General features: G+C 38.9%; 50 protein-coding genes and 1 pseudogene (1 of these 51 running past the window's edge). 45 read left to right on the forward strand and 6 right to left on the reverse strand.

Annotation, left to right across the window (positions count from 1 at the left end; genetic code table 11):
• The 15 genes and pseudogenes from AC1VS3_RS00490 to AC1VS3_RS00560 all read left to right on the forward strand — a co-directional run.
• Nucleotides 1-684, forward strand: a pseudogene (locus AC1VS3_RS00490) (DGQHR domain-containing protein); the annotation flags it as partial.
• A gap of 24 nt (nt 685-708) precedes the next feature.
• Nucleotides 709-1,599 (forward strand): DNA adenine methylase, encoded by an 891-nt coding sequence (locus AC1VS3_RS00495; protein WP_213540209.1) that lies wholly within the window; start codon nt 709-711, stop codon nt 1,597-1,599.
• Between the two features lie 269 nt (nt 1,600-1,868).
• Nucleotides 1,869-2,276, forward strand: a complete 408-nt coding sequence (locus AC1VS3_RS00500) for an SIR2 family protein (RefSeq protein WP_008689391.1) — start codon at nt 1,869-1,871, stop codon at nt 2,274-2,276.
• 495 nt (nt 2,277-2,771) lie between these two features.
• Nucleotides 2,772-3,443 (forward strand): ankyrin repeat domain-containing protein, encoded by a 672-nt coding sequence (locus AC1VS3_RS00505; protein ID WP_008689388.1) that lies wholly within the window; start codon nt 2,772-2,774, stop codon nt 3,441-3,443.
• A gap of 12 nt (nt 3,444-3,455) precedes the next feature.
• Nucleotides 3,456-5,546 (forward strand): elongation factor G, encoded by a 2,091-nt coding sequence (gene fusA / locus AC1VS3_RS00510; protein WP_008689387.1) that lies wholly within the window; start codon nt 3,456-3,458, stop codon nt 5,544-5,546.
• Between the two features lie 367 nt (nt 5,547-5,913).
• A complete protein-coding gene (locus AC1VS3_RS00515; RefSeq protein WP_481275473.1) occupies nt 5,914-7,746 on the forward strand; it encodes an ABC transporter ATP-binding protein in 1,833 nt (610 codons plus the stop codon).
• Nucleotides 7,697-9,523, forward strand: a complete 1,827-nt coding sequence (locus tag AC1VS3_RS00520) for an ABC transporter ATP-binding protein (RefSeq protein WP_008689385.1) — start codon at nt 7,697-7,699, stop codon at nt 9,521-9,523. Before AC1VS3_RS00515 ends, AC1VS3_RS00520 begins: the two co-directional genes overlap by 50 nt.
• Nucleotides 9,524-9,615: 92 nt before the next feature.
• A complete protein-coding gene (locus tag AC1VS3_RS00525) occupies nt 9,616-10,755 on the forward strand; it encodes an ArsR/SmtB family transcription factor (RefSeq protein WP_270373374.1) in 1,140 nt (379 codons plus the stop codon).
• A 31-nt stretch (nt 10,756-10,786) separates the two neighbouring features.
• Entirely contained in the window at nt 10,787-11,914 is a 1,128-nt protein-coding gene (gene nagA, locus AC1VS3_RS00530; protein ID WP_331866797.1) for an N-acetylglucosamine-6-phosphate deacetylase, read from the forward strand.
• An 89-nt stretch (nt 11,915-12,003) separates the two neighbouring features.
• Complete coding sequence (locus tag AC1VS3_RS00535; RefSeq protein WP_331866796.1) at nt 12,004-12,969, forward strand: P1 family peptidase; 966 nt, start codon at nt 12,004-12,006, stop codon at nt 12,967-12,969.
• A gap of 396 nt (nt 12,970-13,365) precedes the next feature.
• The gene (locus tag AC1VS3_RS00540) at nt 13,366-14,004 is read left to right on the forward strand and encodes an ECF transporter S component (RefSeq protein WP_008689378.1); all 639 of its coding nucleotides are present in this window, start codon (nt 13,366-13,368) and stop codon (nt 14,002-14,004) included.
• A 263-nt stretch (nt 14,005-14,267) separates the two neighbouring features.
• Entirely contained in the window at nt 14,268-14,999 is a 732-nt protein-coding gene (locus tag AC1VS3_RS00545; RefSeq protein WP_008689377.1) for an ATP-binding cassette domain-containing protein, read from the forward strand.
• Complete coding sequence (locus AC1VS3_RS00550) at nt 14,977-15,816, forward strand: hypothetical protein (protein ID WP_017144600.1); 840 nt, start codon at nt 14,977-14,979, stop codon at nt 15,814-15,816. Before AC1VS3_RS00545 ends, AC1VS3_RS00550 begins: the two co-directional genes overlap by 23 nt.
• Entirely contained in the window at nt 15,813-17,087 is a 1,275-nt protein-coding gene (locus tag AC1VS3_RS00555) for a hypothetical protein (protein WP_008689375.1), read from the forward strand. The genes AC1VS3_RS00550 and AC1VS3_RS00555 overlap by 4 nt, the downstream gene beginning before the upstream one ends.
• A gap of 105 nt (nt 17,088-17,192) precedes the next feature.
• Nucleotides 17,193-17,741, forward strand: a complete 549-nt coding sequence (locus AC1VS3_RS00560; protein ID WP_008689374.1) for a DUF1836 domain-containing protein — start codon at nt 17,193-17,195, stop codon at nt 17,739-17,741.
• A 265-nt stretch (nt 17,742-18,006) separates the two neighbouring features.
• Here the strand turns inward: AC1VS3_RS00560 and AC1VS3_RS00565 are convergent, their stop codons facing one another.
• Nucleotides 18,007-20,001, reverse strand: coding sequence for a BglG family transcription antiterminator (locus AC1VS3_RS00565; protein WP_008979119.1), 1,995 nt, complete (start codon nt 19,999-20,001; stop codon nt 18,007-18,009).
• Nucleotides 20,002-20,307: 306 nt separating this feature from the next.
• Here AC1VS3_RS00565 and AC1VS3_RS00570 point away from each other — a divergent pair, with 306 nt between their 5' ends.
• The 24 genes from AC1VS3_RS00570 (at nt 20,308) to AC1VS3_RS00685 (ending at nt 46,944) form a co-directional block, all read left to right on the forward strand.
• A complete protein-coding gene (locus AC1VS3_RS00570) occupies nt 20,308-21,171 on the forward strand; it encodes a sugar phosphate isomerase/epimerase family protein (protein WP_008689372.1) in 864 nt (287 codons plus the stop codon).
• 12 nt (nt 21,172-21,183) lie between these two features.
• Nucleotides 21,184-22,068 (forward strand): class II fructose-bisphosphate aldolase, encoded by an 885-nt coding sequence (locus tag AC1VS3_RS00575; protein WP_008689370.1) that lies wholly within the window; start codon nt 21,184-21,186, stop codon nt 22,066-22,068.
• A gap of 15 nt (nt 22,069-22,083) precedes the next feature.
• A complete protein-coding gene (locus tag AC1VS3_RS00580) occupies nt 22,084-22,554 on the forward strand; it encodes a PTS sugar transporter subunit IIA (RefSeq protein ID WP_008689368.1) in 471 nt (156 codons plus the stop codon).
• A gap of 20 nt (nt 22,555-22,574) precedes the next feature.
• A complete protein-coding gene (locus AC1VS3_RS00585) occupies nt 22,575-22,868 on the forward strand; it encodes a PTS fructose transporter subunit IIB (RefSeq protein ID WP_008689367.1) in 294 nt (97 codons plus the stop codon).
• A gap of 25 nt (nt 22,869-22,893) precedes the next feature.
• On the forward strand, nt 22,894-23,943 hold the full coding sequence (locus AC1VS3_RS00590; RefSeq protein ID WP_008689365.1) for a PTS fructose transporter subunit IIC: 1,050 nt from the start codon (nt 22,894-22,896) through the stop codon (nt 23,941-23,943).
• A 24-nt stretch (nt 23,944-23,967) separates the two neighbouring features.
• Nucleotides 23,968-24,882 carry a cupin domain-containing protein gene (locus tag AC1VS3_RS00595; protein WP_008689364.1) on the forward strand — a complete coding sequence of 305 codons (915 nt, stop codon included), beginning with the start codon at nt 23,968-23,970 and terminating at the stop codon, nt 24,880-24,882.
• Nucleotides 24,883-25,019: 137 nt separating this feature from the next.
• Nucleotides 25,020-25,466 (forward strand): ribose 5-phosphate isomerase B, encoded by a 447-nt coding sequence (rpiB, locus tag AC1VS3_RS00600; protein ID WP_008689363.1) that lies wholly within the window; start codon nt 25,020-25,022, stop codon nt 25,464-25,466.
• Between the two features lie 11 nt (nt 25,467-25,477).
• Entirely contained in the window at nt 25,478-26,488 is a 1,011-nt protein-coding gene (locus AC1VS3_RS00605; protein ID WP_008689362.1) for a dihydroxyacetone kinase subunit DhaK, read from the forward strand.
• Between the two features lie 3 nt (nt 26,489-26,491).
• Complete coding sequence (gene dhaL, locus AC1VS3_RS00610) at nt 26,492-27,139, forward strand: dihydroxyacetone kinase subunit DhaL (protein ID WP_008689361.1); 648 nt, start codon at nt 26,492-26,494, stop codon at nt 27,137-27,139.
• 87 nt (nt 27,140-27,226) lie between these two features.
• Nucleotides 27,227-28,000, forward strand: coding sequence for an HAD hydrolase family protein (locus tag AC1VS3_RS00615; protein ID WP_008689360.1), 774 nt, complete (start codon nt 27,227-27,229; stop codon nt 27,998-28,000).
• A 71-nt stretch (nt 28,001-28,071) separates the two neighbouring features.
• Complete coding sequence (locus AC1VS3_RS00620) at nt 28,072-28,896, forward strand: transketolase (RefSeq protein ID WP_331866792.1); 825 nt, start codon at nt 28,072-28,074, stop codon at nt 28,894-28,896.
• Entirely contained in the window at nt 28,890-29,816 is a 927-nt protein-coding gene (locus tag AC1VS3_RS00625) for a transketolase family protein (protein ID WP_117547195.1), read from the forward strand. Before AC1VS3_RS00620 ends, AC1VS3_RS00625 begins: the two co-directional genes overlap by 7 nt.
• 159 nt (nt 29,817-29,975) lie before the next feature.
• Nucleotides 29,976-30,698, forward strand: coding sequence for a TMEM164 family acyltransferase (locus AC1VS3_RS00630; protein WP_481275475.1), 723 nt, complete (start codon nt 29,976-29,978; stop codon nt 30,696-30,698).
• A 114-nt stretch (nt 30,699-30,812) separates the two neighbouring features.
• Nucleotides 30,813-31,910 (forward strand): immunity protein Imm33 domain-containing protein, encoded by a 1,098-nt coding sequence (locus AC1VS3_RS00635; RefSeq protein WP_119983196.1) that lies wholly within the window; start codon nt 30,813-30,815, stop codon nt 31,908-31,910.
• Between the two features lie 75 nt (nt 31,911-31,985).
• Complete coding sequence (locus tag AC1VS3_RS00640; RefSeq protein ID WP_119983197.1) at nt 31,986-34,352, forward strand: hypothetical protein; 2,367 nt, start codon at nt 31,986-31,988, stop codon at nt 34,350-34,352.
• Nucleotides 34,353-34,381: 29 nt separating this feature from the next.
• Nucleotides 34,382-35,710, forward strand: a complete 1,329-nt coding sequence (locus tag AC1VS3_RS00645; protein ID WP_119957468.1) for an RsmF rRNA methyltransferase first C-terminal domain-containing protein — start codon at nt 34,382-34,384, stop codon at nt 35,708-35,710.
• A gap of 674 nt (nt 35,711-36,384) precedes the next feature.
• Nucleotides 36,385-41,433, forward strand: a complete 5,049-nt coding sequence (locus AC1VS3_RS00650) for a leucine-rich repeat domain-containing protein (protein WP_321195587.1) — start codon at nt 36,385-36,387, stop codon at nt 41,431-41,433.
• A gap of 885 nt (nt 41,434-42,318) precedes the next feature.
• Nucleotides 42,319-43,149 carry a class C sortase gene (locus tag AC1VS3_RS00655; RefSeq protein ID WP_119957469.1) on the forward strand — a complete coding sequence of 277 codons (831 nt, stop codon included), beginning with the start codon at nt 42,319-42,321 and terminating at the stop codon, nt 43,147-43,149.
• Nucleotides 43,133-43,270, forward strand: coding sequence for a hypothetical protein (locus tag AC1VS3_RS00660; RefSeq protein WP_321195588.1), 138 nt, complete (start codon nt 43,133-43,135; stop codon nt 43,268-43,270). The genes AC1VS3_RS00655 and AC1VS3_RS00660 overlap by 17 nt, the downstream gene beginning before the upstream one ends.
• Nucleotides 43,271-43,360: 90 nt before the next feature.
• Complete coding sequence (locus AC1VS3_RS00665) at nt 43,361-43,669, forward strand: hypothetical protein (RefSeq protein WP_481275474.1); 309 nt, start codon at nt 43,361-43,363, stop codon at nt 43,667-43,669.
• A gap of 89 nt (nt 43,670-43,758) precedes the next feature.
• The gene (locus AC1VS3_RS00670; RefSeq protein WP_119957470.1) at nt 43,759-44,232 is read left to right on the forward strand and encodes a hypothetical protein; all 474 of its coding nucleotides are present in this window, start codon (nt 43,759-43,761) and stop codon (nt 44,230-44,232) included.
• 57 nt (nt 44,233-44,289) lie between these two features.
• The gene (locus tag AC1VS3_RS00675) at nt 44,290-46,053 is read left to right on the forward strand and encodes an ABC-F family ATP-binding cassette domain-containing protein (protein ID WP_119957471.1); all 1,764 of its coding nucleotides are present in this window, start codon (nt 44,290-44,292) and stop codon (nt 46,051-46,053) included.
• Nucleotides 46,050-46,604: a helix-turn-helix transcriptional regulator gene (locus AC1VS3_RS00680; protein WP_321195590.1), complete on the forward strand. Its 555-nt coding sequence runs from the start codon at nt 46,050-46,052 to the stop codon at nt 46,602-46,604. Before AC1VS3_RS00675 ends, AC1VS3_RS00680 begins: the two co-directional genes overlap by 4 nt.
• The gene (locus AC1VS3_RS00685) at nt 46,597-46,944 is read left to right on the forward strand and encodes a WCX domain-containing protein (RefSeq protein ID WP_321195591.1); all 348 of its coding nucleotides are present in this window, start codon (nt 46,597-46,599) and stop codon (nt 46,942-46,944) included. The genes AC1VS3_RS00680 and AC1VS3_RS00685 overlap by 8 nt, the downstream gene beginning before the upstream one ends.
• Before the next feature lie 362 nt (nt 46,945-47,306).
• Here the strand turns inward: AC1VS3_RS00685 and AC1VS3_RS00690 are convergent, their stop codons facing one another.
• Both AC1VS3_RS00690 and AC1VS3_RS00695 read right to left on the reverse strand, forming a co-directional pair.
• A complete protein-coding gene (locus AC1VS3_RS00690) occupies nt 47,307-47,726 on the reverse strand; it encodes a C-GCAxxG-C-C family (seleno)protein (RefSeq protein ID WP_119957472.1) in 420 nt (139 codons plus the stop codon).
• Nucleotides 47,727-47,867: 141 nt separating this feature from the next.
• On the reverse strand, nt 47,868-48,536 hold the full coding sequence (locus tag AC1VS3_RS00695; protein ID WP_331866790.1) for a uracil-DNA glycosylase: 669 nt from the start codon (nt 48,534-48,536) through the stop codon (nt 47,868-47,870).
• 161 nt (nt 48,537-48,697) lie between these two features.
• On the opposite strand from AC1VS3_RS00695, the gene AC1VS3_RS00700 reads away from it, so the two are divergent.
• A complete protein-coding gene (locus AC1VS3_RS00700; protein ID WP_331866789.1) occupies nt 48,698-49,594 on the forward strand; it encodes a hypothetical protein in 897 nt (298 codons plus the stop codon).
• Between the two features lie 103 nt (nt 49,595-49,697).
• Here the strand turns inward: AC1VS3_RS00700 and AC1VS3_RS00705 are convergent, their stop codons facing one another.
• From AC1VS3_RS00705 to AC1VS3_RS00715, 3 genes are read right to left on the reverse strand one after another with little or no spacing between them, the layout of a single operon-like run.
• Entirely contained in the window at nt 49,698-50,996 is a 1,299-nt protein-coding gene (locus AC1VS3_RS00705) for a 2-hydroxyacyl-CoA dehydratase (RefSeq protein WP_117547206.1), read from the reverse strand.
• Nucleotides 50,997-51,000: 4 nt separating this feature from the next.
• Nucleotides 51,001-53,931 (reverse strand): acyl-CoA dehydratase activase-related protein, encoded by a 2,931-nt coding sequence (locus tag AC1VS3_RS00710; RefSeq protein WP_008689321.1) that lies wholly within the window; start codon nt 53,929-53,931, stop codon nt 51,001-51,003.
• An 11-nt stretch (nt 53,932-53,942) separates the two neighbouring features.
• Complete coding sequence (locus AC1VS3_RS00715; protein WP_008689320.1) at nt 53,943-54,512, reverse strand: TetR/AcrR family transcriptional regulator; 570 nt, start codon at nt 54,510-54,512, stop codon at nt 53,943-53,945.
• A 226-nt stretch (nt 54,513-54,738) separates the two neighbouring features.
• Here AC1VS3_RS00715 and AC1VS3_RS00720 point away from each other — a divergent pair, with 226 nt between their 5' ends.
• From AC1VS3_RS00720 to AC1VS3_RS00740, 5 genes are all read left to right on the forward strand, one after another.
• A complete protein-coding gene (locus AC1VS3_RS00720) occupies nt 54,739-54,888 on the forward strand; it encodes a hypothetical protein (protein WP_008689319.1) in 150 nt (49 codons plus the stop codon).
• Entirely contained in the window at nt 54,861-55,532 is a 672-nt protein-coding gene (locus AC1VS3_RS00725; RefSeq protein WP_008689317.1) for a DUF4004 family protein, read from the forward strand. Before AC1VS3_RS00720 ends, AC1VS3_RS00725 begins: the two co-directional genes overlap by 28 nt.
• Nucleotides 55,529-55,873, forward strand: a complete 345-nt coding sequence (locus AC1VS3_RS00730; protein ID WP_008689315.1) for a LiaF transmembrane domain-containing protein — start codon at nt 55,529-55,531, stop codon at nt 55,871-55,873. Before AC1VS3_RS00725 ends, AC1VS3_RS00730 begins: the two co-directional genes overlap by 4 nt.
• Complete coding sequence (locus AC1VS3_RS00735) at nt 55,851-56,480, forward strand: polymer-forming cytoskeletal protein (protein ID WP_008689314.1); 630 nt, start codon at nt 55,851-55,853, stop codon at nt 56,478-56,480. Before AC1VS3_RS00730 ends, AC1VS3_RS00735 begins: the two co-directional genes overlap by 23 nt.
• A 368-nt stretch (nt 56,481-56,848) precedes the next feature.
• Nucleotides 56,849-57,671, forward strand: the 5' portion of a protein-coding gene (locus AC1VS3_RS00740) for a YitT family protein (RefSeq protein ID WP_008689312.1). The gene runs 47 nt beyond the window's last position; 823 of the gene's 870 nt are visible here — the first part of the coding sequence; the start codon lies at nt 56,849-56,851; its stop codon lies beyond the right edge, outside the window.

Consider the following 57,671-nt stretch of genomic DNA (forward strand, 5'->3'; position numbering starts at 1 on the left):
TTGTCAGACAATCCTAAAAAAATATATTATGAAATAAAAAACTATTTAAAAATAATAGTAGAGTACTGGCTAAACGCGTCTGAACAAGACAAAATAGAGTTAAGCAGTTCATATGGCGCTGGTGGTCCAATTAAAATGTGTAGAACTTTTGAAAGAGAAATTAATAAACACTATGGTTCATTCAATCCGGATGGTCTTGAAAAATATTGGGGTGATAGAAATAAAGAAAATACCAAAGAGGCTCTACTACTTATAGATTCTATTTTACATGATTTGAAAAGAGATGTTAAAAATAGATTAGATGTCTCATTTGGCGAAGATAATATTGAGGCTTATGCTCCTAAAGAGGTAGTATTAAATTTGACCAATAAGGTTACAAATTATAATTATAATAAACCTAAAAGTCAATATAGAGGGGTTTGGGATTTTATCAACTTTAAGGATTTACAGGCTATTTTAATATATGGCACAAATTGGACTGAAGTTTTTGATAAAAAATTTATATTCCCAATAGATAAAAAGGGAAACAAAAAGGAAACTACTCAATGGCTAATTGATTTACACATTATCTCTAATAAAATTGAACATTCATCAACAATCACTCTTGAGAAATTCGAATTTGTAAAAAGTGTTTATATTTGGCTAAAAAATCTTTTAAAAGAAACTAATAAAGTTTATTCTTAAAGTTTATGAAGGATGGGATATATTGTGTTAGATAAAGTATATGGCAGTCCTCTAAGATGGGCTGGATCTAAAAAAAAATTATTAAACGAGATGCTTGTAATGTTTGATCAAGATAAAAAAATTTATGTAGAACCCTTTCTTGGTTCTGGAATCGTGCTAATTAACACTTTAATTTATAATTTATATGACGAATATTATGTTAATGATGTTAATGAAAACATTGTGAATTTTTTTCTTGATTTAAAAAGTAATTTTGATAAATTATGCAATAAAATTGAACACATGGTTTTTGATTATAATAAATTATTAAGCAATGAATCTAAAGCATTATTCTTTTATGATAAGAGAAAGCAATTTAATGAAAATAGAATATCGCCTATAACAAGAAGTGCTATATTTTGGTTTCTAATGAAGACAGGATATAATGGAGTTTATAGAATAAATTCACATAAAAAATTTAATGTACCATTTGGAAAAAAATATAAATTATATTTTGATAAAGAATTTTTCCTTAAATTATCAATGGAGATCCAAAAAGTTAATTTTTATTGTGAGGATTATCAAAAATTTTTATTAGATATAAAACAAGCTAAAGATATTGATCAATGCTTTATCTATTGTGATCCACCATATATACCTGAAACTAAATCTACAAAAAATCAGATATTATATACTGCCGAAAGATTTGAACATAAAAATTTTCTTTGCTTTCTAGAAAAAAATTTTCTCAAGGAATGCTCCGTTATGGTATCAATGTCAAAGTCTAAAAACTCTACTGAATTATATAAAAATTATTTTAAATATTGTTTGAAGGTCAATGATATAATAAGAAAAGTTAACCCTAATAAAAATTTAAATTCTGTTGAAGAAGGATATTTAAATTATGTATATAAGGATATGCAGCAAGATTCTTAAGTTGAATTTTTCAAATACTATTTAATCTATCAAAAAATAATTATTCTTTATACTTTCATTAGTTAAATAAATAACTTAATATGTATATCTAATTTGATGTAAAAACAGTATAATCTCTTAAAATATCATAACTATTTTGTTATTTATAAGTCGCTTCCAAGTCCGCAAGGCAACCAAATCGCTTATCCTAGATTTTCTGCTTTTCATAAAGAACTAAAAATGTGGAAAATCAACCTACTGTGAAAGTAAATTGAGATATTCTAGAAGATATGTCACCTGATGAAATAGATTTGGATGATATCATTTTCTCTGAGGAGGAATATCACAAGGTATACAATGATCCCTTCAATTGGTCGAATATGAAACAAGTCAATGCGCTGCGTGAGAATATATGTTTATTTATCGGATGTTCATTGTCTGATCCTAATATGCGAAGATTATTGGATATCGTCCATAGTAAATCAGCTACCAGACATTTTGCCATCATGAAAAAAGAAAATATTCAGTTACCACCTTCAATTGAAAAAGGTCAAAGATCGTATCAGTTATATGAGAATTTTCATTTACATAATCGGAATGATTATTTCAATAGTTTGGGAATTAACGTTATTTGGGTGGATGATTTTGATGAAATACCAGAAGTTTTGCGTAACATAAAAAATCATTATGAAAGATAACATGCGATATCAGAAAAGAGAATACACAGAATCCTGTAAAAATTATATTTGGTTTTGTTAGCATTAAACTTTTCATTATCCTCCTGTATCATCTTTCTTTACTTATTGCATCATATCCTTCCATCTTCATTCGCATATGTCGAAACTATAGCAATTCTGTCAATAAAAAGATAGCAAAATGGCAAATTCGGCAGATAACTGGAAAGATTGGCATAAGGGAAAATGAAAGAATTTTCAACATGTAAAAAAAGACAAAAACCTTAATGAAATCGCTTGCAAAAAACATAAAATCGTATACAATATAACTATACTAGAAGTGAAGGAAGGAGCGTGAGTCACATGGTTAGAGAACAAGGTGTAGACAAAGCGCTCAAGGACGTACCTGTAGCAAGCAGGTATGTTTCAACATGGCATAAAATGGATGTAAAGTAATCGTGCTTTATGTCCGTTTTTTTATTCACTTACGATTCCATAGAATAAAAGGAGGAACTTAAAATGGATCAGAAATTCAACAAAGCATTTTGGGATGCATGTGCAAACGGTGACTTCGCAACCGTATGTGCAGAAATTAAAAAAGGTGCAGACATCAACTATCAAAACGGTGATGGCAGAACTGCACTGATGCGTGCATCAAAACGTGATTATAAGGACATTGTCCGTGTGCTGCTAGACAATGGCGCTGATGTAAACCTAGAAGATAATAAAGGAAAAACCGCCATTATGGGCGCATCGAAAAAAGGAAATAAAACCATTTGTAAGAAACTGATCGAAGCAGGAGCTGATGTAAACAAAGCCGATGATCGTGGCAGAACTGCTCTCATGCGCGCAGCTTTTCTAGGTCATGATCGCTGTGTGGAAGTATTATTAGATGCTGGCGCTAATATCAATGCCCAGGATGAAGTAGGAAGAACAGCATTGATGGAAGCATGCGTTGCCTTCAAAAAAGAAGTAATTCGCTTATTAGTTACCAGAGGTGCTGATGTTAATTTATGTGACAATAATGGTTGTACAGCACTGATGCGTGCTGCATATGGTGGCTATGTCAGCCTGGTAGAAGACTTATTAGCAAACGGTGCGGATAAAGATTTAATCGACAAAGAAGGCCATAAAGCTGTTCACTATGTTCGTGAAGACTGCTTAGCTCAGCTTAAGCCGATCCTGAAGTAGGAGGATGACGGTATGAAAGACTATTTATCAAGCGAAGTTCGCAACGTTGTCGTTCTTGGACATACCGGCGTTGGTAAAACTGCTGTATTAGAAAGCATGCTGTACTTTACCAAAGCAAGTGATCGTTTTGGTGTTACCAGCGAAGGAAGTTCCTTAATCGATTATGACCCTGAAGAAATTAAACGAGGATTAAGTGTTTATGCATCCTTAGTACCAATTGAATGGAAAGACTGTAAGATCAACTTTATTGACACACCAGGCTATATTGACTTCATTCGTGGTGCTGAGGCAGGTATTGCGGTAGGCGACAGTGCCTTGATCGTCGTGGATGCCAAAGATGCCGTACAGCCAGGTACACAGCGTGCTTGGGAAGCAGCGCAGAAGCATGGTATTCCAACCATCTTCTTCGTAAATAAACTAGATGAAGAAAACGCATCCTTTGATACTGCCTATGCAGCTTTGCGTGATGCTTTCGGTAAGGCAGTCATCCCATTTGAAGTACCAATCATGGAAAATGGTAAGACGATTGGTTCCATCAACATCTTAAGAGATAAAGCTTGGTATTTTGAAGGACCATTAGCTGATCCTGAAAAAGCGCAGCCGGTACCAGATGATATGAAGGATATCGTTGCCGAATATAAGAATCAGATCGCTGAAGCAATCGCCATGAGCGATGATGAATTGATGGAAAAATATTTCAGTGGTGAAGAATTCAGTGAAGCAGAATTGACGCGTGGTGTACGCTTAGGTGTACGCAATGGCGAAATCCGTCCGGTATATAGCGGCAGTGCTACCCATACCGTAGGTATTGAACGTTTGATGGATCTGATTGTAAAATACTTCCCAACCTATGGTGAACATGGCAGTATCGTTGTAACGGATTCTGAAACACAAGAACCGGTTGAACTGGAAACAAATGAAAAAGAATCCTTATGCGCACAGGTTTTCAAAACGATTGTCGATCCATTTGTTGGCCGTATTTCCTATATTAAGGTATTAAGCGGTGTGATGAGCAGTGATTCTGCTGTATACAATGCGACCAAAGAAAAACCAGAGAAGATCAGTACCATCTTCATTGTCAAAGGAAAGCATCAAACGGCTGTTGGTAAGCTGTTTACTGGTGATATCGGTGCAGTTGTAAAACTGCAATATACACAGACCAATGATACACTGTGTGAAAAAGGTAAACATTATCTGGCTGATCCAATTGTTTTCTCAGAACCAATGTTAGCTATGGCTGTCTTCCCTAAATCAAAGAACGATGAGGATAAGATGAGCAATGCGTTAGCACGTATGGTAGAAGAAGATCCAACCTTGCGTTTGGAAAACAATAAAGAAACGAAACAGACAATCCTGTATGGTATTGGTGATCAGCATATTGATGTTGTTTTAAATAAGCTGCAGGCGAAATATAAAGTAGAAGTACGCTTAGAAACACCAAAGGTACCTTATCGCGAAACGATTCGTAAAAAAGCAACCGGAGAAGGACGTCATAAGAAACAGTCCGGTGGTCATGGACAGTTTGGCCATGTCTTTGTCGATTATGAACCAAATCCGGATTCTGAAGAAATGGTGTTTGAAGAAAAGGTATTTGGTGGAGCAGTGCCTCGCCAATACTTCCCGGCAGTTGAAACTGGCTTACGTGAATGCATGGAGCATGGTATTTTGGCTGGCTTCAAGGTTGTCAATGTCAAAGCGACACTGTTTGATGGTAAGTATCATGATGTCGATTCCAGTGAAATGGCATTTAAACTGGCAGCCCGCTTATCGTATAAAGCTGGTATGGCACAGGCAAATCCAATCCTGTTAGAGCCTATCGTAGATATTACCGTACGTGTACCGGATGAATTTACCGGAACGATCATCGGTGATTTCAACAAACGTCGCGGAGCTATCATGGGTATGGATATGGTTGATGGTTATCAAGAAATCTCTGCACAAGTTCCACTGGCAGAAGTACAGAAATATCCAATCGAGTTGCGTGCTATGACGCAGGGCAGAGGCTCATATGTACAGAAATTCAATCGCTATGATCCGGTTCCCGCAAACTTAGCGGAAGGTATCATCGCTCAGCATAAGAAAGAGGAAGAAGACGAAAAATAAAAAGATTTTAAATTTCAAGTATCTGTATAATGAAGAGTGTATTTGATGCTAAGTCAAAGCACTCTTTTTGTATGTGAATCTACTTTGATAGTGATAGATACTCTTGTTTCTGAATGGTTAGATATGGATGAAGGAGGCTGCCTTTTTTAAGCTGGATAATATTTCTTTCCTTCAAACAGACATAACGAAAAGTGTAGAAATAACGACAGATGTTTTCAGTCCCTTTTACAAGAAATGACCATAGATTTATTTTATATCATCATGCAGATAAAAATTCATAGACGTATCACCTTGACAAATGTTCGATGTAAAACTATAATAATGTCAAGATAGTTCGATATATAACGAACAATAAAGGGGAGATTCTATGAAAGTGATACTACGTGCTACGAAAGAAACGATGCAGCATATTGCGAAATATCGGCGTTCTTTATTCGTCATGATCATCTTTATTTGGATAACCGGTGTATTAGCTCCGTTTCTACAAGTTGTCTTACCGTCACTGTTTTTATATTTGATAGAAACACAGCAATCTTTTGCGACACTTATGGTTTATGCAGGTGGAATTTCGCTGTTAGTGGCAGTTTTAGATAGTGCGCATAACTATTTGATGCAAACCTATGATCCTAAGATGTATGTGATTAAATGTAAGCTGACATTGCGGTTATATGAAAAAGCGATGCATGTACCTTATGCGCAGGTGGAAGATATGGAGTATCGGCAGCTTTTAAATCGGGCACAGACAAATGGCATTGACAACAGTGGCGTTGGATTTGAGCACTTTGTCAGAAATGGAATGGAGTTATTGATTGCAGTTACCGGCTTTTTTCTATATGCCATTGTATTTGGTTCCATGCAATTATGGCTTTGTGCTTTGGTTGTCACATTATCTTTATTAAGTATTTGGTTTATGAGCAAGGCGCAGGCCTATGAGCATGTGCGAAAGCAAGATTATGCGAAGGCAGATCAACAGCTCCAGTATTATCATCATGAAGTAAAATTGCCTGGAAATGGAAAGGATATTCGTATCTTTCATTTACAAGATTGGCTGCTTGCTAAGATTCGTTATTTTCAAAAGTGTCGTGTAGAAGTGTTACAGGAAGTAGAACGTAAATATTTATGGGCGAAATGGGGTAGTACCTTTTTATCAGCTGCCCGTAATCTGATTGTATTTGCTTTCTTCCTCCATGAATTAGTGAATGGGATGTCAGTATCCGTATTTGTATTTTATACAAGTGCCGCTGCTGCATTTTCTGGGTGGATCAGCAAGATCGTGAATTTCTATAATGAAACAAGACGCGGTGCTTTGGGAATCGTTGATTATGATACGTATATGGATTTACCGATTGAAGAAGAAGGCGCAACATTGACCGTGCCTGATGAGGATCTGGAAATTGTATTTGATCATGTGTCTTTCCGCTATCCGCAAGCCGAAAAGGATACGTTAACAGATATCAATTTTACGGTTCATAAAAAAGAAAAGATTGGTATCGTGGGTAGTAATGGAGCCGGTAAAACAACCTTAATAAAATTATTATGTGGTTTATATACACCGACATCCGGGCGTATTCTCATTAATGGAATCGATATTAAAAAGTTTGCGAAAGAAGATTTATTTACCCATATTGCAGCCGTCTTCCAAGATTCCTGTGCGATGGCGTATTCGGTTAAGAAAAATGTAGCATGTAAAACAAAGGATACCATTGATATGGATCTAGTTTGGGATTGTTTAGAGCGTTGTGAATTAAAAACGAAAGTGGAGCAGCTGCCATTACAAGAGGACACATATATTTCTAATCAAATCAGTGAGAATGGTGTGCTATTTAGTGGTGGAGAGCAACAGAAATTATTGATGGCGAGAGCTTTATATCGCAAGGCAAATCTGTTAATTCTTGATGAGCCTAGTGCGGCTTTGGATGCTTTGGCGGAAGCAGCATTATATGAAAATTATGAACGTGCAGCGAAAGCGTGTACTTCGATCTTTATCTCGCATCGTTTGGCATCTACACGTTTTGCGAATCGTATCCTTTTATTTGATCAAGGACAGTTGAAAGAAATGGGAACTCATGAAACACTGCTGCAGCAAAATGGCTTATATGCCAGAATGTTTGAGGCACAGGCAAGTTACTATCAGGAAGGAGGGATGAAACATGAAAGCACAACTACAAGAAGCGTGGACGATCTTGCGCTTGATTCATAAACAACGTCCGTATGTTATATTTTATGGTTTTAGTGCTTCCTTGTTAAAAACCCTTACTGCCTATCTTCCGTTATGGTTTACTTCGATTCTCATCAATCTTTTCCTAGCAAAAACGGATACACAATCTTTATTTCTAAGCGTACTGCTATTCGCATGCTGTATGCTTTTAAGTGAAGGCGGTCAATATGTTTTAGAATATCGTTTAAATATCGCGGTGAAGGAATTAGAGCTTGGGTTAGAAAAGAATATCAGTGAAAAGGCGATGTATCTCTCTTATGACAAATTAGAGGATAAAGATACTTTGGATTTAATTGAAAAAGCAAAGGCCGGATTTATGCAGAATGGTGGTATCCAAGTCATGATGGCTCAATTTTCTGCCTTGCTGGAAATTTGTTGTACGATAGTCATATCTTTTGGCTTATTGCTTTATTTGCTGAGTTGCCATGGTACCAACAAGGAGGGCATTCTAGGGTTCATGGATACTTTTTGGGCAGGTCTTGTTCTCCTGATGTTATTATGTGGCTATGCTTTGTTTGGTAAGTATCTATCAAAGGAGTTTTCCAAAGCAGGGATGAAGTTCTTTGATCAAAATGCCAAGTTAAGCCGAGAAAACAATTATTATAGCAGCGAAGTTGCTTTGAATCAGAAGATGGCGAAGGATGTCCGCTTGTTTCAGATGCAGGATACCGTATTAGAGGAAATGGCACAGCGCCAACAGAATTCTTTGAAATATTTTACGATCTTCAACCATCGCATTGCCATGCTTTTTTCCGAAAGTGTTTTCCTGGGAAATATGATGAATGGTTTCTTCTACATGTTTGTTATTTTAAAGGTATATGTAAAATCAATACCAGTTGGTGATTTTGTGACTTATGCCGGTACAATAACGAAATTGAATGATGCTATCTCGACATTTCCTATTATTTATACCGATTTAATGATGTTGTTCCATTATATGTCTTATTATAATACCTTCTTACAGCTGGCAGATCAAAAAGAGGACAGTGATGAAATTAGTTTACAAGAAGATTCTGTGATTACGTTTGATCATGTGACTTATGCATACCCCGGCAGTAATCAGCCGGCATTGCATGATGTTAGCTTGACTTTAGAACCTCATAAAAAAACGGCAATCGTCGGTTTGAATGGGGCGGGAAAAACGACACTGATTAAGTTGTTGTGTGGTTTATATGAGCCTAGTGAGGGAACGATTCGCATTGATGGTAAGCCGGTAACAGCAAAACAATTAAGTGCTTTGCAGAATAAATTCGGTGTCGTCTTTCAGGATTTTGCATTATTTGCGGGAACATTAAAAGAAAATATCACCTGTACTCCTAATGAGAAGGATGAGGCAATTCGCGATGTATTGAATCGCAGTGGTTTTGCAAAACGTTTGGCAACCTTACCTGACGATATTCATACGATGTTAGGTGTGCAGGAAAATGGCATTCAGTTATCCGGAGGAGAAGCCCAAAAGGTTGCCATTGCAAGAGCGTTGTATGCCGATCGGCCTTGGATCATCCTTGATGAACCTACGGCGGCTTTAGATCCGCTTTCCGAAATTGAAATATATACACATCTGAATGAATTAATTCAAAATAAATCGGCTATTTATATTTCCCATCGCATGAGCAGCTGTCAATTTTGTGATGATATCCTTGTATTTGAACATGGGAATCTTATTCAGCGTGGAAGTCATGCACAACTTTTACAACAAGATGGATTGTATCAACAATTATGGACGGCACAAGCAGCATATTTTCAAGAAGCATCTTAATATTAGGAAAAATGTTTACGGAGAAGTTTGTACTTCTCCTTTCTTTTATGAGATAATAAAAAAAAGAAAATATTTCAGGAGATGATTTTATTATGACTACGGTAACAGTTGCCTCTCTTCATCCGGTATATGAATGTATGAATTTTTTAGAACGCAACTATCGCAAACAGGAAGAGGTCTATGGCGTAGTAGCCTATGATGCGCTATATGAAAGCCTTTCGAAAAAACATTTGTTTGATGAAAAACAGCTGCGCAAGAAAATAAAGGCGGCGATGGCATTACAAAAGAAAGTAATCAAGGCCGTGAAAATAACGCAGGAAGAACAGGATTTTTATTTTTCTCAATTTGAAAGCTATGAATGCTCGATTGCGAAAGATCTCTGTTATGCGTATATTGATTATAAAACAACTGATCTTACCATGTTGCGTGAACAAGCATTATCCCTAATGGATGCCTATGGACATCGGCCGTTTCAGATGATTTGTTGCAGCGATGATATTACTTTGGAAAATCCAGAGGCTTTTGAAGAAGATTTTGATTTTATCGGCTATTTACGAAAACGTCAAGATCTAAGCAGTGATGATAAATGGAGAATGATTGAAGTATCCGCAGATGTACGTTATCATTTCCTGCATTTACTGGAACTTATGGAACCGGGAATTCGCATCCTGCAGGATGAAATCGAGAAATATCAGGATATTCTTACGGCATTTCAAGACTATGTGCAGACTACCGTAAAGAAAGAACAGGCCTTAGGACATCCGATTGCGATACAGACATTTTGTTATGATGCATATTTTACGCAAGATCAAAGGCAAGAAGATATCACGATCATTCCCAGCATTGCCGAATTAAATGCCATTGGCTGGTTAAAACGTTCTTTGATTGAAGCTGATAGCAGCATTTACATAATCGGAGTTTTAATGGATGATTCATATCATCGTGATAAACATTTAAGTGCTAAGGAAGATTTATTACAGGGATTAAAAATATTATCGGATAACAGCAAGTTTGAGATATTGAAAGAGTTAAGGAAGCACACAATGTATGGACAAGAAATAGCAGATAAATTAAAGCTGTCAAAAGCGACGGTATCGCATCATATGAATGCTTTAAGTTCGGCGAATTTTATCACGATACGTGAAGAGAAGAAAAAAATATATTATACGATGAATGAAGATTATATACGCAACATGTTAAGCCGCATAGAAGAAGAACTGCTGGGTAAATAAGCAGCTATAACTTATAAAAAAGGAGAACACGATGAAAACCTGTATTTATAATGGAATACTCATGGATGGCATTCATAAAACACAACCGGGTGCCCTCATCATCGAAGATGGACGCATACAATCAATTACGACAGATACCAAAAGTTTACCAAGTTATGATATTATGCTGGATGCAAAAGGTCAATATATTTGTCCGGGACTTATTGATACTCATACTCATGGCATCAGCGGTTATGATTTTAATAATATGGAAGGGTTGTCTTTAAGTGAAATTGCTAAATGTGAAGCTGAAGAAGGGGTTACCGGCTTTCTAGCGAGCTTAGTTTGTGAAACGCATGGGGATATGAAACAGTTACTTACCTATTATGAAAAACAAGAAGTGGATGGCTTTTTCGGTATTCACTTGGAAGGTCCTTATCTAAATCGCCAGCAAAAAGCCGTGATGAAGGAAGAATGTCTGCGCGATCCCATGCTGGAGGAATTTAAAGAATACTTGCGCATTTCTTCAAAAATTAAATCAATGACAATTGCCCCGGAATTACCTGATGCTATGGAACTTATACGCTATGGTACCGCCCATGGTGTTGTCATGATGTTGGGACATAGCAGTGGTACGGCCCAAGATGTGCTAGCGGCTGAAAAAGCAGGTGCAAAAGGCATTACTCATTTATATAATGCAATGAGTCAGCATGCGCATCGTGCTCCCGGTGTGGTCACCGGAGCGGTGTTATCCAAGCTTATGTGTGAGCTGATTGTAGATGGCGTGCATGTGCATCCGGATGTCGTACAGGCAACCTATAAGATGATTGGGGCTGAGCGTATTGTCTTAATAAGCGACGCAAATCCTTGCAAGCAGCTTCCCAAAGGCGAATATCTTTTCTCCGGCAAACATGTTTTGGTAGATAAAGATAAGGCCATTGTGAAAGAAAGTGGACGCATTGCCGGAAGTACTTTACGTTTGTGTGATGCTCTGCGTAATATGTGCGCATATTGCGGTTGTCAAAAGGAAGTGGCAATTGCCATGGCAAGTGCTCATCCGGCAGCTCTTTATGGCTGGAAAAAGGGACGTTTAGAAGTAGGTTATGATGCGGATATCATGATCATGGATGAGCAATTTCAAATTCATCAAGTGCTTCGCCAAGGAATTCAGATCCAATAATAGTCTGTTTTAGTAAGTGTTTCAACATCAATTAAAAAATATAAGCGAAACTTTTTATCCAACATCTTATTGAAAAGGAGGAAACATATATGAAAGAAATCAGTATGACGGATATCAAAGGAATTCAGATTGGACAGGCAGAGGATGAAAAAGCAGGTACCGGATGTACCGTAATCCTATGCAAAGAAGGTGCCACAGCTGGTGTTGATGTGCGTGGAGGAGGTCCGGCTACCAGAGAAACTGACTTATTAAATCCCATCAATATGGTACAGCAGATTCATGCTGTCATGTTGAGTGGAGGCAGTGCTTTTGGCTTAGATGCCGCCAGTGGTGCTATGCAATATTTAGAGGAACAAGGCTGTGGCTTTGATATGCAGGTGGCACATGTGCCTATAGTATGTGGTGCAGCCTTATTTGATTTGTCTGTAGGAGATGCACATGTTAGACCGGATAAACAGATGGGCTATCAAGCGTGTGTGAATAGTGAATCGCTTCCTTTTCAAGAGGGAAATCATGGAGCCGGAACCGGTGCCAGTGTCGGTAAGCTTTTAGGCTTTGATAAAGCGATGAAAAGTGGTATTGGTATGTATGGACTCCAGAGTGGGGATGTGCAGGTAGCAGCGGTTACTGCCGTCAATGCTTGTGGCAATGTTGTGGATTATCAGACAAATGAACAATTGGCCGGTGTGTATCTAAAAGAGCTGCAGAAAATGATGAGCTATGAGGAAGCATTGGCGCAGATGGAGAATTTGCGTAAGCTGCAAGATGGCAATACGACGATTGCCTGCGTGGTGACAAATGCGAAGTTGGATAAAGCACAATGTACCAAAATTGCCGGTATTGCGCATAATGGTTATGCTCGCGCGATTCATCCAGTCCACACGATGAGTGATGGAGATACGATTTTTGTGCTTAGCACAAATGAGGTGGAAATCATGCCGGATGTAGTAGGCATCTTAGCAACTGAGGTAATTGCGATATCTATACGCAATGCTGTTTTGCATGCCGAAGGAGCCTATGGGTTACCGGCACACAAAGATATCGTAAAAGAATAGAAGATAAGCAACAGTTTGTATGGAAGCAAAGGATACAAACTGTTTTTTTTATTGATCATCATATAAGAATATCCAAATGCACTGCTCATCCATGTAAAAGTCATTGATACGATTTTTCTTTTATGCTTTTTTGATAGAGCTATTCTTACCATGATTTCTACCGCAACTGTATACGAATCAAAGAAATTATTGTGTATGCACGCTTCACGAAATCGCTTACATGACAAAATTTGGAAGATAAGCATTGTAAATCACAACAACTACGCCTATAATATCTTTGTTATCTGCTGAAAGAAGATGTTTTATGACGATCCAATGACGTCAACAAAATGGGACAACAACAGATAATACCTGAAAAACACTCGTATCCATAAGGAACGAAAGTAGGAGGAAAACATGAAAAATCATAAGACACAGTACATGGCGTTCATGGCAATGTTTTTAGCCATTGAAATTGCCCTCGTATTGACACCGCTGGGTTATATCCAGCTGGGCATCATCAGCGCAACGACGATGCATATTCCGGTCATCATTGCCGGTATCACCTTAGGCAAAAAAGCCGGTGCACAATTAGGCTTTGTCTTTGGCTTAACGAGTATGTTAAATGCAACCTTTCGCCCATTACCGACATCCTTTGTCTTTACCCCTTTTATCACCTTTGGAGGAATGAGCGGAAATTGGACAAGTTTGATAATTGCCTTTGTGCCTAGAATATTATTAGGTTATTTGGCAGGACTGGTATATGAACAATTACAGAAAAAGCAGGTCAATAATAATGTCAGCATCATTGCCGGTGCTTTAACTGGTACTATCACGAATACCGTATTGGTGCTTGGTGGTATTTATCTGTTCTTTGGTGCTCAATATGCACAAGTCGCAGGTGTGGCTTATCAGGCATTGCTTGGCGTCTTGTTTGGCGTTGTGACAACGAATGGCATTGCGGAAGCAATTCTTGGTGCTATCTGCTGTTTGGTTGTTTGTAAAGCAGTTGCCCCAGCAACCCGCAAATTTAAACTAGCGGATTCTTCCATATAAAAGATCTAAATAAAGTTAAAGAAGTATATAAAGATATATGAGAGCCTTGTCCCAGGCTCTTTTTTCATTGTTAAAACATAAAGAGAGGATGGCGAATACATGATGTTATATGACACTTTTCATAAGCACGCTGGTTCATCCATCGTTGATTAATAGAAATATAACCGGAATCTTAGCGGTTTTTCTTTCAATGATAAAGTAACATAAACGTATATGACATGTTATAATAAATGCATGAAAAACATTAGAAATGAGGGGATCCTATGCTGAAAATTGCGCATTTGATGGTAAAACGACATCATAAGACCATCATCCATGATTTAAATGTAGAAATACCACCGGCCTCATGTACCCTTTTTTGTGGAGATGACACAAGTGGTGTAAAAGAGCTGCTGGCTTGTCTGGCAGGTATACAAGAGTATCAAAGTGGTCAAATTCTGTGGGAAGAGCAACCGTTACAAAAGATGGATGTTGCTTATGCCTCAGGAAACGGCAGTGTTTTCATTGAACAAACGATACTTGCATATGGGAAGTTTCTGGCGCAATTTTATCCTGCGTTTTCTTTAACAATCTATCAACAGCTATTGCACACTTGTCATTTGGATGCTGCGAAACGTATATATCGTTTACAAAGAGATGAAAGAGCAATACTGGAAATCATTGCCGCTTATGCCACACAATGTCCGCTGATGATCTTAGATGATGTGGTATCTTCTTTGTCCTTAAAGAAATGGCAATTTTTATGGCAAGAATGTCTTACCCTTGGTCATGTACCGACCTTACTATTAGGATGTAAAGAAGAGCATGAAGCTAAAGCAATGGCGGATAACATTTTTTATCTGCAAGATGGGCAATTGCTAGTCCAACCTTTGGCAAAAGAAACTATGACTGAAGAAATGGCAAAGCATGAAGATATACAAGAAAAAAATATACAGGAACCAAGCGGACGCTTATTTGATGAGAAAGGCTGGGATGACGATGAAACAGATTGGTAAACAGCTGCGCCAATGTGCGTATATCATGCAAGAAGAATTGCTGCATCATGCGATCTTTGTATTTCCGCTAGTCGTGCTTGTCGTGTTGGCTCATCTTGTACAGGCGTTTACCTATCATGGTGCCCTCTTGCCCTTCCATGTCGTATATTATCAGCAATTTCTTTTTTGGAAGCTTGATATCCTGGTGGGAGTGCTTTTATTAAGTTACCTGCTTTTTTCACAGCTATGGCGGCAAAAGCAACATCGTCTTTTTCGTTATGAGCTGCTGCCTGCGCCTTCCTATGTCAGTGTGATCGGAAGACTTTTTGCCATCGTTTTTCTCTTGCTTTCCTATTGCTTTATTATTGATCTGCTTTATCTTGCGACGTATCAAATCATGGCAGGACAACTTACACAAACAATGACTTCGGCAGGGTTGTTTCGCTCCATTCTGCATGCATATTATCTTCATACGATATTGCCTATAACATGGGAACAATTCCTGCTTCTTTTCTTACTATGTGTTATCTTTGCTTTCTTTAATGTTACCCTAGCGAAGGCATGGAAACATCCCCTATCTCATGGTATCTATTTTTTGATACTGTTTGCTGTCATTTTCCTACTATTTGGCTGGTATCGTTTAAGTCATTTATCGACTTCTATTATTGACTTTCTCCAGACGCATCCATCGCTGCAAGAACCGATTGAGCAGGTGCTGCAATTTATGCAAATTCCTTATCTTTTGGATGGTATTTTGTTGATTGCAGGAAGTGTTGCGATATTCAACTATTGGCTGATACAGCATCGTCTGCAGAAAAGAAGGGAGAAGGGACTATGAAAAAATATACCTTGCTGTTGTTACCGATGATCATGCTTTGTTTCTTTGTGCTGTATCTTGGAATATCCCAACAACGTGATGATTTGCAATTTTACATTCAAACGGATCATGGCGACAGTTCCGTTTTAGATACATTAGGTTATGAATTTAAGATACAGGAAGGTTATGCACAATGGCTTGTCAAAGGGAAAGGCAAGCAAACAAAGGCGACCTATCTCGGTAAGCAAAAGGAAAATAGTGATCCTAATGAAATCTATGTGCTGGCAGAACCAATGGCAGATGATGCCTCTATGCAAGACATTGCGGCATTATGTGATGCAGACAGCAATCAGGAGCAAATCGGATGTTACTTTGCTAAAAAAGAAGAGGAAGTCCGTTATCGTCTGACGATCGATCATATTGATGAAGCGCATACGATGAATGTTATCGCGCTTCCTGATGATATGAAACAAACCTTAACTATCATGCGAAAAGATAAGAAGAAAATACCGGTGCTGTATGTAAAAGATGCTGAAAATCAGTACAGCATCCATGAGCTGGGAGACGAAGGCACTTACGATATATTTTTCAATTATGCACATCAGCCAATTCGCCAGGCGAATAAGAAAGATTACTATTTTTTCATCAGTGAAGCCTATCTCATGAGCGATTTATCTAAGCAGGGCTATGTCTGTAAAGAAGATATCGGCGGTATTTATCATGTGGATGAAAAAGGGGAAGTAAAACGTATTACAGCGATGAAGATAGGTGAAGAAGATCCTTATTTTATGAGCATTCAAGAACATCAGCTCACCTGCTTTATCCGTCGTAACGATCACGATTATCTTGTTTCTTATGATTTTGCAGGTAAGAAATTAAAAGAAATGGAATTGCCTGAGGTAGCCATGGTACAAAGATTTATTACGTTGGCAAATGATGAATTGCTTGTGTCGTTCTTAAAAACCGATGGTGGAGAGGTTGTAAAGGTATATGATAAGCAGCTGCATCAGATTGATGAAATTCCACTTATTCAGGAATTGAGTGATAATATTCATTGTATCTATCATGACAAGATCCTTTATACCATGGAAGAAAACGGAAACAATGGTCTTAAAATTGTGGTTTATGATGCACAACAAACGTTGTATGAAGGGTATTTGCTAATGAAAAATGATGCCGTCTCTTTGTATGATCAAATTTATCAAAAAGAAAATTATGAGGAGCTTGCTACGCGTATGAATGTTTCAGGCATGTGGCAATTTGATGTGAAATTATATATAGCAGATAACTAAGCGTTGCAAAGATTCGTTGGTTTTATCCCTTTGGGAATTTTTATGAAAAAACATTGACGGTCGAAAAGAAACCAGTATACTAAAATAAGAAAGAAGTGATGCCACATGGATACACGGAAAGAATTGATGGCCTGGAGTGAGACATTGTTTACCTTTCATCTTCCCCGTTGGGAAGAGTTACCGGCCTTTGATTTATATATGGATCAGGTGATTACCTTATTGGAAACCTATTTACGCCCTTTGTTAGGGGATGTACGAGAGGAAACGATTTTAACCAGTGCCATGATCAATAATTATGTGAAGTTGAAATTAATACCAAAAGCAGAAAAGAAACGTTATAGTCGCATGCATCTTGCATATCTCATCGCAATTACGGTGTTAAAGCAAGTATTAACCATCAGTGAGGTAAAGCGGGGGATTGAGTATCAGGCAAATTTATCCGGTTTAAAAGAAGCGTATAATTTATTTTGTGAAGAATTGGAACTCGCATTGATGGCGGTAGCTAAACATATTCAAGAGGGAAAAGGAAGCCTGCGTTTAGAAGGTATCACCTTACAAAATACGGCGATGAAGATGGCCGCAATGTCGTTAGCAGGTAAATTAGTCGCACGTAAGATTTTATTGTTGCAAGATGATTATCAAAATACACTTTAAAAAGGGAAAGCCTAAGGTACGCTGTTGGGTATAGATAACGTGTATGTAACACTTGCAGGGCATAAGTGACTTAGGAAAAAGCATCATTGAATCAGAAGTTCTTTATTCTTAGTCTAAATGAGTTGCCCAAAGAAGGAAAGAAGCATCATAAGAAGAAAAATGGATACGTGAAAGGAAAGTCAGAAAAAAAGGAAGTCATCCTCTGTGTGTGGCAGAGTTTAGACTTCCTTTTTTTGCTTGATGTTTGTAAAACTTTGATATAAATTCAGTTCTCTTCCTGTGGTAAAGTCGGTGGGCCTGCCGTTAATCCTATCTCATTTAATACTTCCATGACCTCACTAGCATCTTGGGATTGACGGATGCGATCTAACAGACTTTCGTTTTCAATCAACTCATAAAAATGGGCGAAGAAGGATCCAATCTCACTGTTTTTTGTAAAATCTAAAGCCATCGTAAAGACTAAATCAACCTTTTCATCTTTTGCCCAGATAATTGGATGATCTAAGATTAAGACAGAGATAGCACCTTGATTGACATGTTTTTTATATTCATGAGGAATACTGACTCCATTCCCGATTGAGGTAGGTAAGATGGATTCTCTTACCTTGATGTTTGTAATGAATTCCGGTGTTACATAGTGATGCTGTTCCAAAAGGGAAGAACCATATGCTAAGGCTTCATCTTTTGTTTTCGCATGATAATGTAAAGCAATTAGATTTTCATGGAACAGATTATTTGATACTAAAATGGATTGTTTTTCCTTTTGGATCTGTTTCAAACGCTCATCAATCAATAAGATATCTTGATTATCGAAGCGTGGACTAATCAATAAATACTCTTCTTCGCTTTTATCTGTAAGCGGCAAAGGACTGACTAAGAGGTCGTATTCCTGATCAATCTGATTGATTTGTTCATAATGCAAAGTGGAGATTGTGTTAAGAAAGGACAGACTCTTTGATACTTTTTGACGGATATAACGGGAGGTGTTTTCATCCTTTGTCGTCACTAAGATGATACGCAGGGTAAATAAATCATCTTTTAAGGCATTGCTTAACAGCATCGTAATGTAGGCAATATCATTTTCACTGAATTTAATGTGTAACTTTTGTTCAATTGGTTGAATGTTTGTTAAGACAATTCCATACAAGGAAGGTAAATCTTTTTTGATATCGCGGATAAAGGAAGTGCCATTCATCATCTGATAGCTTTTTTGTAGTTTCTTCTTTTGAAACAGCATGCCCAAATCACTGATCAGACCATCGTTGGTGATGATTTTTTTATTGACGATGATCGATTTCAGCTTTTGGATAAATTGCTCGGCAATGGCTTCATAATAATCCATTTTGATGGTGCTGGAGGCCCTGTCATAAGCGCCGTTCAAAGCGAATTGTGCCGCCAAACAATGATATTCCATTGTAAGGTTTTCTTTATTGTAAAAAGGCAATGCTGTATTAATAAGCGTGCGTGAGGCTTCGTATTGCAGATCGCTGATCTTAGCACGGTTTAAGATATTTGCCTCTTCGATGATATTACCGGTCGAGATGCGAATCAGACTAAGCGCGATATATTCACAGAGTTGTGTGAAAGAAATTTCATCATAAGTAAATTTCAGCGTCGTTTCAGCATCCAATAATAGTTTCTGCAACATCATTAGATCCTGGTTGGGATAGCAGTGCAGAAAGTAATGATAAAAATGGGCATCAATGCGATAATCGATGCCGTCCATCATCGGCGTTTGTGTTTCTTCTTCATTGAAATAGGAATTATTTTCAAAAATAATGGCCTGTCGTTTATTAAATTCGTTCCCCTGCAGACAGACCCCGCGATTCTTAATGATCGATAGTTTTAAATCAAAATACGATAACCAGTTTTTTATTAATTCCAGATCTTTTGTGATGATCGTTCGGCCTACGGCTAAATCATCTGCAAAAATCTGTACGGTATAATTTGAATTTCGCTGAAATAAAATATCTAAAATATAATGTTTACGAAAATCAAAGGAGTAGGCTTTGTTTCGAGGATCATTACTTGTATTGGCCAATTCCTGCAAACGCTTTTCTTCCCCCTGTAGCAAAAATCCTTTCCGCGGCAGTAGCTGTAATTCGGCACCACAGGATTCGATATATTCACGGACATAACGCATATTGTGTTTCACGGTGCTTAAGGACATATTGATCTCTTTGGCGATCTGTTTTGATGTTATCGGTTCGTCCTTTTCCAGAAGAATATGGATAATTTTCTCCGTTGTTATATCTAGCATTCACATCACCTCAGTACATATTATAGCAATTTTATGAGTAAAAGAAAGCATTTTCAAAGAAAAAGAAACAAATTCACAGTAAGTGGAAATGGCTCAAGAAAGCAAGTTTCTTTTTTACTTTTTTTGCACGGAAAGCGGTGCAATTCGGATAAAAGTCATTGCACGGATGGAGCTTTATCGGTGCGAAAAGAAGGGCATCTTTTTGCACATACATTCGTGCAAAAGGAAGCTTTATGATATTTGCTTTCTGTACTTGCCATACGGTATCATGAAGGCAGCAAAGGAAACAGGAAAGGAGGATGAAACATGAAGATCACATTTGGCGTGGATAGTTTCATCTGGACAGAAAACTTCTCTGAAAAAGATCTTTGGATCATCAAGAAAGCGGAAGAATTGGGATTTGAGGTAATTGATTTTGCGATTGCCCATCCTGAAACCTTCCCCACGGAACGGGTCAAAGAAGAGCTTGCGAAAACTCACTTAAGAGCCGTGACAACGACGACCTTGGATGCTTCTACCAACTTGATCAGTGAAGATGAAAAAGTCAGAAGATGCGGTATTGAAGCGATGAAACAATTGGTTGATATCAATAAAGAATTAAGCAGCACGATTCTTGGCGGTGTCAATTATGCCGGCTGGGGATGCTTAAGCGGAAAACCGCGAACCGAAGAAGAATGGAAGCATTCTGTGGAAGCGATGCGAGAAGTTGGTGAATATGCGTTAAAGGTACATCCACAACTTAATATTTGTGTCGAAGCGGTGAATCGCTTTGAAACCCATTTTATTAACATCGCAGAAGATGGCGTTCGCTATTGCAAAGATGTTGGCACCGGAAACATCAAGGTGCATTTGGATTGTTTCCATATGATTCGTGAGGAGAAAAGCTTTACCAAAGCGGTAGAAACATGCGGCAAGGAATATCTGGGATATGTCCATGTAAATGAAAATGATCGTGGGATTCCGGGAACCGGCATGGTACCATTCAAGGAATTTTTTACCGCCTTAAAAAAGATCGGTTACAGTGAACCATGCACGATCGAAAGCTTTGATCCAAGCTTTGAAGAATTGAATAAGAATTGTGCAATTTGGCGCAGCTTTGCGAAAACCGGCGAAGAGCTGGCAGTGAAGGGACTGGCAAATCTGCAAAAGATTGCGGATGAAATTAACTAGGAGGATAAGAAAATGTTAGTAAATTTAGAGAAAATTTTAAAGGATGCAGAAGCGGGAGGATATGCCATCGGATGTATCAACACACCAAACATGACAACATTGCGTGCAGTTGTCGATGCTGCTGAAGAAATGCAGACACCAATCATCATTGACCATGCACAGGTGCATGATCCATTGATTCCTATTGAATTGATCGGACCTAAAATGGTGGAATATGCAAAACAGGCAAGTGTTCCGGTATGTGTACATTTGGATCATGGCAGTGATTATAATTTCGTTATGCGTGCATTGCGCTGTGGATTCAGCTCAATCATGTATGATTTGAGTGCAAAGCCATTTGAAGAGAACGTGGAAAACTTAAAAGTATTTACGGAAATGGCACACAAGTTAGGTGTTACCGTGGAAGCAGAATTAGGAGTAATGACTTCCACAGAAGATGATACGCATGGTGATGGTGGAGGATGGACACATGAAACTATCAAGAAAACCTTTACCGATCCTGCACAGGCTGCTGAATTTGCACAGCGTACCGGGGTTGATGCATTAGCTGTATGCTTTGGTACGGCACATGGTATTTATGCCGAACCACCAGTATTGGATATCGAACGTGTAAAAGCCATTCGGGAAGCTATGCCAAAAGATTGTCGTGTGGTCATGCATGGTGGCAGTGGAGTTGATGCTGATCAGGTACGTGCAGCTATCAATGAAGGGGTATCCAAAGTAAATTATTACTCTTATATGGCAAAAGCTTGCAGCAAGCACATGTATGAATATCTGAAAGATAGAGATGGCAATGCATACTGGCATGAAGCCGATGAAGAAGCTTATCGTTTCATGAAGGAATACGCAAAAGAAGTGCTGGCTGTATTTAAAAACGGCAAAACCTGTACGTTATAGGAAGGGTAAGCGCATATGGCGGATATTCAGTTAGGAAATGTGCTGACAAAGGAAGCGATGATCTTAGATCATACGCCCTTTAACAGTAAGGAAGAAATGTTTCAGCTATTGAGTGAAAAGTTTTTCGAAGCCGGTGTTATAACCAATCAGCAAGCGTATCTTACTGCACTTCGTGAGCGCGAAGCTATGGGACCTACGTATATGGGAAATCTCATCGGTCTTCCTCATGGTCGCTGTGATGAAGTGGTTAAATCCGGAATTGCGTTTTGTCGCTGTTCCTCTCCCTTCCTATATCAGAGCTGTGGAGAAGAGGGCGATGTAAAATATGTCTTTATGCTTGCGATTCCAGGGAATCAAAGTGCAGATCAATACATGCGCGTATTGGCAACTTTAGCCGGCTTGTTGGCAAAAGAAGAATTTGTCGATCAGTTGGATTCGGTGCACAGCTATGATGAAATGTTGGCACTGATGAAGGCTTGTTCATAAAAAAGAAAGGAGGGTTTGTGATGAAGATCGTAGCTATCACATCATGTGCAACGGGGATTGCGCATACTTACATGGCTGCTGAAGCATTAAAAAAATTCTGCAAGAAAAACCATCATGAATGTAAGGTGGAAACACAAGGGGCATTGGGCATTGAAAATCAGCTGAAACCTTACGAAATTGAAGCTGCTGATTTGATCGTATTCGCTAACGATGTCGGCATCAGTAAGGCAGAACGCTTTGATAAATATAAAGATAAGATCAAAAAGTTCTCACCCCATGATGTCATCAAAGATCCAAGCATTATTTTGAAATAATCTTAATGAAAAGGAGATAGAAAACATGAAAGATAAATTAAAAGAGATACAGGAGGCCCTACTTACCGGCGTTTCCTACATGCTTCCATTCGTTATTTCTGGCGGTTTGTTAATTGCCATCGGTTTCCTGTTGGGGGGCTATAATATTCCAAATGATGTTGCGCAAGGGGGCAACTTCGCTTCTACAATGTTCTGGTTAGGAAAAGCAGCCTTTGGCTTGATGGTACCTATCCTGGGTGCTTATACGGCTTATAGTATTGCCGATAAGCCAGGTATTGCGCCAGGTATGATCGCTGGTTGGATGGCTACCGATCCTTGGGGCTTAAATCAGGCTTCTGGTTTCCTTGGCGGTTTGATCGGTGGTATCATCGCTGGTTACTTAGTCTTATTATTAAAGAAGATCCCTATGCCAATGACGCTGCGCAGCTTGCTGCCTACTTTGATCATTCCATTATTAGGCGTTACAGCTATGGGGCTTATCATGGTATACATCATCGGTGGTCCTATCGCTGCGGTTACCAATGCATTAACTGATATGCTGAATTCTCTGGGAACCGGAAACTTATTGCTGTTAGGTATCATTCAAGGATGCATGTTGGCATTTGATATGGGCGGTCCTTGTAATAAAGTTGCTTATGCATTCGCTTTAGCTGCTATGGATACTGGAAACTATATGGTCATGGGTGCAAACTTCGTTGGTTCCATCACACCTCCATTAGGTATCGCAATCGCTATCCTTGTTAAGAAAAGCAAATTTACAAGCTCTGAAAGAAACTCTTTAGCTGGTTTACTTGCAGGTGCTGCTGGTATGATTACAGAATTTGCAATTCCATTTGCTGCCAGTGATCCAGTAAAAGTAATTCCATCTTTGATGGCTGGTTCTGCTGTTGGTTGTACCGTATCTTATATGCTGGGCTTAACCATTCAGGCTCCACATGGTGGTTTGTTTGTAGCCTTTGCAATGAATAATCCAATCTACTTCATCATTGCTGCGGTAGTTGGGGCAATTGTTACGGCTGCTTTATTAGTCGTATTAAAAAAGGATGTTCCTGCCGAAGAAGTTGAAGCTGAATAAGAAAAGAGGAGAAAAGACAAGTTTATGGCAAAATTATTTGATATCATGGGAAATTTCCCATTCAAACCTGAGGATAAAAAACCAATGCTAATTCGTAAACAGGATTATTCTACAGCATTGTATCCACCAAACAACGCATTTACCAGTGATAATACGTTCACGATGATTACAACCGATACCTTCATGCTGGGTATCTATGAATTAGGACCTGGTGGTGTATTTGCACCATTGGATATCCATCCTGGTGATGAATCTTACTACATCCTGGATGGACCGGTCGTACAGCGCAGCGGCAATGGCCAGTTTGCTTACTTAGAAACCGGAGAAGGTCTGTTCATGCCGGAAGGCGCATGGCATTGCTGTCATAATTTCTCAGACCGCAAAGCGCGCATTCTGTACTTCATCACACCAAAGGCATGGAGCGAACAGATTCCACCGGCAGTTATTCCAACCGATGAAGAAACAAAGTTCTACAAAGGACCGAACAACGATGCATTACCAAATATGCGCGATAAGATTCATGATATTTCCCGTCAGGGCTGTACCGATGATATCGGACATTGGCCAGTGGATGCAAAAGAAGCTAGAGAAACCGGTGCCGTTTATGCCGTTCGTGACTTTGAAAAATTAAACAATGTGCATGGAACCAGTCATCCAATGCTAATGCGTTTCATCACCAGCAATGACTATGGACATTTTGGTGAATTTATCTTGCCGGCCGGTGGTTATGGGCCTCGCTGCTCTGATCCTGATACACATAAAGGAGATGCCGCCTTGTATTGTGTGGATGGACCGGTAACGGTAAATTTGGTAGAGCTGGAAGAAAGCTTCGTCATGGAACCGGAAGATACTTTCTTTATTCCAGCTGGTGTTAGCTATCAGTTGGTAAACTTTGAAGCAAAACCGGTGAAAGTAGTCTTTGCGATTACCGAGCTGTAATAATAACTACTGTCTGAGAAGAAAACAAGAAAGGGAAAACGTGTTCTTCGTATTACAGACTTGCGAAAGGAATTCGTCGATGAGATGAGTGGAATTGCTCCACTCATCTGATCATTATGATATAAAAGGTGAAGAAAATGAAAATTGTGATTGGATGTGATGAAGCTGCTTTTGATATGAAAGAGGCAGTTCATCAGCGATTAAAAGAACTACAGTATGATGTCATTGATGTGGGAGTCTATGATAAAAACCCATCCTTGTACCCGGACACGGCAGAAAAGCTGTGCAAAGAAATCGTCGAAGGGCGTGCCGAAAAAGGAATATTGATGTGTGGAACCGGTATCGGAATGGCGATCACAGCCAATAAAATACCAGGCATTCGCGCAGCCGTAGGGCATGATGTCTTTTCCGTAGAACGCAGTCGTAAAAGCAATGACTGTCAAGTTCTCTGCATGGGAGCCAGAGTAATTGCCATCCAATCTGCATTGATGTTGATGGAACGCTGGCTGCAGTGTGAATTTGCCGGTGGGGCAAGTAAGGCAAAGGTAGATAGGATCAGGGAAATCGAGTGTCAATACAGATAGGAGGAAACAACATGCAAAGAATCATTAACAATTGTGATGAAGTCGTTGAAGATATGCTGAAAGGTTTTGAGCGCTGTCATCATGATCTGATACGCGTTGATGAAAATAATCCTCGTGTTGTCATTTCAAAAGAAGCTACTAAGAAGCGAAAGGTTGGTATCGTTACTGGAGGCGGCAGTGGGCATAAACCAGCGTTTATCGGCTATTGCGGAAAGAATATGGTCGATGCCGTGGCCGTTGGTGAAATTTTCTCTTCTCCTACGGCAAAATCATTTTACGATGCTTTCTGTGCGGTTGATCAAGGCATGGGCGTTGCCTGCTTGTATGGCAATTACGCCGGTGATAACATGAATGTAAAGATGGCGATGGAATTAGCGGAAGATGATGATATCGTCGTAAAAACAGTCGTTGCCAATGATGATGTGGCCAGTGCTGATAAAGCAGATCGTACGAAACGTCGCGGTGTTGCCGGAGAAATCTTCATGTGGAAGGTTGGCGGTGCTAAGGCAGCGATGGGAGCTAGCTTGGATGAAGTGATTGCTGCTGCCCAAAAGGCCATTGATCATACACGTAGTGTCGGTGTTGGATTAAGTCCATGTACGATACCGGCGAATGGAAAACCGAATTTCACCATTGAAGAAGGAACGATGGAATTTGGTATCGGTCATCATGGGGAACCGGGAATTAAAGTTGAAAAACTTGGTACGGCAAAAGAAATGGCGAAAGAAATGACCCGTTTGGTCATTGAAGATAAACCATTTAAAGCAGGCTGTGAAGTTGCTGTGTTGGTATCTGGTTTAGGGGCAACGCCGGTCATGGAACAATATATCTTCTTTGAAGAAGTCGCCAAGCTCTTAGAGGAACAGGATATTCGTATTTATAAATCTTATGTCGGCAATTACTTTACGTCCTTGGAAATGAATGGTGTAACCTTAACGATCATGGAATTGGATGAGGAATTAAAGGAATGTGTCGATATGGAAGTAGAAACCATGGGTATGACCCAGTTGGCAAGGAGATAACTTATGGAAACCTTACGTAATCAAGGAAATGCCGGTATCGTTTTGCAAGTCATCGATGCCATTCATGAACAAGCATCTTACTTGAGTGAGATTGATGGTGCAACCGGAGATGGAGATCACGGCATTAATATGAATAAAGGCTTTATGATGGCAAAGGAGCGCATTGAGCCAAGCGATTCTTTTGCGGAAGCTTTAAAAATCTTAGGACGTACCTTAGTCATGGACATTGGCGGCAGTATGGGACCTATTTACGGCACCATGTTTTCTAAGCTGAGCCGGGTTTTAAAAAAGGCAGAGCCTATCACGAAAGAAGCTTTTTTAGAAGCATTGGAAAATGCGGTACAGGGTTTGATGGATCTGGCTGGAGCTAAGGTTGGCGATAAGACATTAGTGGATACGATTTATCCGGCTTGTCAGGCCTATCAAGCAGCTATCAAACAAGATGCAGAGTTTTCACAGTGCTTAAGAGAAATGGCGAAAGGGGCAGAAGCCGGTAAAGAAAGCACAAAGGATTTAGTAGCGAAAATCGGCAGAGCTGCTCGTTTAGGCGAACGCAGCCGCGGTCATCTGGATGCAGGAGCTACCTCCTGTTGGATCATTTTAACAACGATGGCAAATGCGATGTTAGCGCAGCTGCAGTCACAAGAGTAGACAGATGATTTTCTTTTGAGAATCATCTTTTCTCTAGAAAGGAAAAGGTAGAAATGTTTGATATGTACATGACTACCAGGAAAAAAGATGCACAAGAAATATTTTTTCTTTGATATAGATGGAACCTTAACGAACCGTGCAACTGGTGAAATTGTTCCCAGTGCGTTAGCAACGTTGAAAAAGCTGGAAGCAGCAGGCCATTTTGTCAGCATCGCTACTGGTCGTGCTCATTATAAAGCAAGAGGCTTCATGGAAAAGATTGGCTTGTCGAATATGGTGTGTAATGGCGGTGTTGGCCTAGTCATTGATCATGAACTGGTGGAAAATCGCCCTTTGGATCTGGCGAAAGCAAAAGCGATTTGTAAACAGGCAGATGCGTTAGGTTATGGCCTTCTTTTAATGCTAGATGATTCCTTGCGTTGCTACAGCAAAGATAATCGTTTTCGTGAACAAATGGGGGAACGCTTAGAACCAACGGAATACATCATTGATGAAACGTTAGATTATGATGCACTGAGTGCCATTTATAAGATTTATATTTCCATTCCAAAGGAAGAGGAAGAGCGTTTAACACTGTGCAATACTTTAGGACATCTGCGCTTTGCGGGCAATTATTTAATGTTTCAATACGATGAAAAGGATAAAGGCATTGAACATATGATCGAACGTATCCATGGTCGTATCGAGGATGTCGTGGTCTTTGGCGATGATACCAACGATCTTGTCATGTTTGACAAACGATGGTGTAGCATTGCGATGGGCAATGGCAGTGAAGATATCAAACAAAAAGCAGATTATGTAACGGATACGAATGTAAGGGATGGTATTCAAAAGGCATGTCAGCATTTTCACTGGATTTAACAAAATAGAAAGAAAGGATCATTGGTAAGAGCTACAGGATGTTGTACGATTACTGATTAGGATAAAGGGATATGAAAAAAGAAGAATTACAGCAGATAGCACGACAAGTGCGTAAGGATGTGCTGTGGGAGATCTTTAGCGCACAAAGCGGTCATCCCGGCGGTTCTTTAAGTGCTGCCGATCTTGGTACAGTCTTATTTTTTGATGAGATGGATATAACAAAGGAAAATGCCCAAGGTCAAAAACGTGATCGTTTGGTTTTTAGCAAGGGTCATGCGGCACCACTGCTTTATGCGTTATTGTGTGAGAAAGGACTATTGGAAAAGGATGATTTAACAACTTTTCGCCGCATCAATACCCGCTTACAAGGACATCCGAATATGAATTATATTGATGGGGTAGATATGTCTACGGGATCTTTAGGACAAGGGATTTCCGCCGCAGTAGGGATGGCACTAGCAAATCGCTTAGATGGCAATACCCATCGCATATATGCATTGTTAGGTGATGGGGAATGTCAGGAAGGAGAAGTATGGGAGGCATTGATGAGTGCTGCCCATTATCAATTCGATAATTTATGTGTCATCATCGATCACAATGGTTTACAAATTGATGGCAAGGTGGATGATGTCATGAAAGTAGATTCGCTGTATGACAAAGCGATTGCCTTTGGCTGTCATGCCCTGCAGATCAATGGGCATGATATGGATGCTATCAAAACGGCCTTTGCACAGGCTCGTCAGATTAAAGGAAAACCGACGGTGATCATTGCCGATACAATTAAAGGGAAAGGGGTATCCTTTATGGAAAATGAAGCAGGATGGCATGGCAAAGCACCAAATGCAACGCAATTTGAACAAGCTATCAAGGACTTAGGAGGTGATGCACAATGGTAAAAAAGGCAACGCGTGAGGCGTATGGTGAAGCGTTAGCGCAACTCGTAAAACAAAATCCTGACATTGTTGTTTTAGATGCTGATTTAGCAGGAAGCACGAAAACAAGCGAAGCGAAAAAAGTATGTCCACAGCGTCATTTTGATATGGGCATCGCGGAAAGTAACATGATGGGTGTGGCAGCCGGCTTGGCAGCCAGTGGCAAGATCCCATTTGCCAGCAGCTTTGCGATGTTTGCGGCAGGAAGAGCCTATGAACAGATTCGCAATGCGATCGGATATCCACATCTGAATGTAAAGATATGTGCAACTCATGCCGGATTAAGCGTTGGAGAAGATGGTGCTACTCATCAATGTAATGAAGATCTGGCATTGATGCGCACGATTCCCGGAATGTGTGTCTTACAGCCTTGTGATGCACAGCAGACCACCCAGATGATCAAGGCCATAGCGAGGATGGATGGTCCTTGTTATGTTCGCTTAAGTCGAATGGCTGTTGATACGGTTTATGATGAAAATATGCCGTTTACGATAGGAAAAGGGAATGTCCTACAGAAAGGGGAAAAAGTAGCCATCGTAGCCAGTGGAATCATGGTCCAAGAAGCTTTACAGGCAGCAAAACAATTACCATTTGTGCCGACGATTGTCGATATGCATACCATAAAACCGATTGATAAAGCATTGTTATGTTCGCTGGCGAAGGATCATCAGCTGATCGTAACGGCAGAAGAGCATTCTATAATCGGTGGTTTAGGCAGTGCCGTTGCCGAAGTTCTTGCGCAGCAGCCACATGCCTGTGCGTTGCGCATGGTAGGTGTTTTCGATGTGTATGGAGAAAGTGGGACCCCTCAAGATGTCTTGCATAAATATGGCATTGATGCAAAAACTATTGTAAACACGATTTTAACACAACCCTTTCAATAACAAAGATAATTGCATAAACATGTTCTGTGAATGATGAGCGAGGAACATGTTTTCTCTTTAATTAAGATATCCTAAGAACTTTCAGTAGAAATTATGCTAAAATAAAACAGGGTGATTTACATGAAGGATTTTTTTACATATTATACCGAAATCAAGTCAATGGCTGCACCATTTCAGACTTTTTCTATTGCGCACTTGTGTTTTTTATGCCTCATGGGCATCATTATTTATGCGTTGTATCATCGTTACAGCACGCTTAACACATCTAACAAACGAAAGTTTCAGATCTATATGGCTTTATATTTTCTAATCGAAGAGGCCATATATACGCTATGGCTCTTACTTAACTGTCATGAACAGGTATGGATTCAGATCTTGCCTTTAGAACTTTGCAGCTGCTGTGTTTATATGAATGCTGCCTGTGTCTTTACACAAAAAAATAGCTTGCGTTTCTTTAGTGGGGTAGTTGGCTTAGTTGCTGGAGGGGTAGCCATGATTTATCCTGCGAATATTGCCGGCTTATATCCAATCGTATCTTATCGCACGATCAATTTCTATATCTTACATGGCGCCTTTCTCTTATTTTCGCTCATTCAATTAAGTGATACTACGCTTTTACAATATCGCTATATGAAGAAAAACTATTTGATTATTTGCTGTATGTTTTCCATCGCCTTTATTGTCAATCTGATGCTGGATACCCAATATATGTTTGTCGGTGTTCCACCGAAAATCGCTTTGGTAGCTAGCTTATATCAGCTGACCGGTATTTTCTTATTTATGCCGGCGGTCTTAGCCGCTTTGTTTGTCATTCAATGCATTGTTGTCTATCTATTACGTAAAGTATATGGCTATCCAAGCAAAGAAGAAGCAGCATCGTAGAGGAAGTATGCTGTTTTCTTTATCTTTGTCATGTTTAAGGAAAAGTCATCCGTATTGACTATGCACAAAGCGATTCTTATAGTAAAATAAGAAGAAAGAAACAGGAGATTATATATGACAAAACAAAAGGAAACAACATGGAGCCACACAAAGGCATTATTGCCGCAGATACAAGAGGCATACACTGCGATGTGTCGCAATGCTCTTTCAGGCGGCGAAATATCTTTAAAAAAATTTACATTACTGCTCAGCGGTATTTCAACCTGCCGTAAGACACCAGGCATCCCAGAGCATATGGGCTATGAACAGATGTATGTGTGTAATGATGAACAGGCGCAAGAAGTGCGAAACCATCTGGATAAGCTTTATGGCATAAAGGATGTGACAAGCTTGGAGGCCTGCTGTGAACATCTGTTTACAAAACACCGTGAATATGTTCAATTTTTATCTTTTTGGAAAGAACAGCCGATGTTTGATCTTCAAGATCTGCAGCCGGAAGCAAAAACCATGTTTGAGCATTTTCAAAGTTATGCGCAGCTTTTTTATCCATTCACACAAGACAAAGGCTTTTATGCTTGGGATGCCAATGAGATCATTGGTCTATATCGCAGAGCGTATGCCTGTCATTTGATTGATGAAGAAGCCTTTTGGAAACGCTGTTTGCCAATTGCCCGCAGGGTGTCTTCCTGGTATGCGAACTGGCAAGAATTTGCCTTAAGCTCTTTATGTGGCGCCTTATATTTTAATTTGCGTAATGGTGGCACGGATGAAGAGGCAGATGGCTTATTCCAGCTGCATATGCGATTGTTGCAGCAGCTGTTGAGTGAAGGCGGTGCTTGGGGCGTACATGGCTGGTATCAGACGATGCCCAAAAAATTTGTGAAGTCCAAGGAAGAAATATTACAATTGCTCCATGATTGGGAAGGCGGAGATGGCTGTATTGCCAGTGACCGCATTTTGGTAGATGGCTGTCGAATCGGTTATATGTATCGACAAGAACCACAGCAGGAATGGGATAGCGGCTGGCGTTTTATGGCTGGTGATGAAACGCAGGAATATCTCGATGATCCTTATCATTGCGGCATTTATAAATTAAATACACTATGTAATTATGACCCGGAAATTCAACCTTTCCTCACAGATGAGGTGGGCAGTGCGTATGCGCGCAAGGAAGATGATTTATTACATAAGATTTCTTCGAAAGAAGCTTAGCTTGTTCTTACGATTCTCTTACAGGCATTGACTTTCTAAAGCAAATTATGCTAGTTATAAAGAGAGGTGTTGAACATGCTGAAAGTATCCCATATCACCATGACAAACAAACAGCGGTATCTGTTAACAGATGTCTCTTTTGTATTACCTGCACATGGGTTTTGTGCCATTACGGCTAAGGAAAAAGAAACCGAAAAGGCCATCAGTTATCTTTTGGCCGGTATGAAACAAGCGGATGCCGGATTTTTACAGTGTGATGAAACAAAAGTAACCAATTTCTCTGTGACGGAAAGAAGCCGGTATCGCACAAGCTGTGTGACTAGCTGGTTTGGCGATTTCCTTTTCTTACCATCAGCAAGTGTGAAAGAAAATATTGTTTTACAATATGCATATGAAAAGACAAAGGTGAAACAGGTGCTGCAAGATTGGCAATTATCTTCCATAGCAGAAAAAAGCATTGAAGAAGTCAGCTTTCAAGATAAAGTGAAAACGATGCTTGCCCGAAGTGCTTTGCGTACCTATCGTTCGATCATTTTTTATCCCGATAGTACGCCATTTTCAAAAGAAGAGCTGCAAAGTATTTATCAATTGTTAAAAATTTATAGTGAACACATACTGGTCATCGTTGTCGGTGATCCTGCCTGTCATGCCTATAGTGAACGCATCTTAGAATTTCGTGAAGGTATTTTAATCAGTGATAATCAAGCAGATGAAGAAGTAAAAATACAGGATATTCAACAACCTGGTGTAATCATGCAGAAAGAGGGATGGCATGCGATGTTTGAGGAGCAACATCGTCGCTATCGCTGGCCTTATCATGCGTTAAAATTTTTAACATTGATGTCATTGATCCTTGTTTGTATCTTATGGAGCACAACGAGCTTAGATATCGTCAATATTGAGTTGGGCATGCTGCAGAAGGATAAGACGAATTCATTTGTCGTCCATAAGATAGCCCAAGGGGACGATGGGACATTATATCCCGCTTTAAAAACGAATCTATCATCAAAGGATGTTTCAATCTTACAGAAGCATATGAAGGGCAATCTGCTATGTAGTTATGTAGCGGTCAATGCAACCTTTGCCAATGCCTATCTGGAAGGTATTTACGATAAAGAAGCCATACCCTTAGAAAATTACTTGCCTGTGGTGGAGGCAAATACTGCCAAGCAAGCCGGAATCAAAAAATTGCAGGGGCATTATCCTACAACCTTTGATGAAGTTTGTCTTTCGTTGCAAACGGCTCATCAGCTCTTTCATCAAGAGATACCGGCAGAGAAACTGTTGCATATGACAATTTCTTGGTATGGCCTGCCTTTACGGATTTCCGGGGTTTTTGAGGATGAGGATGGGGATAAGACTGCAAATGGCGTTTTAGGAATGCATCTGGGCTATCCCTTGTATGTAAAAAGCGGTTATCTGAAACAACATCCTTTATCGAAGATGAAAAGCTTTCCTTCCAGTAACAAACGCTTATTATATCAAGATCATTTTGTAAACATTCAAGATATTCAGCCGATTGATGTCTTTTCACGTTTTTATAATGGAAAGCAGATTGTGTATTACACCCCAATTGCGCAGGATGAAATTGTCCTTGATGTAGCCACCGCTATTGAAATGGGGTTCCCTTATGAACGCTATGCAAACGATGAGACAATGAGCTATCAGGAAAAATTGTATGCCTATATTCGCTTTGCTGATGAGATGATCGGTAAACAAATACAGGTACAGGCGTATACAATCGAAGCCACACCAATTAACAGTATGTTGTATCGTAAGAATGTGAAAATTGCCGGTTTCTTATTACCGAGCATGGATATGATGGAAGGAAACGAGCAGGTAAAGGATGCAACCGTGTATATGGATGAAACCGGTTTAGCGGATGTCCTGGTGAAAAATGTCCAAATCAAACAGGTAACTTATCAAGGAAACAGTGTGGAGGAAGTAAGAGAGGCATTGCAGTATTTGAATACTAGTAATTTATATGAGATAAGCTTAAAAAATTCTTTGCTGCTGCAAGTTCTAGTCATTGATTTCAAGGAATTGTTCACCTTTTTTGCGATTGCCAGCATCTTCTTTCTAGGAGGCAGTGTACTGCTTTATTTTCTGCTGTTGCATAAAACCATTCAGCATCAGCAACTTGCTTGCAGTGTGTATTATGTTTTTGGTGAGCGAAAGGACGCAATGCGTAAATTATATGAAAAAACCTTCTTAAGAAGATGGCGAAAATATTTGTTTGTAGCTATCTTTATAACGACCATCTTATTGTGGGGCTATATCATATTGATCTTGTTAAAGCTTTCAGCGGATGTCTCACTATTGATGTATTTGTTATTGCCCGCTTGTGTGGGTGGTTTGCTTTACTTCAGCATGCAGCTGGCAACACGATGGTATCTGAAACATTCTTCACTGCTGCTGGATGCATATGCTGAAGAAGTATGATAAAATACGAAGGTATTGGAGGGATGTGTATGAAAGAACAATTTCTGCAGCGGATGAAGGAATATCTGCAAGAGGATTATGAGGCTTATGTAAAAACGTTAGAGGAAGATGCTTATCGTGGGTTGCGTGTTAATACGACAAAGATAAGCGTTGAGGCTTTTTTACAGCTGTCTGTTTGTGAGTGTAAGCCTTCTGCTATCTGTCCTGAAACCTTTTATATTCCACACCAGGAAAAAGGGTTAGGTAATCATCCTGCACATCTTGCCGGTCTGTTTTATATGCAAGAGCCAAGTGCTTCCAGTGCCGTAGAAGTTTTGGATGTACAAGAGGGGGATTGGGTGTTGGATATGTGTGCAGCTCCGGGAGGCAAAAGTACGCAGATTGCCGCGAAATTGCAGCACAGTGGTTTGTTAGTCAGTAATGAAATAGAGGCAAAGCGGGCGGCCGTATTGATGAGCAATATGGAACGTTTAGGTTTTAGTGAATGTATGATTACCAATGCACGTCCCGATGAACTGGCCAAGGAAATGGGCGGCTGGTTTGATAAGGTCTTGGTAGATGCTCCTTGCAGTGGCGAAGGCATGTTTAAAAAACATGCCAAGGCAATGGACGATTGGAGCGTAGAACATGTGGCTTCCTGCGCAATGCGCCAAAAGCTTATTTTAGAAAGTGCTTATGAAACCTTAAAAGAAGAGGGCATTCTTGTATATTCTACCTGCACCTATTCGATGGAAGAAAATGAAGAAGTCATATATGCATTTTTAAAGCATCATGAAGATATGGAATTATTAGATTGCCAGGTTAACTTTGGCAGAAGCGGATTTTCATATCGTGATCTGGATGTGACAAAGGTGCGAAGAATTTTCCCGATGGATCAAGGGGAAGGACATTTTGTGGCTAAGATGAAGAAACATGGTCAAGCCGTCATGTCGCGAAAAAAAGAAGTGGCGGATACAGCCTTGCCAATGTTTGCCCAAGCCTTTTTAAAAAGCCAGCTGGCAAAGCAGCCTGCGCATACGTTACTATTGCAGGATAAGCTATATCTGAAACAAACGCCTTTTTTATTTATAAAGAAAATTCATATCCTGCGCCAGGGCATCTTAGCCGGGGAAATCATGAAAAACCGCATAGAGCCACATCAGCATTTTTATAGCGCAAGTTTGCATCAGGATAAGTTTTTACAGACCTATGATATGCGTGATGAGGAATGTCACCTCTTTTTACAAGGTCATCCTCTATCCGTCAGTGCGTATAAGGGGTATACGGCCTTATTGTGGCATCAGCATCCCATCGGCTTTGCCAAAGGGGATGGCATGGTGTTAAAAAATAAATACCCTAAAGGAATGCGTATTCGCTGATCGAAAATAGAAATAACTTGACCAAATAGGTAAGGATAAATGACAGGAATTTCCGATTGTATCGAGATTCCTTTTTTTATTGCCCTTATGCTATAGCCACAAGGGGAAAGTATGTACGTTCATAACGATATTTCTATAATCGTATGTAAAATTTAGTAATATCTTGTTATGTTTTTCTAAGATATTGACAAAGAATTGACACACGCGCTTATTGATTATCCTGTACATGGGTTAAGCAAAAAGGATCCTGTACATGGGCAATGAGAGCTATAACGAACACTGTTATAGATAAGATGTCTTTTATGAAAATAATGAAAAATGCTTAATGCAAGGTCAATGCGCTGGTATTGCTGAAGCAGCTTTATAAACACAAAAGGCAATGGATAGATGCTGGTAAAAATTGCCCTTCGTTATGAAAATGATCATGGATACAAGCAAATGAAAAACGCTATGATAAGGTCAACATGTCTGGGAAAAAGCAACCGAAACTTAGTGAAAAGATGATCATGGGCTTTGCCTTATAGAATGAAAAAACCTAGTCGAAAGATTATAGGTATTTTCTGGTTGAATGCCATCATGGTATACAAGAAAAAGGCTTAGTTTCGCATAGATGTAGCTCATGGTTCAAATATGTTTATGTTACAAAAAGTGGAAATGGAAGGGAGAACGTATAGATGAAAAATTATGGTAAGAAACTTGTCTCTATGATACTGGTCATCACGATGATCGTTTTAACCTTTCCGACTTTCCTATTTGCAGAAGAGATGAAAACAACAGAGGATTCTCAAACTGTCGCTGATACCAACTATCGGGGAAGTGGAAGAACGAGAATCGCCTTCCATATCCAATACGAAGGAGAGGATGCTTCCGGCTACTATGATAAGATGTGGATGGAAGGCTGGGGCGTCAGCTTTGGAGCATATTATGATTGGAAAGATGCCGATATCAGCAATGCGGCGACCAATATTGCGGCTTTTATGCCTGCCAAAACAGATGATGAAGCACTGTTAGGAACCGATAATGAAGTTATGCCGGATGATGGAAGTACCTACCCAAGTGATGAAGATAAACAACGCTATCAGATATTTGGTGAAGATATTGACGGTGATGGCAATCAAAAGGAACAAACAGTGCTATATGCAAACGCATCTGTAAATGAGGACATCGTTATGGCCTCTATGAGTAAATTGGAAAAACTAGTACGTTCAGATGATGATCGCTTTGGCAGCTTCGATACCGAGGCTACGGTACTTTGTAATCATGGTTATACGTATGAAATCAGCGTTAAAAATGCAACGAAGACATTAAGCGATATTGTTGTTTTTGATCGCTTAGAAGATGCTCCTTTATACCAAGCAGATAACCATTTTGAAAACAATTGGTGGTATGGCAGCTTTACAGGTATCAATGTAAATGAACGAAAAGAAAAAGGTGCTGCTCCAATTGTCTATAACAATGCGAATCGCAATGCGAAAATCACTACTGAAGATGAGGCACCAGATGAGGTCTTAACCGTGGAACATGGCTGGATACGAAGTGAAGACTGGAAACGTGAGCTATCTGAGGTGAAAGCAATTGCCGTGGATATGAGAAAGGATAGGGAAGGAGATCCATTTACCATTAAAGAAATGGGCGCGGTATCCTTTCAGATTCATATGCAATCACCAAAAGAGGACGAATCATTGGATACTGCCAACCATGAGAATACTCATGATAAAAAACATCCTGCCACCTATGCGTATAACGATGCCAGTTTTTATTCTAAGGTCGTTGAAGATCAAAGTGAAGGCACGGTGAATGGAATTGCAGTACGTGTGAAACAGCATCAGCCGGAAACATTGGAAGTTATTAAAACTTTGCAAGGAAAAATACCTGAGAAAAGCAAAGATATGTCCTTTCGCTTTCAGGCAAGCTATGCACAGAAACCATTTGCTACACAGGAATATCAATTGTATAAGAAAACAGGGGATGGTTGGACAGCATGTGGTACGAATCGGGTGTATGCAACAGAAGCAGATGGAAGCTTTTATCTGCATGCAGATGAAAAAGCTGTTTTTCATCTTTTAGATCAATCGCTGATGGAAATCAAAGAAGAGGAAAATCCTTTTTGGAAGGTTGACATCACAGATATAAAGCATGAAGATACCCGTACGATGACATTTCAAAATACGTATCGCCCAGTGCTTTATGCGCAAAAAAAGGTACAAGGACATTCCGATAAAATGGATATCACAAAAGAAACCTTTCACTTTCAAATAAAGGCAGATGATCAGCCACTAGCCAATGCAGAGTATTGGGTAGTTGACAGTATACGAAATGATGGTGGCATACCAATGAAATTGAAAGAGGGCAAAACAGATGCGAATGGACAATTTGAAATAAAAGCAAATGAAATCATAGCTCTCTTTCCCGGAGATGAAGGCATTCGCTATGAAGTAAACGAAATATATCCAGGTAAAGATTGGTTCTGTGAACAAACCAGCGCCAGCGGTATTATGGAAACATTCGGAAATGTTGCAACGATCACAAATCACTATAAATGGAAAGAACTGTATTTAACAAAGGAAGTAAAGCATCAAAATGCAGAGGAATGCAAGAAGGAATTCACATTCGAAGTTTCTTCAGATGATCATTTGTTAACCGGTGCACGCTGGGTCATCTTAAATGAAGATGGATTGGAAAGCGATGTAGAAGGGATCCTTGATGAAAACGGAAGATTTTCAGCAGCATGTGCAGGAAAAATCATTAAGATCGAGGGCTTTACCGCAGGAAAAAGCTACAAGGTAAAAGAAATCGATGATACCGGTTATACGGATGGGGATTATTATGAACCAATTAACGCTACTGCAGAAGGAATGATGCCATGCTATGCTAAGAAAGCCGAAGCAACAATCGTAAATGATTATCTATTACGTCCTCTCCAAATTACAAAGCTTGTCAGTTTTGATCCATCCAAAGTGTCAGAAAGTGAGCAACAGGCTATCGAAACAAGAGAATTTACGATGCAAATTTTAATCGAAGGCAAACCATATGCCGATAAGGAATATCAGATCATGAAAAACGGTATACTGGTTGGTCAGGGTAAAACATCGAACGATGGCTATTTCAGCATTCAGCATCAGCAAACAGTCGTCTTTCAAGATGTGGGCGTTGAAGGAATGGAATATACGATCATTGAAACACCGGATGCCGATTATGAACAAATTTATCCGGTTGATAAAACACCGGCTATAGGGAAATTAGCGGAAAACAGTACGGTCACTTTTGTAAATGGGGATGCCAATACCTTCATGATCGGAAAAGAATATGTGGTCGGCGAAGAAGATAACGGAAGGGGGAATGCTTATTTAGAAGATATCAGACAAAATGCCGAAATTAGAGATAAGGAAAAGGTGCATCTGAAACTGGAAATCCAAGAGCATAACGGGGAATGGGCTGTTTGGCCTAAGGAAACAACAGAAGTACAAGTATTGGATACCATACATCAGACACGAGCGACCTTACTATGGGAAGCCGGTAAAGAAATCCAGATAGAACCATGGAAACGAATCATGATCAATACTTTACCGAAAGATACGCGCTATCGGTTAAGCGAGAGCAGTAAAGATCGTTATAAGCTCTATAAACAGAATGGCGGTTTTATTGAAATCACACCAAAGATAGGGGAATTGGCAAATGTGATTCAACAGCAGCCACTGGCTATTTTACAGAATCAGATTAGTGGAAGAGATCAAACGTCTGCCATTTATAAACGGATGCATTTGGGCAGCGATGAAGTGATGAAAGGAGCCAGACTAGTTTATCGTGTAGATGTATATGATGGAAAAGTATGGAATCCAGCCGCAAATGTAGCATATATTATCGCTGATGAAAAGGGCATTTCAAGTAATCGCATCCAAAGAACACAACGTGATGGTAAGATTAGCATCGAGAAGAGTGCAAATGGATATCCAATCATCTATTTTAGCGAAGCAGATGTAAAAATACAGCCTAGCATCGTCAAAGATGGCACCTATCGAATCGTGGAGTTGATAGAGGAAAGTGATGCTGAATGGGGACAGTTAAGTGGATATGTTGATGCACTGGATGATTGCTATAATGGTCGTATTGATTGCCAGGATGCCGTGGGGTTTGTAAATAGTAATCGCAAGACGGTCATTGAAATTGCGAAAGAAATGGAAAATGACAGTGATCAGGAATTCACTTTCGAGTTACGTCAGGTACTGCGGGCTAGCCAAGAAAACATCACTGATATAAAACAAATCTTGGAAACGCGCAAAGGTGTTCATCTTGCCTATACGGTATATGATAGTGAAACAAATGAAATTGTAGCCAAACGCACCACGCAGGCTACCGGCGAGATTACGATAAAAGCGAAACAATTTGCCAGAATAGAGGTTTGTGATGACACGGTATGGACAGTGAGTGAAAAACAGAATACACCATATGTCGTAAAGGAAATCTCGGGGACAAAAGATAAGACAAGCAAACTATCTGAAAATACCATGTTACTACAAGCTAAGGCACCTGTGATCTTGGCCCAGTTGTCCATAGAAGCGAAAAAGAAATTTTTTCTAAAAGAAGAACTGCTTGATAAAGATGATTTTATCGTAAGGGCAATGTATTCCGATGGAAGTATCAAAACATTAGCGAAAGATGAATATGTAATTGATAAGGATCAAGTACCGACGAGTACAACCTTTGATTTAACCTTTGCTTATGGCGGTTTAAAAGAAACCAAAACATTGCAAACAGCAGGAACTGTGATTTTGACAAGTGAAATGGTGAATAATGGAGTCATTGATGCCGTTTCAGAAGAAAAGGTAATATTAAATCAAGGAGATGTAGTGATTCCGGAAGTCATTCTCGTGAATGACATACCTTGTATTGTCGTTAGCATCGGAGGCAATGCTTTTAACGCAAAACATGAAGTAAAAAGTGTAGTCATGCCAGACAGTGTCACCAGCATCGGTAATGCGGCATTCTACGATTGCTGGCTGAGTGATATTAAGTTATCCAACAATTTGAAAGAAATTATGCCGCAGACCTTCTGGCGAGCCGAGTATATGCTCCACATTACAATACCGGAATCCGTAACTGCTATTCGATACAGTGCGTTCCAAAGCTGTTTGCGTTTAGAAAGTGTTAAACTGCCGGATAATCTTCAGATTCTGGAACAAAGTGCCTTTAGAGGATGCAATGCCTTGAAAGGAACATTGGTTATTCCTAAAAATATCACGGTTATCAATGATTATTTGTTTACGAATTGTATTAATTTAGAAGGCGTTGTACTACCGGATGGGGTAACGGAAATTGGTTCCCAAGCTTTTGCTGAATGTAACAGCCTTGTGAAAATCAATTTACCAGATTCGATGCAAAAGATTGGATATGCGACATTTAATAAATGTACGAGTCTTACACATATCAGTCTCCCTGCAAAATTAAAAGAAATACCGGAAAATGGTTTTGGCTGGTGCTTGGCACTGGAAAGTATAACATTAGCTGAAGGACTGGAAGTAATTGGTACAGATGCTTTTGTACAGTGCACGAAACTAAAAAGTATTGAAATACCTAGCACGGTTACTAGCATTAACAATGCATTTCGATTTACAGGAATCACCTCTTTCTTCATCAAAGGAAAGAGTAAGGATCAAATTGCTGGTGCACCATGGGGATTAAACGCTATGCAAGCTTTAAATATTGTGTGGGAGCTTGATCAATAAACAGCATAAGAGCAATAATCGTATAAAATATGTCAAAATACCATGTGATTTCACATGGTATTTTGACAAATAAGTGATGCATAAAAAGGGTAAGACAAAGAAAAGTTAATAAATTATGGAAAATATAAGGCAAAAGAAATGTCATTTTCATAGTGATGTTTCTTTTTTTTAGAAAAAAGAAGAAAACCTTGTTGTGACGGCAGCATAATCTTTTTTATGCTACGTTCTATACAAAAATAAATCAGACGGCAGATTTAGGCGAAGAAATCGATAACACCGCTCATTTGTCTTTTACAAATGCTGCTGATCAGGATTATGAGAAAGATAGCGATACACCAGAAGTACATACTGGCGGTATTAAAATGATAAAGGTTGATAAGGAAAATTCTGCAAAAGTATTGAAGGGTGCAGAATTCCAGGTTTTTGCATCGTAAGCGGATGCAAAAGCTAAAAAGAATCCAATCAGCATTAATGGTAAAGATACTTTTGTATCAAATGAACAAGGTATCGTAGAAATCTTTGGTTTAGCTTACGGTACTTTAGGTGAGTCATTTGAAGATAACAATAATCGTTCAACGGATTATTGGATCGTAGAGACAAAAGCTCCTATTAGTGATAAAGGTGAACCATATAGCTTATTGAGTGAGCCTTTAAAAGTAACAGTTAATGCTACAAGTCATTTAGATAATCAAAAAATAACTGTATACAATGCACTGACAAATACTGATCTTCTATTTACGGTGGTATTGGTACTATTATCTTTGTTATCGGTGGTATTGCTTTAATTGGTGCAGCAGTAGTATTAAATAGAAAAGGCAGCCGTAAAGCTGTTAAGTAGAAAATCAGGGGATTCAGTTCCCCTCTTTTCTGCTTTATACGAACAAGATGAAAATACGAAAGCTAATAACAACCTTGCTGTTTCTAGGTGGTGTTATTTTACTGGCCTATCCAAACGTAAATGTTTTATTGTCTAATTATGATCAAACCATAGCTGTAAAGAAATACAATGATAAGGCATTGCATTATGATAAAGTAATGGTAAAAAAGGAAATTGATAAGGCAAAGGTATATAACAAAAGCATCTTAGGTACTGAGGTACATGACCCTTTTGTACCTGGAAGTGGTGTGGTTATTCCTGATAACTATAATGACATCATGAATGTTGCCTCTGGTAGTATGGGCACATTGGAGATTCCTTGTATTGATTTAAACTTGCCTATTTATCATGGTGTGGCAGAAAAAGTTATCCGCAAAGGTGTTGGCCATTTACGTGAGACACCATTTCCTATTGGAGGGAAAGGGAATCACACGGTTTTAAGTACCCACCGCGGTTTGCCTGAGGCAAAATTATTTACAGATTTGGATAAAATGGAAATTGGTGATGAATTTTACATTCATATTTATAATCAAGTTCTTGCTTATAAAGTAGATAAGATCATCGTAGTGAAACCTAATAAAACAGAATATTTAAAACCAATTGCCAATGAAGATCATGTGACTTTATTGACCTGTACACCATATGGAATCAATTCACATCGCTTATTGGTAAGAGGAATACGAACAAAGTACATACCAAAGCATAAAGCAATGATAACAAAGAAAACGTGGTCAAAGGAAATAATTATACTGTTAGTGCTAACTGGAGCTTTAGTATTAATGATAGGTTATAAAACAGTTAAAAAAGTAAGGAGTCGTAAAAATGAAAAAATCAGCTAAGTTAAAAAAGATAATGGCAGTATTCTGCTGTATGGTGATGGCAATGGTAATTGCCGGATGCCAGCGTACGGATAAGTCTTCACCAAAAGGGTTGACAGAAGTTTATTTGGAGAAGATGTAAGAAGGAAAATATAAAGAAGCATGTGATATCGTCGGTGCTGAATTTGATCAAAAAAGCTATGATAAGAGTGCTGGTTTGCAAAAAAAACTTATGAAGTTAACTTATGCAAATATGACCTATGAGGTTAATGAAGAAAAAATCAAAGATGATAAAGCAACAGTCAGTGTTAAAGTAAAAAACTTTAATTATATAGATACAATGAATGATGCTATCTATGAAACCATGAAACAAAAAAAAGATGATGAATTCACGAAAAGTGAGTTTACTAAGAAAATGAAAAAAGCAAAACAAAAAGAAGAAACTGTTTTAGTTAACTATCGCAAAGAGAATAAAAAATGGATTTTTGATGGTAGTAATTCTTTGTTGAATGCGGCTATGTTAGGATATTTGAATTCTTAATTGTTAAAATTATTTAGAAATGATATAAATTTTGGTAAATTTATATTGTTTCTTTATATGTTTCATTCATAAGAAAGGAACAGTAAATTATGCAGACGATACACGTTTTTGAAATACAGAAATTAGATGTGATATGTGAAGATAACAGAGGCTTTGATGAGAAAAATTTATGTTTACAATTATTCTCTGATGCCAGTTATTCCATACCTGTACGCAGTTGTGATTTTTTCTATATTTGGAATATGATTACAAACTATCATCCTCGAAGTTATTGTCACAGACGGATTCATGATATACAAGAAAACTACTTTCTGATGTGTATTGATGATAATGCAAAAATACAAAAATTAATTACAAATTTAAAAGAATTGTCTATGTCACAGGTGTATCAAGCATTACTTAACCAGCAATATCGTGGTAATTATTTAAAATGTCTGGAAAATCTAAAGAAAGTGCTCTTAGTATCTTTTCAAAAGGCTTATGATGAACATAAAGGTATCGTATATTACAATGACAATTATAAAGACATATGGATAGGTAAAGGAAGTCATCTTGTGAGATGATTTCCTTTTTCATCTGCGTATGGTAAAATAAGCAGGTAACGAAAGAGGATGATATACATGTTACTGTCAGTGGAACATTTAACAAAGCATCAGAATATAAAACCAATTGTAAAAGATGTCAGTTTTGCGATTGAAGATCATGATAAAATTGCCTTGATTGGTGTCAATGGTACTGGTAAAACGACCTTGTTACGCATCATAGCAGGTCTTGAAACGTATGAAGAGGGTAATATGATACGTAAAAATAATTTACGAATCTCTTATCTTCCCCAAGATCCTGTGTTTGATGAAGAGGATACGATATTGCATCAAATTTTATGTATGGATAAAGATATTAAGGAATTTGAGGCAAAGGCAATTTTAGGAAAACTTGGTATTTATGATACTGCGCGCATTGTGAAGCATCTCAGTGGTGGACAGCGCAAACGTGTTGCTTTAGCAAGAGCCTTGTTACAGCCTTGTGATCTTTTACTATTGGATGAGCCGACAAACCATTTGGATAATGATATGATCGAATGGCTAGAGAAGTATTTATTGCGTTATTCTCATGCTATCTTTATGGTAACACATGATCGTTATTTTTTAGAACGTATCTGTGATAAAATGATAGAAATCGATCAGGCAAACATATATACCTATGAGGCTAATTATTCACAATATCTGGAATTAAAAGCACAACGCGAAGAAATAGCGCAAGCGAATGAGCGCAAACGACAAAATATTTTACGTACGGAACTTGCCTGGATGCGCGCCGGTGTACAAGCCAGAGGAACAAAAAGCAAGGAACGTATTGAGCGGTTTCATAAACTTAATGCGATAGAGAAACCGAATGAACAAGCGAATATAAAATTAGATGCTATAAGTTCTCGCTTAGGTAAGAAAATTATCGAATGTGAAAATTTATCTAAGGCGTATGGGGAACACTTCTTGTTTCATGATTTTTCTTATCATCTTCAAAGAAATGACCGCATTGGTATTTTGGGCGCGAATGGGTGTGGAAAGACAACCTTATTGAAACTATTGGCAAAAGAATTGGCTCCAGATAGTGGCGAAGTGATACACGGAGATACGGTTAGAATAGGCTTCTTTAAGCAAGGATATGAAGAAATGGACATGTCTATGCGCGTATTGGATTATATACAGGAAAGCTCGAATGCCATTACGACCATAGAGGGAACATATACAGCTTCGCAAATGCTGGAACGATTCTTGTTTGATGCCAAAGCGCAATATATGCCAATTGGGCGTTTATCCGGTGGTGAACGCAGACGGTTATATTTATTAAAGGTATTGATGCAGGCACCGAATATCTTGTTTTTGGATGAACCAACCAATGATTTAGATATTCAGACCTTACAGATTTTGGAAGATTATCTGGATACATTTAACGGGGCGCTTATTACGGTGTCACATGACCGTTATTTCCTTGATCGTATTTGTGATAAGCTGTTTGTATTTAAGTCAGATAAAACGATACAGCAGTTTTTGGGTGGCTATAGTGCCTTGATGGAACTAGGGGAAAAGAATACAGTTTTAGATAAGAATGAAAAAGCAGTGAAGCCAAAGGTAAGTCCGCGACTAACCAGTAAAGAGAAACAGGAACTGGAAATGATGGATGAACATATGGAAAAGCTGCAAAAACAGATCGAAGCGATTGACGAGCAAATGGAGATGGATACACAAGATTTTGTGAAATTACAATCTTTAAGTGAAGAGCGGGAAGCCTTGGAAACCAAGATGGAAGAATTAATGGAACGCTGGGAGTATCTTAGTGAAAAACAGCAGGCAATCGAAGATTTAAAAAAAGGAAAAAGCAGATGAAGCGCGATCGTTTGTATGGAATCACGATATATTTGTTAAATCATGGGCGTACCAGTGCCAAAACATTAGCAGAATATTTTGAAGTTTCAGTGCGCACGATTCAGCGGGATATGGATGCCTTAAGCATGGCGAAAATTCCTATTATTGCTTATTCCGATAGTGATGGCGGCTATGAAATACAAGAAGGTTATCGCTTGGATGAACAATGGGTGAATGAGGAAGAGTTTTCTATGATGGCTACTGCATTGCAAGGTTATTCCAGCGCAATGGGAGAAAATCAGGTAGTTGACTTATGTGAAAAGATAGAACAGCTCTCAAAAGATGATTCCCATATCCTGTTAGATTTTAGCGTTTTACAGGAACATCCGTTCATACATCAGCATTTGCAAATCATTAAAACAGCCATGCAGAAACATTGTTGCTTACGCTTTATGTATACAAATGCGCGTAATGAACGAAAAAAGACAGTGGCAGATGCCGCCGGATGTATGTATAAATGGTATGCTTGGTATATGATTGCCAAAACGCAAAAAAGGCTATCGTATGTATAAGTTAGTGCGTATGGAAGATATTGAACTCGTTAAGGATATGCAAGCGCAACCGCATCCTGCATTACGTGAAACTATCGCGTCTATGCATGATGAGAAACATCAACAGCCGATGATAGAAATTCGTTTGCGTTGTGATAAAGCAAAGAAACTATCGATTTTGGAATATCTGCCGGGTGAGATTTTGCGGGAAGATAAAAAAACTTTCTTATATCGCTTGTATGTGCCTAAAGATGAGCATTTCTGGTATGCGAATCTGTTAGCCTTTGGCGATAGGATTGAAGTGTTACAGCCAATAACGTTAAGAAAACGTATCTATGAAGACAGTAAACGATGGATATAACTTTATCAAGAACTATGACATACTGTTGTCGTAGTTTTTTTGTTATGATATAGCTATACAAGTCTTCTGGTAATATGTCAATAAGAAATTTGAAATAAATCAGAAGAAAAATAAGGAAGTGATAAAAAAAGGGCTCACTAAAAAGAACTCAGAAAAGAGAAAAAACTTTTAGATTGTTTCGCAGCGAATGAAAAGAATGGGATTGTTTATCATAGAGAAGGTATTTTTGGTGATTATGATGTGTTTGATGATGTTGAAGAACTGATACAATTTATTTTAATGGGGAAACGTGGATAAAATAGAATAGAAAAAGCTGCTCATGACAAGTGTGAAGATAGCTCTTGTCATAGGGCAGCTTTATGTTATTGCTCTACAGTGTTGTGTTCTGCATCCCATTCCATGATAACTTGTTCTAATACTTCAGCAGCAGTAGCAACTGTATTCTCACATTTTATTTCTTTATTATGAAATACCGGTTTGATTTGCGCACATAGGCGAGAACCCATGCGTTTCTGAAAAGCGATGACCAGCTTTTGCGTCAATGGGCGCATATCTGCATAATCATGTGCTTTGGTTTCTACATAGCGAGAGCTGATGACACAAGCTGCACCGCTGAGGGCACCGCAGACATCCCCGATTTGAAAACCTCCCCCAAAAGCGGCGGTCATATTCATGTCCTTGTCATGTAGCCCCAGATCATAGACCTCATTTCCCGCACGAAGGATACTTTCTGCACAGTTATATCCCATACGATAATACTTTATAGCAACTTCTTTTAACATAAACCAATTTCCTTTCTCTTCATACGAATTAATTTTAGCATGCTTGTTTTTCGTGTCAAGAAAGGGATGTGAAATTCATGCATTACCATTTGTTTTTATTTGTTTTATAAGCGAATTGACGCAAAAAGCGCAAGATATTTCTTATTCGATTTGCCAATCAATAGGTGTTTGTCCATGCTGTTTTAGAAAGTCATTGGTTTTGGAGAAATGCCGACAGCCAAAGAAACCATAATCCGCACTAAATGGGCTAGGATGTGCACATGACAGAATAAGATGTGCCGGGTTGGTGATAAGTGCCATTTTATTTTTGGCATTGCGTCCCCATAAAAGGAAGACGATTGGTTCTACGCGTTCATTTAACTTTTGAATAATCGCATCGGTTAATTGTTCCCAACCATGATTGGCATGAGAATTCGCCTGTCCACCGCGAACGGTTAACACAGTATTTAACAATAATACGCCCTGTTTTGCCCATTTCGTTAATTCTCCATGAGTAGGGATGTTACAGCCAACATCGTTTTTTAATTCTTGAAAGATATTTTGTAAAGATGGAGGAGGAGTAACCCCTTTTTTAACGGAGAAGCATAAGCCATGCGCCTGTCCTTTGCCATGATATGGATCTTGTCCTAAAATAACAACCTTAACACAGTGATACGGTGTATATTTTAAAGCGTTAAAGATATCATACATGCTGGGGTATACCGGATGATGATTATATTCATATACTAAAAATTTGCGGATGTTCTGGTAATATTCTTTCGCAAATTCATCTTTTAATATTTCGTCCCAATCATTGCCAATATGTACCATAAAAACACCTCTTTCCTCTTTATTTTACTCTATGTGTATCATGAAGTAAACGTTATCGAGAAGAAAATAAGGGAAAGCAACATTCTGTTGCAATTTCTACTCATTTTGTTATGAATTGTTATATAATGAACTAGAACTTGCGAAAAGCTTAGGGGGTTATGATGGAAACTTTATTATTGCAAAAGCTGGCCGAACAGCTGCCACTTGAGACGATGGTTGAACATGATCATGAGGTACGTAGTGCATATTTACAAAAAACATTACGTTTCTTACATCTTATAAAAAAGGCCGATATCTTAACTGTGGAAGAATATACATATTTATATAAGTTACGTAATAAAATTAATGATATTTGGCGTAATTATTTAAAGGGAAGGATGAATACTGCTTCTTCTCAGATGCAAAATATGTTGCAGTGTTCCTTTCATCATCAAACATATGAGATGATGTTTGAGCGTATACAGCAGCTTCCCAATGTATTATATCGAGGAAGAGTATCTTTAAAACCACTGCTTGATCGTCAAGAATTCTATCATATCCCTTTTACAAAACGCTATTTGATTCAGAATCAGCGCTATTCTATCACGGGGATACCTTGTTTATATCTGGCTGGCAGTCTTCTTTGTATGTATAAGGAATTGGCAAAAACCAATATATCCTATGGTGAATTTCGTCCTTTAAAAGCGTTTTCTTTATTGGATGTAAGTGTGTCCTATCCACAGATGGAAAAAAGAAGATATTCGCATGAACAATTGTTTGCCTTTTTATGTACCATGCCATTAAAATATGCCTTATCCATATGGGCAAAGGATAATGAAAACCATGCCTTTAAGAGTAATTATGTCATATCACAACTGTTAACAGCTGCCGTTTATAATAGGAAGACCGATATCGAAGGTATCTGTTATGCATCTGGTAAAGCCAATGGATTGCCTTATGAACAACGCTTGAATTATGTTTTTTTGCCAACGTTTCAAAATTTGGGACAAGCATATGATGAGGAACTCATGCATAGTTTTCAGATTACAGTTGTAAAGAAGGAAAAACAAAAAGTATAACAGTATGCATTTCTACACAAAAAGAAGTCACCACCTGTGATTTGATCTGGTTTTGACTTCTTTTTTATTTTATAGGTGCATATTCTTATAAAATACAATGTATTTATCGTGTCTCATATGCATATGCCTGTTGTTTGGCAGCTGCACTTTTTTCTTCTTCGGCTTGGGCAAAGCGAGCCGTTAGACGCGCATTGCTTAACATTAGCTTTAAACGATTTTCCTGATTTACACGTGTCGCGCTTGGGTCATAATCAACGGCAACGATATTGGCATTTGGATAGATATTTTTGATTTTACGTGTCATGCCTTTGGCAACAATATGATTTGGCAGACAGCCAAATGGCTGACAACAAACGATATTAGAAACATTACTTTTGATTAAGGCAACCATCTCACTTGTTAACAGCCAGCCTTCTCCCATCTTAGTACCACGGTTAATGATGCCTTCGCTGCTTTCCATAACTTCTTGAAAGGTATCGGGTTCACGGAAGACACCTTGTTGACGAATGGCTTTGATGGCTTTCATCTGTAAATGCTGAATATAACGACTGGCCATGGCAACAAAGCGATAGCTTTTGCGGCTGCGATTATAATATTCATGGTCAATGACCGTATTTTCCAGGCAATATAAACCGAAATCAAGAACTCCGGATACGACTGGTTCACAGCCTTCCTTGATCAAGAAATCTTCTAATTCATTATTACCTAGAGGGGCATATTTCATATAGATTTCTCCGACAATACCCACTTGAATTTTCGGTGTATTCTCACGTTCAATAGCCGCAAATTCCTCTAACATCATTACATAATTGTGATGAAGCTTTAAAAAGGAAAGAGAATTAAATTGTTCACTGATACGGTTGATCCATTTTTGGACAAGTGCATCACTTGCACCGGCATGCCGTTCATATGGTTTACATTGATTTTTTATCCACATAAGCATATCTCCATATAGAAAACCATATAATAGTCGTAGTAGCATACTGCCTGTCAATTTGAATCCACTATTTTTTTCTAACTTGGAAAAATTAACGGAAATGACAGGTACATGGCCAAAACCAGCTTGTTTTAGTGCCTTTCGCAGCAAATGGATATAGTTAGAGGCACGACAGCCGCCACCGGTTTGGGTAATGGCCAAAGCAATGTGATCGGTATCGTAGTTTCCTGATTTTAAGGCATCGATCATTTGACCGATGACCAACAATGCCGGATAGCAAGTATCGTTATGCACATTTTTCAATCCTTCATCAATGATCTGTTGTCCTTTGGTCTGTAACAACTCCATCTGATAGCCGTTTTGGCGAAAGATGTTTTGTAAAAATTGAAAATGTATCGGCAGCATCATGGGCACAAGGATTTTATGTGTCTTCTTCATTTCTTTGGTAAATTCTACACGGTTCATGAATTTATCCCTCCCTTTCTTCCATTGCCGCCAATAAGGAACGGCAGCGAATCTTCACGGCACCAAGATTATCAACTTCATCAATCTTGATCTGTGTATATAATTTATTGTGACGACGTAAGATATCTTTTACTTCATCTGCGGTAATCGCATCGATGCCACAGCCAAAACTGACAAGTTGAATGAGTTCCATATCGTTTTGCGTCGTTACAAACTGTGCCGCATTATACATGCGAGCATGGAAGGTCCATTGATTTAAGACATGGATACTTGGGCGTTGCGATTGTTTTGGAATACTGTCTTCGCTAACGACAACAAATCCCAAATTGCTTAATAAACGATGAATGCCATGATTGATCTGCGGATCGACATGATAAGGACGTCCCGCTAATACGATCGTCTTACGATGATGCGTCTGCGCAAAAGCTAAAGCTCTGGCACCTTCCTGTTGGATCTTTTGTTTAAATTCTTCATAGGCAACATACGCATGAGAAGCAGCTGCCGTAATTTCTTTATAAGTGATATCCATATCCTGTGAGCGGAAGTATTCAAAGATTTTTGTTTCAAAAGTATGACGATCTTCCAAGTAAACATAAGGATAAAGGAAGGTGATGCCTTCTAAATCCATATTGCCTTCAATGACTTCAGGGTAATAGGCAACTACTGGACAGTTGAAATGGTTATCGCTCATCTGCTCATCTACATTGTAACTCATGCAGGGATAGAAAATCGTATCAATACCTTTATCAATCAAGGATTGAATGTGTCCATGCACTAGCTTTGCTGGATAGCAGATGGTATCAGAGGATATCGTATGCTGTCCTTTCGCATATAAGGCTTTGCTGGAACGATCACTTAAGACCACCTCAAATCCTAAATTGGTGAAGAAGGAATGCCAGAAGGGAAGGTTGTCATACATGTTTAACACAAGCGGAATCCCGATTTTTCCACGAACACCGCTGATTCCTTTGCATTTCAATAGTTCTTCATATTTGAAATCATAGAGATTAGGAAGTTTTTCTTTATTGGCACGACCAATGATCGGACGTTCACACTTATTACCGGCAATATGACGAGTGCCATTCGCAAATGTATTTATGGTCAGATTACAGTGGTTGGTACATAAACCGCAGTTGCTGGCTTGTGAGGTATGTGTAAAGTTTTCTAGTGCGGTTTTATCGAGTATGGAAGAGGTATTAGCATGTTTTTGTTTCGCGAGTAAGGCAGCTCCATAAGCCCCCATCAGATGGGCAATGCCTGGACGAATGACATGACGGCCTAGTTCTAATTCAAAGCTGCGCAATACGGTATCGTTTAAGAAGGTGCCACCTTGTACAACGATTTCTTTTCCGATTTCTTCGGCACTTTTTGCACGAATAACTTTATACAATGCATTTTTTACGACGCTGATACATAAGCCGGCGGAAATGTCTTCCATGCTGGCACCATTTTTCTGTGCTTGTTTCACACTGGAATTCATGAAAACGGTGCAGCGTGTACCTAAGTCAACCGGATGCTTTCCATGCAATCCCATCCGAGCAAATTCTTTGATTTCATACCCCATACTCTTCGCAAAGGTTTCAATGAAACTGCCGCAGCCACTGCTGCAAGCTTCGTTTAATAAGATATCGTCAATGGAATTGTCTTTAATACGGAAACATTTCATATCCTGACCACCGATGTCGATGATAAAATCGACGTTGGGATTGAAATGCTTCGCTGCCTGATAATGGGCCATGGTTTCCACAACACCGATATCCAAATGGAAGGCATGTTTCATCAATTCTTCACCATAGCCGGTAACGGCAGCATGACTTATGGTAATGCGATCTTCCATCAAGTCATAAATCTGCAATAATTCTTTTTGAATAACATCGACCGGGTTGCCTTGGTTATTGGCATAGCTTTCGTACAGAATGTTATCTTCTTCATCAATGAGGACAAGTTTGGTTGTCGTACTTCCAGAATCGATCCCCAACCATGCCTTTCCTTGATACTTATGAATATCTTTTCGATCTACATGGGCATTGGCATGACGTTGGACAAATTCTTGATAGTCTTGTTCACTGGCAAATAAAGGAGGCAGACCGTCATTTTTGACTTTTTGTTGTGCCATCGTTTTCATTTTATGCAATAGCTCTTCATACGTATAGAGCACTGTCTCATTATCCGCATATACCGCACTTCCTAATGCCACAAAATAAGGTGCTAAAGCGGGGAAGTTTGCCTCATCTTCATTAAGGTGCAAGGTTTCTTTAAAACGCTTTTGTAATCCTTTTAGAAAATGCAGAGGCCCTCCCAGAAATAAAACATTGCCTTCAATGTTTCTGCCTTGTGCCAATCCGGCAATACTTTGATCAACGACTGCCTGAAAGATACTGGCAGCTAAATTGCTTTTTTCAACACCTTGATTGATTAAAGGCTGAACATCACTTTTCGCAAAGACACCACAACGTGAGGCAATTGGATATAGGGTCGTATATTGCAACGATAGTTGATCCATCGTTTCCAAATCAACATCTAACAAGGAAGCCATTTGATCAATAAACGCTCCGGTACCACCGGCACATGTCGAGTTCATTCGTTCTTCTAAAGCGCCTTTTAGAAAGATGATCTTGGCATCCTCACCACCTAATTCAACGACTACATCCGTAGTTGGATAATATTTCTTGACCGCCTGTGCTGTCGCAAATACCTCTTGTACAAAGGGAAGCTGAGCTCCACTTGCCACCCCAAGACCGGCGCTTCCGGTAATGGCTATGGCAATTTTATGACCAAGCAACAACGGTTTTAATTCTTCTATCTTCTCAACGCTCATTTCGCGTACCCGCGATTTATGGCGTTCATAGCTTTTATAGATGATTTCATCTTGTTCATTTAATAGAACGGCTTTTAATGTAGTAGATCCTACATCAATTCCTAATTTATATGTCATGGAAATCCTCCTTACAAATACATGCGCTCAATCATTTTCAGCAGTACCGGTTCTACGCTGTCCATCGTATCAGGCTGCTCATAAAAGATGGCGTGAAAACTAATGACGCCAATCATCTCCATCATCAGCATAAAGCGATTCATGGCATCTTTTCGACTCTCTTTTTCCTGATGAAAGCATTGTAAGAAAGCATCCAACTTTTCGATATGGGCTAAGACTTGTTCTCGATGCTTATCACAGTCAAAGATGGAGGTGATGTTTTTTTGGATCATCTTTAAGATCTTTGGATTATGGCGATAAAAGGAAATTAGCTCATTGGCAAATGCATGGCGCCAATCCATCATACCCTGACGGCTTTTCTCATATGATGCATTCATCAAATCATTCAAAGCTTTGCCATGTTTTTCAGTCAGGATCTGGGAGATCAGTTCTTTTTTATCTTTATAATATATGTAAAAGGTGCCTTTTGCGACATTCGCACGCCGCACGATATCATTGACACTGGTTGCCTCTACGCCTTGTTCGCTGAATAAGGCAACTGCAGCATTTTGAATACGGCTGCGTTTGTTTAACTCTTCCATATATTCACTTCCTTTTTTCATACATGTAACTAGTTTACCCCTTTAGTGACCACCGGTCAATAGATTTGATTTAATTTTTACCTGAGAGTGATATCGGTAAGTTTATGAAAACGTTTTCGCATAAATTTTAATAATTTATGTTTTTTTTCTTTACAACGTAACAATGTTTTGTTAATATATAGGTGTAATAAAACAATGTTACACTAACGGCAGAGAGGTGGCTGATATGTATGAAATGCAACAAGCAGATGTATGCCGAAAATCTATCGATCAAAAAGCTGCATTTATTGAACGAGCAATATCATCTGGAGTATTACAAAATGACAATGAGAAGAAGGTGAAACGACTATGGAGATTTCAAAAAAAGATTTATTAAAAGAAACCGGTATTTCTTATGGACAGCTATATCGTTGGAAACGCGAAGGTCTGATACCGGAAAGCTGGTTTGTGAAACGTCCTAGTCCCACAGGACAGGAAACCTATTTCCCGAAAGAACGTATATTAAATCGGATCCGTGCAATTCAACAGATGAAGGATACATATTCTTTAGAAGAATTAGCGAAGATGCTGACTCCTGAGGTTAGTAATCGCATGTTTACAGAAGAAGATCTGGAAGAATTCAGCGAGATTGATATTGAGGTGGCCGCCCTGTTTATGGATGTAATGGAAAAGGATTGCTTTTCCTTCTATGAGATTTTGGTGATGATGGTCATCAGTGAATGGAATCAGGAATATGCATTTTCCCAAAACACGCGGATGGCATTGATTCAATCCAGTGCCCATGCGTTAACGCATATCCACTCACATGAATGGCGAATGTTACTTGTGCAGGTACAAGAAGATCATTACGTGCTCGCTTTACAAGAACCTGCAGCATCCACCAATCAGGATGTCTGGTATTGGCTTGATGAGCGTATGAAAATCTTGCGAAGTGTATCATTACAGGAATTGAGTTCACAAATGAAAGTAAAGTATAAGGAAACGTTTGCGTTTACCTTTGATGAGGAGGTCGTTTCATGAGCAAGCATGCAAAAAATATTATCTGGGGATTGTTGTTAATCGCAGTAGGTGCTGGCTATTTAGGAGAGTTATTTGAACTGTGGAAGTTTACCTTATTTTTCCCCGGCTGGTGGAGTCTGTTTCTGATCTTACCTGCCTGCATCAGTCTGTTAAAATACGGTATTCAATTTATGATGCTGATGGTATTAAGCTTAGGAGTATATTTTCTGGCAGATGCGAATCACTGGATTGATTTTCGTTTAAGCGTGCCCCTAGTGGCAGCAGTTGGCTGTATCTGTGCAGGGTTACATTTATTATTCGCAAGGAGGACAAAATGGTATGAGTATGGATGTAAGGATTGATGGTTTTGGAACAATTACCGAAGGAGAATATGATCGTATCAAAATTGATGGTATGGGAAAGATAAACGGCAATATCAAATGTCATATGATTGATATAGATGGCACTTGCAATGCAGAGGGCAGTATTACGGCGGAGCAAATGGATGTGAATGGAATGCTGAAGGTTGCCAAAGATATCAGAGTGAATAAGTTGGATATCGATGGCATGGTAAAGTCAGAAAATGGTAAAGTTTATGCAGATGATATACGCGTAGATGGCATGTTAAAGAATAACGGAGAAGTGAATGCGGATAAGGTCATTATCAATGGCTGTGCCGTGTTGAATGATTTGTTTGGTGATGAAGTGGTCATTAATTTTGCCAGCGGTATTTTAGGCGTATTTGCCTTTGGCTTTGGCAAGAATTGGGGAAAAACAAATCATGCGAATACAATTGAATGTACAACATTGCGAGCAAGTAATATTCGAGCTAATTCTATTTCCGCAACGGATATTGTTCTACAGGGAGGCTGCGTAGTTGATTATGTGCATTGCAATGGTACATTGCGCTATGATGCAACCTGCCGTATTAAGAAAATCGAAGGCGATTGTATACAAAAACGTATGTAAACACGTTTCATGCAAAGGAATCCCATTGTTTGGTCAAACAAAGGATTCTTTTCTTTTTTATAGGATGTTTGAAAAAGTCTTTAATCGTTATCAAAGATTTTATTTTATCATTAAGCAAGTTGCGGTAAGGATAGAGAAATGAAAGAATAACGCTTTATCGATGCAAATTGCTATAAACTACAGTTGATGTGAAAGGATCATTTGATAAAACAGTTGCGATAAAGAAGACATCTTTGCTACCTAGGATGTATGTCATATCGCAAGCACGCAGGCACGATTTGGAAAATTGCTGCATCGAAGCAGGAAACATTCCCATAAAAACCTCTTCTATGCTATAATGCTGATGATAACGAGTGAGGGTTTTATATATGAAAATAGAAAATGAAACTTATAAAATATTGATGGTCATTGCAGGAGGCTTTATTTTCGCAGCGGGTGTTAACTTATTCATCGTACCTTTAAATTTATATAGTGGCGGAGTGATCGGTATTGCCCAGATCATTCGAACGATTATAATACAATATGCGCATATCTCATTGCCTGCCAACTTTGATGTTGCCGGTATCATCAATTTCTTGATGAATCTGCCATTATTTATTTTGGCATATCGCAGCATTTCTCGAAAGTTCTTTGTGAAGACGCTTTTGTGTGTCATTGCACAAACACTTGCTTTTAGTCTTATCTTTATACCGGAAACACCTATCCTAGACGATGTGCTTGCCAGCTGTTTGATAGGGGGCATCATCTGTGGCTTTGGTATTGGTATTGCATTGCGTAGTGGGGGCAGTGGAGGAGGACTGGATATCTTAGGTGTTTATTTTACGCGAAAATTTGCCAATTTCAGTGTGGGGAAATTATCGATAATAGTCAATGCTTTTGTCTATCTGTTATGTGCTTTCCTTTTTGATGTGCCTACGGCGATCTATTCTATCTTATATATGACCTGTTTTTCTTTAGTATTGGATCGCACACATTATCAAAATATTAATATGACTGCAATGATTTTTACTAAGAATCAGGAAATTCAAGAAGCCATCATGAAAGAAACAGGAAGAGGTGTAACCTATTGGGATGGTGCCGGGGCTTATACGAAAACACAGACACGCATCCTTGTGACAGTGATAAATAAATACGAAGAACATCAGATTCGCCGCATTGTTGCCTCTTTTGATCCAAATGCCTTTGTGATTT

The sequence above is a fragment of the Longicatena sp. genome, assembly GCF_982403165.1.

Excerpts from the sequence above, each read along its gene's own strand:
- AC1VS3_RS00500 (WP_008689391.1), top strand. The coding sequence starts at position 1,869 with ATGTCACCTGATGAAATAGATTTGGATGATATCATTTTCTCTGAGGAG.
- AC1VS3_RS00505 (WP_008689388.1), top strand. The coding sequence starts at position 2,772 with ATGGATCAGAAATTCAACAAAGCATTTTGGGATGCATGTGCAAACGGT.
- fusA (WP_008689387.1), top strand. The coding sequence starts at position 3,456 with ATGAAAGACTATTTATCAAGCGAAGTTCGCAACGTTGTCGTTCTTGGA.
- AC1VS3_RS00515 (WP_481275473.1), top strand. The coding sequence starts at position 5,914 with ATGAAAGTGATACTACGTGCTACGAAAGAAACGATGCAGCATATTGCG.
- AC1VS3_RS00520 (WP_008689385.1), top strand. The coding sequence starts at position 7,697 with ATGAAAGCACAACTACAAGAAGCGTGGACGATCTTGCGCTTGATTCAT.
- AC1VS3_RS00525 (WP_270373374.1), top strand. The coding sequence starts at position 9,616 with ATGACTACGGTAACAGTTGCCTCTCTTCATCCGGTATATGAATGTATG.
- nagA (WP_331866797.1), top strand. The coding sequence starts at position 10,787 with ATGAAAACCTGTATTTATAATGGAATACTCATGGATGGCATTCATAAA.
- AC1VS3_RS00535 (WP_331866796.1), top strand. The coding sequence starts at position 12,004 with ATGAAAGAAATCAGTATGACGGATATCAAAGGAATTCAGATTGGACAG.
- AC1VS3_RS00540 (WP_008689378.1), top strand. The coding sequence starts at position 13,366 with ATGAAAAATCATAAGACACAGTACATGGCGTTCATGGCAATGTTTTTA.
- AC1VS3_RS00545 (WP_008689377.1), top strand. The coding sequence starts at position 14,268 with ATGCTGAAAATTGCGCATTTGATGGTAAAACGACATCATAAGACCATC.
- AC1VS3_RS00550 (WP_017144600.1), top strand. The coding sequence starts at position 14,977 with ATGACGATGAAACAGATTGGTAAACAGCTGCGCCAATGTGCGTATATC.
- AC1VS3_RS00555 (WP_008689375.1), top strand. The coding sequence starts at position 15,813 with ATGAAAAAATATACCTTGCTGTTGTTACCGATGATCATGCTTTGTTTC.
- AC1VS3_RS00560 (WP_008689374.1), top strand. The coding sequence starts at position 17,193 with ATGGATACACGGAAAGAATTGATGGCCTGGAGTGAGACATTGTTTACC.
- AC1VS3_RS00565 (WP_008979119.1), bottom strand. The coding sequence starts at position 20,001 with ATGCTAGATATAACAACGGAGAAAATTATCCATATTCTTCTGGAAAAG.
- AC1VS3_RS00570 (WP_008689372.1), top strand. The coding sequence starts at position 20,308 with ATGAAGATCACATTTGGCGTGGATAGTTTCATCTGGACAGAAAACTTC.
- AC1VS3_RS00575 (WP_008689370.1), top strand. The coding sequence starts at position 21,184 with ATGTTAGTAAATTTAGAGAAAATTTTAAAGGATGCAGAAGCGGGAGGA.
- AC1VS3_RS00580 (WP_008689368.1), top strand. The coding sequence starts at position 22,084 with ATGGCGGATATTCAGTTAGGAAATGTGCTGACAAAGGAAGCGATGATC.
- AC1VS3_RS00585 (WP_008689367.1), top strand. The coding sequence starts at position 22,575 with ATGAAGATCGTAGCTATCACATCATGTGCAACGGGGATTGCGCATACT.
- AC1VS3_RS00590 (WP_008689365.1), top strand. The coding sequence starts at position 22,894 with ATGAAAGATAAATTAAAAGAGATACAGGAGGCCCTACTTACCGGCGTT.
- AC1VS3_RS00595 (WP_008689364.1), top strand. The coding sequence starts at position 23,968 with ATGGCAAAATTATTTGATATCATGGGAAATTTCCCATTCAAACCTGAG.
- rpiB (WP_008689363.1), top strand. The coding sequence starts at position 25,020 with ATGAAAATTGTGATTGGATGTGATGAAGCTGCTTTTGATATGAAAGAG.
- AC1VS3_RS00605 (WP_008689362.1), top strand. The coding sequence starts at position 25,478 with ATGCAAAGAATCATTAACAATTGTGATGAAGTCGTTGAAGATATGCTG.
- dhaL (WP_008689361.1), top strand. The coding sequence starts at position 26,492 with ATGGAAACCTTACGTAATCAAGGAAATGCCGGTATCGTTTTGCAAGTC.
- AC1VS3_RS00615 (WP_008689360.1), top strand. The coding sequence starts at position 27,227 with ATGCACAAGAAATATTTTTTCTTTGATATAGATGGAACCTTAACGAAC.
- AC1VS3_RS00620 (WP_331866792.1), top strand. The coding sequence starts at position 28,072 with ATGAAAAAAGAAGAATTACAGCAGATAGCACGACAAGTGCGTAAGGAT.
- AC1VS3_RS00625 (WP_117547195.1), top strand. The coding sequence starts at position 28,890 with ATGGTAAAAAAGGCAACGCGTGAGGCGTATGGTGAAGCGTTAGCGCAA.
- AC1VS3_RS00630 (WP_481275475.1), top strand. The coding sequence starts at position 29,976 with ATGGCTGCACCATTTCAGACTTTTTCTATTGCGCACTTGTGTTTTTTA.
- AC1VS3_RS00635 (WP_119983196.1), top strand. The coding sequence starts at position 30,813 with ATGACAAAACAAAAGGAAACAACATGGAGCCACACAAAGGCATTATTG.
- AC1VS3_RS00640 (WP_119983197.1), top strand. The coding sequence starts at position 31,986 with ATGCTGAAAGTATCCCATATCACCATGACAAACAAACAGCGGTATCTG.
- AC1VS3_RS00645 (WP_119957468.1), top strand. The coding sequence starts at position 34,382 with ATGAAAGAACAATTTCTGCAGCGGATGAAGGAATATCTGCAAGAGGAT.
- AC1VS3_RS00650 (WP_321195587.1), top strand. The coding sequence starts at position 36,385 with ATGAAAAATTATGGTAAGAAACTTGTCTCTATGATACTGGTCATCACG.
- AC1VS3_RS00655 (WP_119957469.1), top strand. The coding sequence starts at position 42,319 with ATGAAAATACGAAAGCTAATAACAACCTTGCTGTTTCTAGGTGGTGTT.
- AC1VS3_RS00660 (WP_321195588.1), top strand. The coding sequence starts at position 43,133 with ATGAAAAAATCAGCTAAGTTAAAAAAGATAATGGCAGTATTCTGCTGT.
- AC1VS3_RS00665 (WP_481275474.1), top strand. The coding sequence starts at position 43,361 with ATGAAGTTAACTTATGCAAATATGACCTATGAGGTTAATGAAGAAAAA.
- AC1VS3_RS00670 (WP_119957470.1), top strand. The coding sequence starts at position 43,759 with ATGCAGACGATACACGTTTTTGAAATACAGAAATTAGATGTGATATGT.
- AC1VS3_RS00675 (WP_119957471.1), top strand. The coding sequence starts at position 44,290 with ATGTTACTGTCAGTGGAACATTTAACAAAGCATCAGAATATAAAACCA.
- AC1VS3_RS00680 (WP_321195590.1), top strand. The coding sequence starts at position 46,050 with ATGAAGCGCGATCGTTTGTATGGAATCACGATATATTTGTTAAATCAT.
- AC1VS3_RS00685 (WP_321195591.1), top strand. The coding sequence starts at position 46,597 with ATGTATAAGTTAGTGCGTATGGAAGATATTGAACTCGTTAAGGATATG.
- AC1VS3_RS00690 (WP_119957472.1), bottom strand. The coding sequence starts at position 47,726 with ATGTTAAAAGAAGTTGCTATAAAGTATTATCGTATGGGATATAACTGT.
- AC1VS3_RS00695 (WP_331866790.1), bottom strand. The coding sequence starts at position 48,536 with ATGGTACATATTGGCAATGATTGGGACGAAATATTAAAAGATGAATTT.
- AC1VS3_RS00700 (WP_331866789.1), top strand. The coding sequence starts at position 48,698 with ATGGAAACTTTATTATTGCAAAAGCTGGCCGAACAGCTGCCACTTGAG.
- AC1VS3_RS00705 (WP_117547206.1), bottom strand. The coding sequence starts at position 50,996 with ATGAACCGTGTAGAATTTACCAAAGAAATGAAGAAGACACATAAAATC.
- AC1VS3_RS00710 (WP_008689321.1), bottom strand. The coding sequence starts at position 53,931 with ATGACATATAAATTAGGAATTGATGTAGGATCTACTACATTAAAAGCC.
- AC1VS3_RS00715 (WP_008689320.1), bottom strand. The coding sequence starts at position 54,512 with ATGGAAGAGTTAAACAAACGCAGCCGTATTCAAAATGCTGCAGTTGCC.
- AC1VS3_RS00720 (WP_008689319.1), top strand. The coding sequence starts at position 54,739 with ATGTATGAAATGCAACAAGCAGATGTATGCCGAAAATCTATCGATCAA.
- AC1VS3_RS00725 (WP_008689317.1), top strand. The coding sequence starts at position 54,861 with ATGGAGATTTCAAAAAAAGATTTATTAAAAGAAACCGGTATTTCTTAT.
- AC1VS3_RS00730 (WP_008689315.1), top strand. The coding sequence starts at position 55,529 with ATGAGCAAGCATGCAAAAAATATTATCTGGGGATTGTTGTTAATCGCA.
- AC1VS3_RS00735 (WP_008689314.1), top strand. The coding sequence starts at position 55,851 with ATGAGTATGGATGTAAGGATTGATGGTTTTGGAACAATTACCGAAGGA.